A 54,914-nucleotide genomic window follows, 5' to 3' on the forward strand; every position below is an offset into this window, starting at 1 on the left:
CAGAATGCAAGGCATTGGCGATCGTTTGGCGGCGGTGAACCTTCCGCACTTACCCGCCCTTTTGGTCAACCCGAATGTGCCGGTGCCGACAAATGCCGTTTTCAACGCATTGTCGTCCAGAGACAATCCGCCGATGCCTGAGTTAGTCCCAGATTTTGTAGACGCTGAAGTCTGTGCCCTGTGGTTGCGTGATCAACGCAATGACCTGCAGGTACCTGCCATGGGCGTTGCACCTGAGATCGAGCAGGTTCTGGACGAGTTGAACATGACCAATCGTGCCCTTGTAACGCGCATGTCGGGCTCCGGCTCGACCTGTTATGCGCTGTACCCCACAATGAAAGACGCGCATTTCGCGGCCTATGAGATCGGTGCGGCGCATCCTGATTGGTGGTGCCGCGCGACGCAGCTTAACTAAGGCGCGAGACCACGTAATCGGCCAGTTCGCGCAGCAGGCTGCGAATTTCATGATCAGGTAGAACATCCAAAGATGCCTTTGCCTTGTTCGCCCAGCCCAATGCGTCCTGCCGAGTTTCTTCCAGCGTTGCGTATTTGTCCATCAGGCCCAGCGCGTGATCCAGATCGCCTTCCTGTTGGCGGCCCTTTTCGATCGTACGCTCCCAGAACGCGCGTTCTTCGGGCGTGGCCTGTGCAACTGCCTTGATGACAGGCAGGGTCAGCTTTCGTTCGCGGAAATCATCGCCCACATTTTTGCCGGTTGTCTTGCTGTCACCCTGATAATCCAGCAGGTCGTCCGCAATCTGGAATGCGATCCCCAATGCGTCACCATAATCGAACAGAGCTTTGATCTGTTCTTCCGATGCACCGGCGATCACGCCACCCACCTCGGTCGCAGCTGAAAACAAAGCTGCTGTCTTGCCGCGCACGACCTGTAGGTAAACGCTTTCATCTGTACGCAGGTCGGTTGCCGCGGTCATTTGCAGCACCTCGCCTTCGGCGATGGTTGCTGAGGCATTAGCCAAGATATCCAGAACCCGCAGCGAACCCGTTTCGACCATCAATTGGAAGCTGCGGGAAAACAGGTAATCACCGACCAGCACGCTGGATTTGTTATCCCAAAGTAGATTTGCGGTCGGGCGTCCGCGCCGTTGGGCGCTCTCATCCACAACGTCGTCGTGCAGAAGGGTGGCGGTGTGGATGAACTCGACCGTGGCAGCAAGGCGCACGTGGTGCTCACCTGAATAGCGAAACAGCCGCGCCGCTGCCAATGTCAGCATTGGGCGCAGGCGCTTTCCGCCTGCCTCGACCAGGTGCTGGGTCACTTCGGGGATACGTGGGGCATGGTCCGACGCCATCCGGGCGCGGATCAACGTGTTCACAGCCTCCATTTCACCCGCCAGAATTTCAGCGAGGCGCTCATGCGGTTTTGAGATCATGCCGACGGTCATCACACTCCTGATACAAGGCTCGACTTCCGCCCCGCCTTGCCCTTACATCCATCCCCATGAAAGAACTATTGCGCAGTACCGATCCGACGATCCTGGCCTTTGCATCCGCTCTCCTTGAAGGCGAGGATATAGACTGCTTTCAGATGGACGTAAATATGAGCATCCTCGAAGGTGGGATCGGGATCTTTCCCCGCCGACTGATGGTTCGCGCCGAAGACCTGACCCGTGCCGAACGTGTGATGCGCGACAATGAAATTCCGCTGGGCCGATGAACCGGTTTTCCGATAGTGAACTCAGCTGCAATGATTTCCTGGGGGGCAGGATCCGGTTGCTGCAACCTCATTCAGGTTATCGTGCAGGGGTAGACCCGGTATTGCTTGCCGCATCCGTTCCGGTCAGGGCAGGTCAGTCTGTGTTGGAGCTGGGGTGCGGTGCCGGTGCCGCCATTCTTTGCTTGTCCTCACGAGTGCCCGGTTTGCACCTGACAGGTATCGAGCTACAGCCTGCCTATGCGGAATTGGCCCGTAGAAACGCGGAAATCAACGGGATAGAGCTGGAAGTTGTCGAAGCTGACCTGACCGCTTTGCCCGAGGCGCTTCGGCAGCGCCAGTTCGATCACGTCATTGCGAATCCGCCCTATTATCGGGCGGGGGCGCATAGCCCTGCAAAGGATGCTGGAAGAAGTGTGGCCCTGAGCGAAGACACCCAGTTGGCCGACTGGATTGCAGTGGCTGCCAGACGCCTTGCGCAAAATGGGTACCTGCACATGATCCAGAAAGCCGATCGACTGCCCGACATGCTGGCAGCGTGCCAAGGGAGATTGGGATCGGTAGAGTTGTTGCCGCTAAGCCCACGGACAGGGCGAGAGGCTGAACTGATCATTCTGCGCGCCCGCAAAGGAGGGCGTGCGGCATTTCGCCTCCACCCACCTTTGATTCTGCACGCGGGTGAACGTCACAAAAAAGACGGCGAAAGCTATACGGATGCGGTTTCGGCTGTGCTTCGGAAGGCCGTTGCCCTGCCCGGGTTCTGACGACGACCGGCAATGTCCAGCCGATTTTGTCGGATTTGCTTCAGATTCTGTGCGTCTGCAGCGTGACAGGGTGGAAACGATGTGATCAACTTCTTACGTGACATACAGACACGTATAAAAGGAGGATCGCAATGAGCGTGAGCGCACATCTGACAGAACTGAAGAAAAAGCATGAATCTCTCGGTCTAGAAGTAGAACAAGCCCAACGCTCGCCAGGCATCGATGATCTCCACATAGCCCAGCTGAAGAAACAGAAGCTCAAGCTGAAGGAAGAGATCGAGCGACTGTCTGCTTAAGATTTCAAACTGGAACGGGCCGCGATCAAGGCCCCGCCGGTAATCAGAGAAGCCGCGATCGCCAGCCCCCAGGATGGGGCAGCGATCCCGGCCATCACCAAAGCAAGTGTCGACAATAGCGGGGCCGCGTAAGATGAGGTCCCGAGCATTTGAATATCACCCTGCTTCACCCCGATATCCCAGACGTAAAAGGCCAGCCCAACGGGCCCAAGGCCAAGTGCCAGTACAGAAACCCACCCTAGTGTCGAGTCGGGCAGCACGGTGTCTTCCATGGCCAGATGCAGCAGACCCGAAGCCAACGCAGCCATCAGACAAAAGACCGCAACCGAACTGGTCGGTGTATCGCCCAATCTGCGTGACAGAACTGAATAGCCTGACCATGTCATCGCGCAAAGCAGGGCCAATGTGTATCCTGGCAGATGTTGCGCCTGAAAACCTGCGCTCCCGCCTCCGGTGATGATCAAAGCAGCCCCAGCAAAGCCAAGGCACGCCCCAATCAAGTGACCAGCGCGAAGCTGCTCGCCCGGTAGCAGGCCGGAAAACAGAACGATAAGAAGGGGCCAGAGATAGGCAATCAGTCCGGCCTCGGCCGCGGGGGCCATGCGTAGGGCTGAAAAATACAATGCGTGGTACCCGAACAGGCCCAATGAACCGAACAGGTAGGTCGTCCAGGGGATCTGTTTCAACCCGCTGAACCCACCGGTTGCGGCTGTCCAGATCAACCCAAGTGTACCACCAATCGAAAAGCAGATCGTGTTCAGCAGCAAAGGCGGTGTAGGTGCAGAGCCGACGGTCAAAAGCGCCAGCAAAGCCCATAATAGTACGGCCCCAAAACCGATGGCTGTTGCGCGCGTTTTGGTCATGATCCGGAAACCTCTTCGATCGGAACAATGTCGAACTCATCCGAAATATGCGCGGTCTTTTCAATCTCGGTCAGGAACCAATCCCGAAATGCTGCGATCTGAGGACGTTTCTCGGCCCCCGGAAGGCACAGGAATCGGAACCGGCCCTGCGTTTCCAGCGCGACCTTGAAGGGGGCAACCAGCCGACCTTCGGTCAAGTCCTTGAGGATCATGGCACGCCGTCCAAGGGCGACACCAACACCAGCGACAGCGGCGTCAATCGCGTGATCTGCGTTGGAAAAATGCGCCCCATGAGTGGGTGTGAAATCGATACCCACAGCGCGGAACCAGGCAGGCCAGTCGCAGGGTGGGGTCAGAAAGTTGATCGAATCGTCGTGGATCAACGGTGCGTCGCGCAGGCTGTCTGGCGTGGTGAATTGTTCCGCCAGCTCCGGGGTCATGACCGGAGTCAGCCACTCCTTTCTTACAGGTACGGAATACAGCCCCTCATCGGCGGAATTGCCAAACCGGATAGCAACATCCACATCATCCCGCTCCAGATCCATATTGCGCAACGTGGCCGAGAATTTCAGATCGATTTCCGGATGCGCACGGGCAAACTCGTAAAGGCGAGGCGCCAGCCACTTTGCGGTCAGCGCCGGACCTGCGGTGACGGTCAGTCCGGTGTCATCCTCCTGCCTGCGTACGGCACGCCACGCGGCTTGCAAGGTGGCAAAGCCTTCTGCCGCGCCGGGGGCCAGGGCGCGGCCCGCATCGGTCAGTTCCACAGCGCGGTTCAGACGGCGGAACAGAGGGCGGCCCAGATGCTCCTCAAGCGATTTGATCTGAAAGGACAGGGCCGCTGGCGTCACGTGCAGCTCTTCCGCCGCTTTCGCGAAGGACATGTGCCGGGCCGCGGCATCAAAAGCCCGAAGCGCGGTAAGTGGGGGCAGATAATCACTCATAGCCAAGAAATTCTTAACTGAAGGTTCAGGAAACTTCGTTTGTCACGGCTTTAGGTGACCTTCATATTCACATCAGGTCAAGCAAAACTGAATTGAAAGGCGGCTGCCATGATCGAGATGACAACAAATCCCGCCGCCCAAGTGGCGATCCTGCGCGCTCATGAAGAGCGTGGCAAGGTGGTCCGGCAGATGTGGAATTGGGTATTGGGTTCCCGCTGATCGCAGCGCGCGCGTTCTTACGGGATCAGAAAGGACCGGTCCAAAGGGGCCGGCCCGTTTTTTTGTTCACAAGCCTGGATCAGACGAAGAACTGAGCACCGTTGGCCGAGATGGTCGAGCCGTTGATGAACTGAGATTCGTCCGAGGCCAGGAAGGTCACACAGCGTGCAATCTCTTCAGGCTCGCCCAGACGACCGGCAGGGATCTGGCCAATAATCGATTCGCGTACCTTTTCAGGCACCGCCATCACCATCTCGGTTGCGATATAACCGGGGCAGATTGCGTTGGCCGTGATGCCCGCCCGCGCGCCTTCCTGTGCCAGAGATTTCACGATGCCCAGATCGCCAGCTTTGGTCGCAGCATAGTTCACCTGAGCGAACTGGCCCTTCTGACCGTTGATGGAGCTGATGACGATGACACGGCCAAACTTGCGCTCGCGCATGCCAGGCCAGACAGGGTGCACAGTGTTGAACACGCCGGTCAGGTTGGTGTCGATCACGTCTTTCCACTGATCGGGTGTCATTTTGTGGAAAGGTGCATCACGGGTGATGCCAGCGTTGGCGACAACGATATCGATGGGGCCAACCTCGGCCTCAACCTTTTCGATACCTGCTTTGGATTCGTCATAATCTGCGACGTTCCACTTGTAGGTCTTAATGCCGGTCTCTTCGGTGAATTTCGCGGCGGCTTCGTCATTCCCTGCATAGGTGGCCGCAACGTTATATCCTTCGGCTTTGAGCGCCTTGGAAATTGCTGCGCCAATGCCGCGGGAACCGCCGGTAACGAGTGCTGTACGTGCCATTTAGGACTCCTCCAATTTTAGTCGCCTTGGTAATGCTGTTACTTTGAGAGATGCTTGTGCGCAATATTGTTTCGTCGTTAAGGTGTTTATTTCGGATGGCAATATCGTCGCATCTAAGGGGTACGACCCCAGTTTAACAAAAAAGGGCGTCCCGTGGACGCCCTTTTCTATTTGGTTATTCACGCACTTAGTCGCGCTCCACACACAGGGCGACACCCATGCCGCCGCCGATGCACAGAGTGGCCAGACCTTTCTTTGCGTCGCGGCGCTTCATTTCGAACAGCAGCGTGTTCAGAACGCGGCAACCTGATGCACCGATCGGGTGGCCGATGGCAATTGCGCCGCCGTTCACGTTCACAATCGACGGGTCCCAGCCCATGTCTTTGTTCACTGCGCAGGCTTGCGCGGCAAAGGCTTCGTTGGCTTCAACCAGGTCCAGATCGTCGACGGACCAACCTGCTTTTTCCAATGCCTTGCGCGAAGCGTAGATCGGGCCAACGCCCATGATCGACGGGTCCAGCCCGGCAGTTGCGTAGGACGCGATGCGAGCCAAAGGTTCGATTCCGCGCTTTTCTGCGTTTTGAGCCGACATCAGCAGGGTCGCGGCGGCGCCGTCGTTCAGGCCTGAAGCGTTTGCAGCTGTGACCGATCCGTCCTTGGTAAAGGCGGGGCGCAGCTTTGCCATGGCTTCCATTGTAGCGCCGTGGCGGATGTATTCGTCCTTGTCCATCACGATGTCGCCCTTGCGGGTCTTGATGGTGAAGGGCACGATTTCGTCGACAAACTTGCCAGCTTTTTGCGCCGCCTCGGCCTTGTTCTGCGAAGCGACAGCGAATTCATCCTGCATGTCGCGGCTGATCTGCCATTTCTCGGCAACATTTTCCGCCGTCTGACCCATGTGATAGCCGTTGAAGGCATCCCACAGACCATCGCGGATCATGGTGTCGATATACTTCATATCGCCCATCTTGTGACCCGCGCGCAGGGCGGCGGCGTGGGGTGACAGGGTCATGTTCTCTTGGCCACCAGCGGCGACGATATCGGCATCGCCCAGCTGGATGTGCTGAGCGCCCAATGCGACGGCACGCAGGCCCGAGCCACAAACCTGGTTGATTCCCCAGGCGGCGCTTTCCTGCGGCAAACCGGCGTTGATATGCGCCTGCCGAGCCGGGTTCTGGCCCTGAGCCGCAGTCAGAACCTGACCCATGATGGTTTCACTGACTTCGCCTTTTTCAATCCCGGCGCGCTCGACAACTGCTTCCAGGACGGCCGCGCCCAGATCATGTGCGGGGGTGTTCGCAAACGAACCACTAAAGCTGCCAACACCTGTTCGTGCGGCGGATGCGATTACTACGTTGGTCATATGATCAGTCCTTTACCGTCATTATCTGGCGGAATGTCTGACGGCGCAGGCCGAGAGTTTCCCTCTCGAAACAAGAGCGCCCCGTTATCCCCCGCTCAAGTACTTCTGCAATAGCGTAATGCTGCACTTGCAGCAACGGGCAGCTTGTCTCAGCTTGGGAAATGGCGGAAAAATGTCGATCACCCACGGATCAACTTGCTGTTTTTGAACTTCTTTCCTGCTTCCACGGGGGTGAAACACTGGGCGCACCGAACAAAAATCCCTGCATGCAATCCACGCCACTTGCAAGCAAAAATGCCGCATCCTTCTGTGTTTCGACCGATTCGGCAGTGACCAGAATTTCAAACTCACGCGCCACGGCAATCAAGGCCCGCACCAAAGCCTGGTTGTCGGGGCTGTCGCTGATACCCCTGATAAACTGACCATCGATCTTTGCGGCGTCGAACAGAAATTCGCGAAAGTGGCGGAAACTGAAGTTGCTGGCACCAAAGTTGTCCAGCGCAAAGGCGATGCCGCGATCCTGAAGGCGGTCCATGAAGTCGACCACCAATTCAGGCACCTGCATGGAAGAGCTTTCGGAGATTTCTAGGATCAGCCGTTCGCCCAGCTGCGGGTCCCGTTTCAGAAACCGGTCCAGTATACCGGACCAGTTGGAATAACCGATCGAGCGGGCGGACATGTTGATCGACAGGCGGATCTGGGGGTTCTTCACCAACGTGCGCAGACCAAGTTCCAACGCGACGCAGTCGAGATCACGTCCGATCGGGGTATTTTCAACCTGCGGCATGAATTCGCGGGCGGGTATAACACGCCCTGTTTCATCCAGCACGCGAATGAACCCTTCGTAAAATGCGATGCCATGCGGCGGGTGCGCCTGAACAACTGGCTGAAAGGCCAACCGACATTGCTTGTGCTTCACAGCATCGGTTGCCATCTGAACCACCGAACGATCCCGTGTTGACACTGCTGCATTCAAAGGGGTGTCCAACCCTTCGGGAAGATTGGCGAGCTTTTTGTTTCCCATAGGCGCAGATTCTCGTGTGTCCAAAACAGGTGTTTTGACACAGTTTCGGGGCAAACAGATGAATCTGCGGTTAAAGCGTCAGAAGAAGTTGCTTAATGCGGTTTCAGCGCGCGGAATGCCCGGCACGGGCCAGTGATGCCGCGGCTCCAAGAAGGGCTCCTGTCGCACCCAGAATCATCAGGACAAAACCCAGTGCGATCAGCGTGCCAACAAAGCTGCCGAGCGCGGCAAGCATGGCCAGCAACAGGCCAAATAACCCGACGAAGGTCGAAATGGTTGCCAAACGTTTCATGCCGCCCCTCGCTCAACTATGCGCCACATTCAATGACCGATATGGCGTGCAAAAGCCGGAGTTCAAGTCGTAGTGGGGCCTGACAGCTGTGTCAGGCCTGCTCTGCCTGTCCTTTGGGCAAGATCTTGTCGACCTGCTCAAATCCGGGCGTTCCCCGGTCCTCGGGGTGGCGAGCCAGGTGCTTGGCTTTTATCTGTTCCGAGTTGTCGCGGCTGCCGTCGTGGCTGTAACCCGGCGGTGCGAAACAATAGGCCAGACGTTGCCGCAGTGTCAGGCCGGGCTGCGTGGCGTCGTGCCAGATGCCGACCCATTCGTGAAACGCAACGCGCAAAGGGTTGAAGGTGCCGATATTGTGAACCAGCCCGTAATCGACCCGGTCGTTTTCCTGTTCAGGCACAAATGTCCCGAACATCTTGTCCCAGATGATGAAAACTCCGGCGTAATTGCAATCCAGATACCGTGCGTTTCGGCCGTGATGCGCGCGATGATGGCTGGGGGTATTCATGATCGCTTCGAACCATCGGGGCATCTTGCCGATGGCCTCGGTGTGAATCCAGAACTGATAGATCAGGTTCAATCCGCCAACGAACAGAACCATGGCCGGATGGAAACCCAGCAGGATCAGCGGCGCGCGTACGACCATCATGAACGTAAAGGTATAGGTCCAAGTCTGCCGCAGAGCTGTGGTCAGGTTGTAGTGCTGCGAGCTGTGGTGGTTAACGTGGCTGGCCCAGACCCAGCGAATGCGATGCCCAAAACGATGTACCCAGTAATAGCGAAGATCATCCAGAACAAAGCACAGAATGATAACGGGAATTGACGTGCCAAGATCCAGAGGAGTGATCTGCCAAAGCCACATGAAAAAGGCATAGGCGATAAAGCCCAGCAAAAAGCCCGACGCGATGTTCCCGGCCCCCATGATCAGCGAGGTCACCGCATCGCGCGTTTCATACCGCCCGCCTTTGCCTTTGACTGCGATCCACAGGAATTCTGCCAGAATAGCAGCGATGAAAAACGGGACGGCCCATTGCACCGCATCGGGGAAGCTTACCTGGTCTGTCATGCGGGCCTCATCAAGTGTTGCCAGTGCTGGCGTTCGGTCTGGTCAAGGTGAAGGGTCGCGCGTGGGGTGCTGAAGTCGTGAAACCGAACTTCGATGCCATTGGCGGTTTCAAGCCAGTCGAAATCCTGGAGTTGCCGCGCAACGGTGTCGGCCCCGAAGGACCAGATCAATCCGGCCCCATTCTGTGTCCGCACCAGCGCCGCGTGGCCGTCATGGGCGATTGTCACGTCGATCACCGTGTCATCGGGAAAATGCCGCAGCCACTGGCGTGGCGCCGTGTCAGGCGTCAGCACATGCAACTGCGACTTGCCCGTCAGATGCAGCAACAGCGTAATCCCGGCTATGCCCCCAACGACCAACACCAATAGAATTTCCAGCGGCATTCCATCCTCCTGAGCGCAGAGTGCAAAGGAGTCGAAACACTGTCAAAGGTGGCGTGACGTCAGCTGTGTTCCAAAATCAAGGCTTTGATCGCAGCCATTCGACAAGCAGGAATACTAGTCGGAGATCATGTAGGTTACTTGATCTCCCTTGCCCTTCTTGCGTACATCTTTGGCGGTAGCAGCATCAGCGGCCATCCAAAAAACACCCGCCATCGCGGCAACTCCTGCAATAGAATTCATCAAAAATCCTCCGAGTTGAATGCCCGGAGGAAATCAAGATTTGCTGATATTAAGGCTATTTCCTCAGTTTTCTGCGCCAACAAGCGTCGAGATAATCGCCTTCGCGCTATCCGAGTTCCATTCAGCATCACCGATCAGCCGCGCGATTTCCTGACCTTCGGGATTCAGAATGACCGTGATGGGCAACGCGATGATGCCAAACTCGCGCGCGGCAGCCGAGCTGAGGTCCTGATGACGCGGCAGGTTGGAGATGCCATTCTCTTCAAAGAACTTCTTGATCCCTGCTGGCGAGTTGCGGCCTGTGGCAAGGGTCAGGACCTGAAACTTGTCACCCCCAAACTCGTCCTGCAATTCGGCGATCTGCGGCATTTCTTTGCGGCAGGGGGCACACCAGGTGGCCCAGAAGTTCAGCAGAACATACTTACCCTCATAATCGGCCAGCGTGCCGACACCCCCGTCATCTTCCAGCTGAAACTCGATCACTTTTGCCGGTTTGGGCTCCTTGTGCAGGATCAGACGTTTCAGGCTGTCTTCACGCAGAGGAGCCAGCGTTTCTGCATCGGTCGCAAAAGCGGCGTTTGCACCCAGCGCAAGGGCCATATAAAGGGGGATCAAACGAAATAAGCGCATATCAACTCCGGGTTTTCTTACATGACCGATCAATCCTCGAACCAGATGTGGGGCGGCCGCTTTGCCGCCGGTCCAGACGCGATCATGGAGGCGATCAATGCCTCGATCGGGTTCGATCAGCGGATGGCAGCCCAGGACATCGCAGGCTCGCGCGCCCATGCGGCCATGTTGGCTGCCACAGGCGTCATAAGTGATAGTGATGCGCAGGCCATTCGGGAAGGGCTGCTCACCGTTTTGTCAGAAATCCAGAGCGGCACGTTTCAGTTTTCGACCGCGCTGGAAGACATCCACATGAATGTCGAGGCGCGGCTGAAAGAGATCATTGGCGAGCCGGCAGGCCGTTTGCACACAGGGCGTTCGCGTAACGATCAGGTGGCGACGGATTTCAAACTGTGGGTCCGGGATCAGTTTGATGCGGCGGAGTCCGGTATTCTGGCCCTGATCCGCGCGCTTTTGGCGCAGGCCGAAGCAGGCGCCGATTGGGTCATGCCGGGCTTTACCCATCTGCAAACTGCGCAACCCGTAACTTGGGGGCATCACATGATGGCCTATGTCGAGATGTTTGGCCGCGACCTGAGCCGAGTCCGCGACGCCCGTGCCCGAATGAACGAATCCCCGTTGGGGGCTGCCGCGCTGGCAGGCACATCCTTCCCCATCGACCGCCATATGACAGCGCGGGCGTTGGGCTTTGATCGCCCCGCCGCCAACTCGCTGGATGCCGTCAGCGACCGCGATTTTGCATTGGAATTCCTGTCGACCGCCTCGATCTGCGCCTTGCACCTGTCGCGTTTTGCCGAGGAATTGGTGATCTGGTCTTCGGCCCAGTTCCGTTTCGTGTCCCTGTCCGACCGGTTTTCGACCGGCTCGTCGATCATGCCGCAGAAAAAGAACCCGGATGCAGCTGAACTGATCCGCGCCAAGGTTGGGCGCATCTATGGGGCCAACACCGCGCTGATGATGGTGATGAAGGGCCTGCCGCTGGCCTATTCAAAGGACATGCAGGAAGATAAGGAACAGGTCTTTGACGCCGCCGACAACTGGATGCTGGCGCTGGCGGCGATGGAAGGGATGGTCAAGGACATGACCGCCAACCGCGACAGCCTTGCCGCCGCCGCCGGCTCGGGTTTCTCGACCGCGACGGATCTGGCCGACTGGCTGGTACGCGTGCTGGGCCTGCCGTTCCGGGATGCGCATCACGTCACCGGATCACTGGTGGCCATGGCCGAGGGTATGGGTTGTGACCTGCCCGACCTGACACTGGACGATATGCAATCGGTCCATGGTGAAATTTCGGATGACGTCTACTCTGTCCTTGGCGTCGACAATTCGGTAAACTCGCGCCAGTCCTACGGCGGTACCGCCCCCGATCAGGTGCGGGTCCAGATCGAACGATGGAAGGCAATGGTATGACGACCGCGCTACGTGCGATCCTGATTACGGTTTCCGGCCTGGTACTGGCCGGGTGCGGGGCTGATGGCGAGCCTGACCAACCAACTGCCCCTCAACCCACGGTCAGTGCCACCATCGGGGTTGGATCAAGCGGTGCGTATGTTGGCGGGGGTGTCGGCCTAAGCCGCGGACCACTGGGCATTTATCTTGGATTCTGATCCTTTTGAATGTTGCACCCATGGTCCCGGCACCTCATGTTGGATCCACGTATCGATCACCTGTCACACAAAGAAATGGTATTGAAATGAGAATTCTGGGACTGGTTTGTGCACTTGCTGTTTTGGCGGCTTGCGAGCCTTCGTCAGCGCGACGTCCGGAACCTGCGGCCGAACCAAAACAATCGGGCACCGGCATTTCAATCTCGGGCTATGGCCGAGTTGGTGTTTCAACGCAAAACTAAACCGGGACTAAGGATACAGAATCCATTGATCCGAAGTCCTTTTATGGTCTAAGCGCGCAAGCATGGATCACTTTTTGTACCGCGACGGCGCGCTTTACGCCGAGGATGTCCCCGTCTCCGAAATCGCAGCCGCGGTTGGAACACCGTTCTACGTCTATTCCACGGCTACATTGCTGCGGCATTTCAAGCTGTTCGATGACGCGTTGGACGGCACCGATCATCTGGTCTGCTACGCGATGAAGGCGGCCAGCAATCAGGCGATCCTTAAGACATTGGCCCAAGCAGGTGCGGGGATGGACGTGGTCTCGGGCGGAGAATATCTGCGTTCGAAGGCGGCTGGTGTTCCCGGTGACAAGATCGTGTTCTCAGGTGTGGGGAAAACAGCGGACGAGATACGCATGGCGCTGAGCGGCGGCATTCGCCAGTTCAATGTCGAATCCGAGCCCGAGATGGAAGTGATCAACGCCATTGCGCTTGAGCTTGGCGTGATCGCGCCGATTACCGTCAGGGTGAACCCGGATGTTGATGCCAGGACGCATGCCAAGATTGCCACGGGCAAGTCCGAGAACAAGTTTGGCATTCCGATTGCCCGCGCCTCGGAAGTTTATGCTCACGCCGCCGACCTGCCGGGGCTGGAGGTGATTGGCATCGACGTTCACATCGGCTCGCAACTGACCGAACTTGAACCGTATGAGTTGGCCTACACAAAGGTGGCCGAGCTGACCGAGCGCCTCCGCTCTGAAGGTCACAACATTCGGCGTCTTGATCTGGGTGGCGGTCTGGGCATTCCTTACACCCGGTCGAACAACGCACCCCCATTGCCGATTGAATATGGTGCGCTGGTCAAGAAAACACTGAGCCATCTGGGCTGTGAGATCGAGATTGAGCCCGGACGCCTGATCGCGGGCAACGCCGGGATCATGGTCAGCAAGGTGATCTATGTGAAATCAGGCGAAGGTCGCGACTTTTTGATCCTTGATGGGGCGATGAACGACCTAATCCGCCCCGCAATGTACGAAGCTTACCACGATATCGTTTCGGTGCAGGAACCTGTCGCCGGTGTGGAACAGCGCCCTTACGACATTGTCGGTCCGGTCTGCGAATCCGGGGATACCTTTGCCAAGCAGCGCAATATGCCGCCGCTGAAATCGGGTGATCTGGTCGCATTTCGCAGCGCGGGTGCATACGGTGCGGTGATGTCCAGCGAATACAACACCCGCCCGTTGATCCCCGAAGTTCTGGTGAATGGCGATCAATTTGCAGTCATTCGTGAACGGCCAAGCTTTGACGAAATCATAAACCGCGATACCATACCATCGTGGCTTTGACGCGATAACCGCGCGGGCCCGTCCCGGAGGCCCGTCTTGACCAACAGAACGAACCTGCCCATTCCGCGCCTGTCCCTGTGGCTAACCCATCTCGGTATGGTGGCTGAACAGGTGCTGCGCGCGTTCTGGCCTGCGTTCTCGATTGTTCTGGCTTTGCTCGCCGCTCTGATGCTGGGGTTGCAGGATCATCTGCCCGTTGAAATTGTCTGGGGTGCTGGTGCGCTGTCGTTGATATCTTTTGGTGCAGCATCTGTCCGGGGTGTCACGAAATTCAAACTGCCGTCCCGCGCTGATGCGCTGGCGCGGCTGGATGAGGCTCTGCCCGGTCGACCGATTCAGGCTTTGCTCGATGATCAGGCAATCGGTGCCAACGATGGGGACTCGGTTGCCTTGTGGCAGGCGCACAAAGCCCGCATGGCACAGCGTGCGGCCACTGCTGAGGCTGTGAAACCAGATCTTCGGCTTGCGTCGCGCGACCCGTATGCGTTGCGCTATGCCGCTCTGCTGGCATTTGTTGTGGCGCTGATCTTTGGATCGTTGTGGCGTGTGGGTTCAGTGGCGGACATGACCCCGGGCACGGCCGTGGCTGGACAGGGTCCAACTTGGGAAGGATGGGTGGAACCCCCCAGATACACAGGTTTGCCGACCTTATATCTTGCCGACCAAACGGGGGCGGCGCTTTCTGTTCCCAAGGGCAGTCGCATCACCTTGAGACTGTACGGTGAGGTCGGCGCACATAGTCTGACCGAGAGCAGTTCTGCCAGCGGAACCGAGGCGGCAACAGACCCGGAACTGGAGTTTGTCGCCGAACGCTCGGGTCAGTTGCGCATAGATGGACCGGCGGGGCAGGACTGGTCGGTGCTGGTCATTGATGACGCGGCTCCGAAGATCGCGGTTTCCGGAACCGCCGAGTCTGAAGCGGGCGGGCAGATGAAGCTGCCATTTTCCGCCAGCGATGATTACGGCGTGGTTTCGGGCTTGGCCCGGATCGAGTTGGATCAGGCGGCGATTGACCGTCGGTACGGACTGGCGGTCGAGCCAGAGCCGCGCGAGGTGATCGAAATCGAATTACCCATGCCGATCACCGGTGACCGCGCAGATTTCACCGAAGACCTGATCGAGGATTTCTCGCAACATCCGTGGGCGCATCTGCCGGTCAGGATTACCTTGAGGGCAACAGATGCAGCGGATCAGCAAACGTCTTCGGATCCCTATGCGACGGCATTGCCAGCACGGCGCTTCTTTGATCCGCTGGCGGCAGCCGTGATTGAGCAAAGGCGCGACTTGCTTTGGTCGCGTTCCAATGCGCCTCGTGTCTCGCAAGTCCTGAGGGCTGTGTCGCACCGCCCTGAGGAACTGTTTCGTTCTGACACAGCCTATCTGCGTCTGCGGGTTGTTCTGCGGCGATTGGAAACTTTTCATCGATACGGGTTGAAACCCAAACAACAAGAGGAGATTGCACAGGCCCTGTGGGACCTTGCCGTACTGATCGAGGACGGGACGCTGGCGGATGCATTGGAACGAATGCGCCGCGCGCAGGAACGTCTGACCGAAGCAATGAAGAACGGGGCCAGCGATGAAGAAATAGCGGAGTTGATGCAGGAATTGCGCGAGGCGACGCAGGATTACCTGCAGCAATTACAACGGCTGGCACAGCAAAATGGTGGAGACGGCGAGCGTCAGCCCGGCCAGAATGGTGAATCTTTGCAAATGACGCAGGATGACCTGCAACGCATGATGGACCGTATTCAGGAACTGATGGAACAAGGTCGCATGGCCGAAGCTCAGCAGGCGCTGGAAGAATTCCAGCAGATGATGGAGAACATGCGTGTAACTCAGGGTCAGGGCCAAGGGCAGCAATCTGAAGGCCAGCAGGCCATGGAAGGTCTCGCCGAAACCCTGCGCGAACAGCAGGGTCTTAGCGATCAGGCCTTTCGTGATTTGCAGGAACAGTTCAACCCCGGCGCGCAATCAGGTGAAAGCCAAGGGAACGAAGGTCGCAACGGTGGTCAAGGTCGGGGGCAAAGCCACGAAGGGCAGGGCGGACAGGGTGAAGGTTCGGATCAGGCCGGAGACGGTGAGCAGGGGCAAGGTTCGCTCGCCGACCGACAGCAAGCGTTGAGAGACGAGCTGGGTCGCCAGCAACAAGGACTGCCCGGTGTCGGCACACCCGAAGGTGACGCCGCCCGCGAAGCGCTGGATCGGGCCGGGCGTGCCATGGACGAGGCCGAGCAGGCCCTGCGTGGCGATGATCTCGCCGAAGCTATCGACCGTCAGTCCGAAGCGATGGAAGCGTTGCGCGAAGGGATGCGGTCGCTGGGTGAAGCTATGGCGCAGGAACAGCAGAACCAACCGGGGCAGGGAACACAAGACGGCGACATGCAGGCCAACAACCGCGATCCGCTGGGCCGAAACCCGGGTGCTGCGGGTTCGATTTCAACCGACGAGAACCTGTTGCAAGGCGAAGATGTCTATCGCCGGGCCCGCGAGTTGCTGGATGAAATCCGTCGCCGGACCGGTGAAACAGACCGTCCCCAGATCGAGTTGGAATACCTCAAGCGGTTGCTGGAGCGGTTCTAGCTCTCAGTTCTGCGCTCCAGATCCTGCCTGAGTTTCGAGCCAGATTCGCGCCTGATCCACCAGCGACACATATGAGCTGAGCAGCGGATCGGCCTGCGGTACAGCCTCGCTGATTTGGCGGGCATTCCCGTAGATCAGGTACAGAACCACGCCGATGATCAGCATCAGCGCAAAACCGCGCAAGAACCCACCGGACTTGCGGGGCGCCTGCGCCACATCTTCTGCGGGGTCGGACCGCATGCTCGAGTTGATGGCATCGACATCCGGCAGTGCATCCTTTTGCCCGGCATCAACGGCGGTTTCCGAAGTTGCAGGGCGTTTGGGCCTGACCTTTGGCTCTGGTGGGGCTTCTAGGCCCAGATCGGGCTGGCTTTCCAGGCCGCCGCCTTCCTGCGCGCGCAACTCTGCTTCTCGTGCGGCTTCTTCTTTCAGGATACTGGCGACTGATGGGGCAACATTTCCTGTGGATGCAGCAGGTTTTTCAACCTCTGGCGCTGTTTTTTCTGCGGGCTCGGCGTCCTTCTGGGCCTCGACCTCGGTGTCAGGTGTATCTGCCACAACAGGCTTGTCCTCGGGCGCGTTCGGTTCAACCGTCGGCTCGGATGGATGCTTGGCCTGAAACCAGGTTTGATCGCAGTTCGAACACTGCACGTCGCGGCCTTCCTCGGGGATGACCTCGTCAGGAACTTCGTACTGCGCAGTGCAATTCGGACATGTAAGACGCATACTGCCTCCTCGACCGGGTGAAGGGCCGATAATAGTTTTTTCAGGGATGATATTCCGTTAAGACCCAACAGCAAAGGGCGTTTTCGGTTTCATAGGTCAAGTGTCACCAATTGGACTCGGTAGAGCCATTGAAACCGTCGCCCTGCTCGGGCAAGAAGAGCGGCAAAATATTGGGGGCACGTGTGATCGAGCTGGAAAATGTCAGCTATACCTACGGTGGCGGCGAGTTGCTGAGCGATGTCTCGGTTCAATTACAGCCAGGGTCGTTCCATTTTCTGACCGGGCCGTCGGGGGCGGGCAAGACGACATTGCTCAAGTTGTGTTACGGGGCGCTGTTGCCGACCTCAGGGCGTCTTAGCGTGTTTGATCAGGACGTCTCGACCCTTGATCGGGATCAGCTGGCCGTGCTGCGCCGCCGTGTCGGCGTTGTGCATCAGGATTGCCAGTTTCTTGACCATATGACGCTTGCTGAAAATGTCGCCTTGCCACTGATGGTGTCCGGGCGCGGGGAATCGTCCGGGCAAGACAATCTGACCGAACTGCTTAGCTGGGTGGGGCTTGGTGCACGTCTCGAAGCACGGCCACCGGAATTATCCGGCGGTGAACGTCAACGAGCAGCTCTGGCGCGTGCCGTCATCCTGTCGCCCGATGTCATATTGGCGGATGAACCCACGGGCAATATCGATTGGGAGATGTCGCAACGTTTGTTGCACCTTCTGGTTGAACTGAACCGCATGGGAAAGACCGTTCTGATTGCCACCCATGACCTGAGCCTGATCCGAGCTGCAAAAAGCCATGTTCAGGCGCGTGTTTTGCGGATTTCGCAGCGAAAGCTGCATCTGGCGGGGGCAGACCTGTGACTGGGGCTGATATCCGAAACCTGCTGCGCGGCGATACCCGTGCTGACCGCGTTGTTCCGCCAACCGGCTACACTGCCCACCTGACCCTGTTTGTCGCTGGTGCCATGGCATTTCTTGCTGTTTTCGCTTTGGCTTTGTCCCTCGCCTCTGGCCGCATCGCGGATCGGTGGGCTTCGGAACTGGCAGGCGCCGCAACCTTACGCATCAATGCACCGGCCGAGCAGCTTGCTGCCCAAACAGAAGCGGCATTGACCGTCCTCAGCCAGACACCCGGTGTCGCGTCTGCCCGTGCGCTTAGCGCAGATGAACAAGCCGCGTTGCTGTCACCTTGGTTCGGGCCGGACCTGCCGTTGGATACTTTGCCAATCCCACAGCTGATCGAGATCATCGAGGGCGAACCCGGTCTGGATGCGCTCGGGCTGCGATTGCGATTGGGGGCCGAGGTACCCGGCGCGGTTCTGGATGATCATACGCGATGGCGCGAACCGCTGGTCGATGCTGCGATGTCCCTGCGTCGTCTGGGGTGGATATCAATCCTGCTGATTGGCGGTGCGACCGCTGCGATGATTACCCTTGCAGCCAACGCCTCACTTGCGGCCAATGCGCAGATTATCGAAGTTCTGCGATTGGTTGGCGCGCAGGATGGTTTCATCGCAGGTGCTTTTGTACGGCGGTTTACCTATCGCGCGTTTTTCGGCGCCTCGGTTGGGACCCTGCTGGGAATGACAGGTGTCTTGCTTTTGCCCGAGGCTTCGGATGCGGGTGGATTTCTGACCGGAGTTGGATTTCAGGGTAAAGACTGGGTGTTGCCGGTTCTTATCCCCGTCCTTGGGGCAGCCGTTGCCTTTGTTGCCACATGGGCCGCAGCCCGACGCAAGTTGAAGGAGCTTTCCTGATGTTGATGGCAATTCAGTGGGTTCGTTCCCTCATCTTCATGATTGTGATCTATGCCTGGATGCTGATCCTTGGCATCGCGTTTCTGCCTTATGCGCTGTTTTCCAGAAACGGTGCGCTGAAAGCGTGTAAAACCTACGCCAAAAGCACCATGTGGCTGGCCCGGTGGATGGTTGGTATTCACTGCGAGGTGCGGGGCAATGCCCCGACGAATGAAGTGGTCATCGGGGCCAAACATCAGTCGTTCCTTGATATCATCATGATTTTCGACGCCATTCCGCACGGCAAGTTTATCATGAAGCGCGAGCTGTTGTTCACACCCGTTATTGGCATGTATGCGCGACGCCTTGGCTGTATCCCGGTCAATCGAGGCAAGCGCGGTGCGGCTGTGGCAAAAATGGTCAAGGACGTCTCAAAAGAGTTTTCTGAACCTGGACAGCTGGTAATCTATCCGCAGGGCACGCGTGTGGCGCCGGGCGCAAAGAAACCCTACAAGGTTGGTACGGCGATTCTGTATGAAGGCCTTGGTTTTCCGTGCGTTCCGGTTGCGACGAATGCTGGCGTGTTCTGGCCCCGCACAGGCGTTTTGCGTAAACCCGGCCTTGCCATTGTAGATTTTCTGGAGCCGATCAAACCAGGTGTTGCCCGCGATGAGTTCCTCGCTCGGTTGGAGGAAGTCATAGAAACACGCTCGAACGAATTGATGCGCGAAGTGGGGTTTGATCCTGATGGAATTCATTGAAAAAGTAGAAGATCTCGAGGCGTTGTACGGAACGCCGGGTGCTGCTTCGTTGCGAAAGGTCGTTCGACACTTAACTCCGCTCTATCGCAAGTGGATTGAAGCCTCGCGTCTTTGCATTCTCAGTACAGTTGGTCCCGAGGGTGTGGACGGAAGCCCTCGTGGGGACGACGGAGCTGTTGTGCGCGAATTGAACCCAAAAACACTGGTGCTGCCCGACTGGCGGGGAAACAACCGCCTGGACAGCTTGCGTAACATCGTTCGGGACCCGCGCGTTTCGCTGATGTTCTTTGTGCCGGGCTCTGACAATGTCGTTCGGGTGAACGGAACGGCCCGATTGACCGCACACGCGGCATTGCGCAACCAGTTCGAAAAGGCTGGCAAGGTTCCGGCGACGGTTATCGTTGTTCAGATTGATGAAATTTACAGCCAGTGCGCGCGTGCACTGATACGCGCCCGAACTTGGACTTGTGGCGACGAAAGCAAGGACCTTCCGACGATTGGGCAGCTTCTGTCCGAGGCGTCAGAAGGTGAAGAGGGCGGCGCGCAATATGACAAAGACTGGGCTGCACGCGCCGCCAAAACAATGTGGTAGGTAACGGACGGCTGTTCAGTCAAGCTGCGGCGGCTCCGATTCTGGACACCTTTTTGATCCAGCGATCAACGCTGCCCGGTTTGGGATAGCTTGCGCCTGAAAAGTACGTAAACCGCGTTGGTTTGAAGCCAACAAACCCGAGGATCTGGCCGCGAACCTGCCGAATAAGCGCTTGCCTGTACATCAGACGCATGAACCAGCCGGGCGTATCTGAGGTCAGGATAACGCGCGCGGTGCGTCCGGTCAGCATCGGGGCTGGCAGGCCGGCCATCGTCGTGTTGCGGGTGTCGAATGTCCGTCCAGGTATGAACATCCGATCAATCAATCCTTTGAGTTTTGCAGGCAGCCCGCCCCACCACATAGGTGTGGTCAGGACCAGATGGTCGCTCCATTCGAAGTCCTGCAACACGTGTTCCAGAACCGGTTCAAGCGGCTTGAAGTCGTGATAGTTGCCCTGACCGAAGTCAAAATCGAACTGCAGGTCGCTCAGATGGACCATTCGGACATCATGTCCGTTTTTGCGGGCTGCCTCGCCATAGGTTTCTGCGAATGTGCGTGACAAGCTGCTTTCTGCCGGGTGTCCATCGAGGATGAGGATTTTCTTGGGGTGCATCGGGGTTCTCCTAAAAATGACCACGGTCAGTTTATAGAATCAAAAAATGACCACGGTCAATATTAAATTTGACCACGGTCAAAAAATGTGCGATTGGGCGTTATGCAAAAAACGATCCAGAAACGTACCATCAAGACCCGCGCCAAGCTTCTCTCAGCTGCGGAAGAGGTTATCCGACACGGCGGATATGAAGCTTTGCGGGTGGAAGACGTTGTAAAGGCCGCGGGTGTTGCCAAGGGGACCTTCTTTGCGCATTTCCGCGACAAGGACGCGCTGATGGAAATCTTGATAGCGGACAAGCTGAATGCGTGTCTGGATCTGGCCCAATCCGGAACTCCACCCAAAACGGTACCAGAGATCATCGCTTCGCTGGAACCGGTCCACGAATTCATGACGTCCGAACGGTACGTGTTCGATCTGTTGATCAGATACTCGGGGGCAACGGCTATCGCAGATATTGGGCCGATTGCCTATTGTTTTGAACGATATTTTCGGGTCGTGATGATGTGGCTTGAAACCGCAGAGGTGCGCAAGGATGTACCATCCGAGCTGTTGGCAGAAGGCGTGCAGGCCTTTGCCATTCAGGCCATGTCCTTACAATATTGCGCGCTGCACTCAGCGACAACGTTCACAGACAGGCTGGAAACATACTTGGATGCATGGCTGACCCCGGCAGGCTGATCGCCACCGGGGTCAGAGGTGTTAGCTGTGGATCGGGCCGTCTCCGCAGGCCAGGGCAGCCTCGCGCACCGCTTCGGAATACGTCGGATGCGCGTGGCAGGTGAGGGCCAGATCCTCGGCAGAAGCACCGAATTCCATTGCCACACAAACTTCGTGGATCAGATCGCCCGCGCCGGGGCCGATGATATGGGCACCCAGGATGCGATCGGTTTCCTTGTCGGCCAGAATCTTGACGAACCCGTCTGCCGCAAAATTCGCCTTGGCACGCCCATTGCCCATAAACATGAACTTGCCGACCTTATAGGCACGACCCTGTTCTTTGAGCGTCGCTTCGGTTTCACCGACATTGGCGACTTCGGGCCAGGTGTAAATCACGCCCGGAATCACGCCATAGTTCACATGACCGTGCTTGCCTGCAACCTGCTCGGCTGCGGCCATGCCTTCGTCTTCGGCCTTGTGCGCCAGCATCGGTCCTTCGGTCACGTCGCCAATTGCATAGATGCCCGGCACGTTGGTCTGCCAGTCGGCACCAACCTTGATCTGACCACGCGGTGTCATCTCGATGCCCAGAGCGTCCAGTCCCAGACCATCCGAATAGGGTTTGCGGCCTGTGGCAACCAGCACAGTGTCGGCGTCGATCACATGTTCACTGTCGTCTTTGAGCAGCTTGTAAGTAACTTTGGCCTTGGTCTTGGTCGCTTCGGTTTTCTGCACCGCCGCGCCCATGACAAATGTCAGGCCCTGTTTCTTGAGAATGCGCTGGAAGGTTTTTTGCACCTCTGGGTCCATGCCCGGCGTGATCTCCTTGAGGAACTCGATCACGGTAACTTCAGCGCCCAGGCGGCTGTAAACCGATCCCAGCTCCAGACCGATCACACCCGCGCCGATCACAACCATTTTCTTCGGGATCTTGTTCAGTGACAAAGCACCGGTCGAGGTCACGACAACTTTCTCATCAACTTCAACACCGGGCAGGGAAGATGGTTCCGACCCGGATGCGATGATAATGTTCTTGGTCACGTGGACTTCATCACCCACTTTGACCTGACCTGCGGCAGGGATTGATCCCCAACCTTTCAGCCAGTCGATCTTGTTCTTTTTGAACAGGAATTCGATGCCCTTGGTGTTGCCGTCGATGACTTCGTCCTTGTAGGCCTGCATCTGCTTCCAATCGACCGAAGGCGCTTTGCCCTTCAGGCCCATCTTGGCAAAGTTATGCTCGGCCTCGTGCAGCTGATGGCTGGCATGTAGCAGCGCCTTAGAGGGAATGCAGCCCACGTTCAGGCAAGTGCCACCCAGTGTTTCGCGCCCTTCGACCACGGCGGTTTTCAAACCCAGTTGAGCGCAGCGGATCGCGCAGACATAGCCGCCGGGTCCGGCGCCGATTACGATGACGTCATAATTTGCCATTACATTCTCCTAAATCGACCGGACGATCCGGCGCTTCCCCGACCCGATTTGGCGGGTCGGAAATAGTCTTTGTCAAACAGGTTCCAGCAGCTTGATCGAGATATGGGCAATTCCGCCCCGCTCGTGATGCATCGCCAATTCTTCGGAACCAAAGAAGGCTTTGGCCTTGTCCAGGTTTGTAACCTCGAACATCGCGATGGCGTGGTCCTTTTGGTCGGGGTCGCGCCAGACATGAAGGTCGCGGATACCCGCGGCCTTGCGCATCGGTTTGTCCTCGCGGAACACTTTCAGCCAAGCATTGAAATCGGCCACATCGGCCTGCCAGAGGACATGCGTTGCCATGCTTACAGGTCCATCAGCAGGCGGCGCGGGTCTTCCAGCGCCTCTTTCACACGGACGAGGAAGGTCACGGCACCTTTGCCATCGACGATCCGGTGGTCATAGGACAGGGCCAGATACATCATCGGGCGGATCTTGATCTCACCATTGATGACCATCGGACGGTCCTGGATCTTGTGCATGCCCAGAATACCCGACTGCGGGGGGTTCAGGATCGGCGAGGACATCAGCGAGCCATAGACACCACCATTCGAGATGGTGAAGGTGCCACCCTGCATCTCAGCCATGCTCAGCTTGCCGTCACGGGCGCGCTTGCCCTTTTCGGCGATGGCTTTTTCGATCGCGGCAAAGGACATGCTGTCCGCATCGCGGATGACAGGCACGACCAGACCCTGCGGCGTACCGGCGGCGACGCCCATATGCACGAAGTTCTTGTAGACGATGTCGGTCCCATCAATCTCGGCATTGACCTCGGGCACTTCTTTCAGGGCATGGCAGCAGGCCTTGGTGAAGAAGGACATAAAGCCCAGCCTTACGCCGTGCTTCTTCTCGAACTGGTCCTTGTACTGATTGCGCAGGGCCATGACCTCGGTCATGTCCACCTCGTTGTAGGTGGTCAGGATCGCGGCTGTGTTCTGTGCATCTTTCAGACGCTTGGCGATTGTCTGACGCAGGCGGGTCATCCGCACGCGTTCTTCGCGTGCCTCGTCCTCGGCAGCCACAGGGGCGCGCGGGGCTTGGGCCACAGGGGTGGGGGCAGCCGCCACAGGTGCCGGGGCCGAAACTGCTGCAACGGCTTTGGCCACGTCCTCCTTCATGATGCGACCGTCGCGGCCTGTTCCGGTGACCTGATCAGCTGACAGTCCGGCTTCGGCCATTGCCTTCTGGGCTGACGGCGCGTTTGCGATGTCTCTTCCTGTGCTGGTTGCTGCGGGCGCAGCCGCCGCTGCCTGGGCCGGCGCGGCTGTTGCACCAGCGGCTGCTCCGGAGATGACAGCCAGCTTGGCAGCCGCATCCACGGTCGAACCTTCTGGAGCAACGATTTCTGCAAGAACACCCGAAGTCGGTGCGGGAACTTCAACCGAGACTTTATCGGTTTCCAATTCGCACAGCATCTCGTCCTGCGCGACGTTGTCGCCAACCTTTTTGAACCAGGTCGAAACGGTTGCTTCTGTCACAGATTCACCAAGTGTCGGCACCATCACTTCAACCGACCCGGCCGATGCGGCAGGTGCCGCTGCCGGAGCTGCAGCTGGCGCTGCGCCTTCTCCAGCCGCAATCGTTGCCAGCAAGGCATCAACACCGACGGTTTCGCCTTCGGCTGCCACGATTTCACCCATTACACCCGCTGCGGGTGAAGGAACCTCGACGGTGACCTTGTCTGTCTCCAGCTCACACAGCATCTCATCCATGGCGACCGCATCACCGGGCTTTTTGAACCAGGTTGCAACTGTGGCTTCGGTGACCGATTCGCCAAGCGTGGGAACACGAACTTCAATCGTCATCGCTTACTTTCCTTCAATGCTCAGCGCTTCGTTTACCAGCGCTTCTTGTTGGGCTTTGTGTTGGCTGGCCAGCCCCGTTGCGGGCGAGGCCGATGTGGCGCGACCGGCATAGGTCGGGCGCGTGTGTTTTGCATCGATACGGGACAGGACCCATTCAATGTTGGGTTCAATAAAGGTCCACGCACCTTGGTTCTTGGGCTCTTCCTGACACCAGACCATCTCGGCATTCTTGAACCGTTCGAGTTCGTTGATCAGTGAATGTGCCGGGAACGGATAGAATTGTTCGATCCGCATCAGGTAGATGTCGTCGATGCCACGCGCATCGCGTTCCTCCAACAGGTCGAAATAGACCTTGCCGGAACACATGACGACGCGCTTGATCTTGTCATCGGCCACCAGCTTGGTGTCAGAGTTGCCTTTTTGCGCGTCATCCCACAGCACCCGGTGGAAGCTGGAGCCTGTGGTGAAGTCATCCGCCGTGCTGACGGCCAGCTTGTGACGCAACAGCGACTTCGGCGTCACTAGGATCAGTGGTTTCCGGAAGGTCCGGTGCAACTGACGGCGCAGGATGTGGAAATAGTTCGCGGGTGTCGTACAATTCGCCACGATCCAGTTGTCCTGACCGCACATTTGCAGGAACCGTTCCAAACGCGCTGACGAGTGTTCTGGGCCTTGCCCTTCAAAGCCATGCGGCAGCAGTGTGACCAGACCGGACATCCGCAGCCACTTGCTTTCACCCGAGCTGATGAACTGATCGAACATGATCTGCGCACCGTTGGCAAAGTCGCCGAACTGCGCCTCCCACAGAACCAGAGCGTTCGGTTCTGCAAGCGAATAGCCGTATTCGAAACCCAGCACCGCGTATTCGGACAGCATCGAATCAATGACATCGTATTGGGATTGCCCGGCACGGATGTTGTTAAGCGGGTAATACCGTTCTTCGGTTTCCTGATGAACAAACCCAGAGTGACGCTGGCTGAACGTGCCCCGTGTTGCATCCTGTCCGGCCAGACGCACGGGGTATCCCTCGGTCAGCAACGAGCCAAACGCCAGTGCCTCGCCCGTGGCCCAGTCGAAGCCTGCACCGGTCTCGAACATTTGTTTCTTATGTTCCAGCAACCGCTCAACGGTTTTGTGCATTGCGAAATCGTCAGGAGCCTTGGTCAGCGCGGCTCCGATTTCCGCCAGTGTCTCTGCCGAGATCGCTGTTTCACCCCGGACATAATCATCCTTGTTCCTGTCCAGATGCGACCAGCGCCCATCCAGCCAGTCGGCCTTGTTGGGTTTATAGTCTTTCCCGGCCTCGAATTCGTCGTTCAGATGGGCCTGAAAGGCGGCCTTCATATCTTCGATCTCACCCTCGGGGATCAGCCCGTCCTTGACCAGCCGCTCGGTATACAAGGAAAGCGTTGTCTTATGGGTTTTGATCTTCTTGTACATGATCGGGTTGGTGAACATGGGCTCATCGCCCTCGTTATGGCCAAACCGGCGATAGCAGAAGATGTCCAGAACCACGTCTTTATGGAACTTCTGGCGGAACTCGGTCGCCACCTTCGCGGCGTGAACTACCGCCTCGGGGTCGTCGCCGTTCACATGGAAGATCGGGGCCTCGACCATCAGCGCGATATCGGTGGGATAGGGGCTCGAGCGGCTGAAATGCGGCGCGGTAGTGAACCCGATCTGGTTGTTGACCACGATGTGCATGGTGCCGCCGGTTCTGTGCCCTTTCAGGCCGGACAGGCCAAAGCCCTCGGCCACAACACCCTGACCGGCAAAGGCCGCGTCACCGTGCAGCAATATCGCCATGACCCTGGTACGGTCCGTGTCGCCCAGTTGGTCTTGCTTGGCGCGAACCTTACCCAGAACTACCGGGTTTACCGCCTCAAGGTGAGAGGGGTTGGCGGTCAATGACAGATGCACACTGTTGCCATCGAATTCGCGATCGCTGGAGGCGCCGAGGTGATATTTCACATCGCCAGAGCCGTCCACGTCCTCTGGCTTGAAGCTACCGCCCTGGAATTCGTTGAAAATCGCGCGATAAGGCTTGCCCATCACGTTGGCCAGAATGTTCAGGCGACCCCGGTGCGGCATCCCGATGACGATGTCACTGAGGCCAAGCGCGCCACCGCGCTTGATGATCTGTTCCATCGCCGGGATTAGCGCCTCGCCACCGTCCAGACCGAACCGCTTGGTGCCCATGTACTTGACGTGCAGGAACTTCTCAAAGCCCTCGGCCTCGACCATCTTGTTCAGGATCGCCTTGCGGCCTTCCTTGGTGAACGCGATTTCCTTGCCATAGCCCTCGATCCGCTCCTTCAGCCACGCGGCCTCTTCCGGGTTCGAGATATGCATGTATTGCAGCGCAAAGGTGCCGCAATATGTGCGTTTCACGATCTCAACGATCTGCCGCATCGAAGCGACCTGCAATCCCAGCACGTTGTCGATAAAGATCGGGCGATCCATGTCGGCATCGGTGAAACCGTAAGTCTTCGGGTCCAGCTCAGGATGGGTGCTGGCAGCGCGCATGCCCAGCGGGTCCAGATCCGCGGCCAGATGGCCCCGGATGCGATAGGCCCGGATCAGCATCAGTGCTCGCAAACTGTCCAGCACGGCGCGTTTGATCTGGTCGTCGCTGACCTCAGCCCCTTTTTCAGCCGCCTTGTCCTTGATCTTCTTGCCCGCCGCTTTAGCGTCAATCTCGGCCCATTCACCAGTCAGCGCACCAGTCAGGTCGTCTGCTGGCATCGGCGGCCAGTCGGTGCGCGCCCAGGACGGGCCTTCGGCTTCGCGTTGAACATCGGGGGCATCATCACCCATGGCATCAAAGAACGCGCCCCATGCGGCATCCACCGCACCGGGGTTCTTTGTGTATTGCGCATAAAGCTGCTCCAGATATTCGGCATTATGCCCCTGCATGAAGCTTGAGGCATGAAAGGCGGAATTGGGCGAATGTTCGGTCATAGGGCTACCTCTGTTGGGTTGGGACCGTATTGATTGGTGCCTGGCTGGCTGGGGCGTGTCAGCCACCATAGAACCAGGAGGGGCGACACGACCAGTACCAGTAGTGTCGGAAGAACGATGAGCAACGTGGCGCGGGTGAACAGAATATCCAGCCTGCCACCATGCTGGAAATGAGAGGCCAAGCCGATACCAAAAACGAGCACAGCTCCGGCGCCAAGGATCGACAGGATCGGCAGCAGAGCATACAGCCCGCTGCGCCCGGTATCGTGCATCCGCCGGAAAGCAACTGCCAGATGGGGAAAGAAGACGATCAGGCTGACGATGCCCTGCACCGGTTGCGAGGACGTGGCCGACACGGATTTCGAGGTTTCGGTTTCCGTCACCGCGACCTGCGTGAAGAACTGCCAGTCGATGATCCCGGCAATGATGTTCCAGATCACGATGAACAGGAAAAAGAACCAGTATTCGGGCCGCGAAGCACGGCCCGAGAAAGTGAAGAACTTGGAGAAGCAGGTGCGTATGGCGTCAGAGAAGGTCATGGGCTCACCGACCAACGGATCGCAAAATCCGAACCGCCAAAATTTGAGCCTGCGCAAAGGCTCGGACCAAGCACAACTAAAGTTCCTAAATCTGACGCTTTGTCTTTTGGGCCGTGCAAGATTTTGACTGATAAGTCCTGACCCGAAGCGAACCGTTCTTCAAACGATATAGAGTTATCGCTTGTGAACCCAAGTCGCTCCGGCCAGCCCGTAAAGTCACCTACATAGGTGAAACCACAGGACCGTGTTCCTTTTTCTTGAGCGTTTAGGAAGTAATTTGGATGGTCAGGGTGAATGAGAACGCTGATAAATGAAATCTTGTTTAAGTTATCCAGCGTTGCCCTTGCTTTTTCCAACTCCGCCGGGAAACTCTCAGGATCGGGGACATAGGTGGAGCCAGCAGCACGTTCCAGCCTTCTTCTATAGCTCATGTGGCGGGCGATGGCGTCTAATGCGTCGCCTTCAGCGAGAACAAATCCATTGTCCGCCAGACCTTCGGCGATTGGTTCGGACGCTTGAACAAGTTCCCGGCAGAGTTTGGCAATCTGGACGCCAAGCGCGTCTTCCATAGCTGCTTGAGCTTTTGTTTGAGCGATGATCGCAAGCAAAGCAATGATCACTGCACTAACTCGACGCACCAACTTCAACTGCCTCCAAGCCGCATCAAAAGGCAGGCGATAATCGCCCGCCTTCAAACCGAGCACTGCCCGAAGAACAAACACTCGGTCGCTGACCATTACCCAATCGCTTCCAGCACAGCTTCACCCAGCTGCGCCGGGCTTTCAGCCACGACGATACCGGCCGAGCGCATGGCTTCGATCTTATCCTCGGCACCGCCCTTGCCGCCGGCGACGATCGCGCCCGCGTGGCCCATGCGGCGGCCCGGAGGGGCCGTGCGGCCTGCGATGAAGCCTGCAACCGGCTTTTTGCGGCCTTTCTTGGCCTCATCGGCCAGGAATTGTGCGGCCTCTTCCTCGGCCGAGCCGCCGATCTCGCCAATCATGATGATCGACGTGGTCTCGTCATCTGCCAGGAACCATTCCAGCACGTCGATATGCTCAGTCCCTTTGATCGGGTCGCCGCCAATGCCCACACAGGTGGACTGGCCCAGTCCTACGTCCGTTGTCTGTTTCACGGCTTCATAAGTAAGCGTACCCGAGCGGGAAACGACACCCACGCTGCCGCGTTTGTGAATATGGCCGGGCATGATGCCGATCTTGCAGGCGTCAGGCGTGATGACACCGGGGCAGTTCGGGCCAATCAGGCGCGACTTGCTGCCTTCCAGCGCGCGTTTCACCTTCATCATGTCCAGAACCGGGATACCTTCGGTGATGCAGACAATCACTTCCATCTCGGCATCAATCGCTTCGAGGATCGAGTCTGCCGCGAATGGGGGCGGTACGTAGATCACCGATGCGTTGGCTTCGGTCACGTGCTTGGCCTCGTGGACCGAGTTGAACACGGGCAGGCCCAAATGCTCCATCCCGCCTTTGCCGGGGGTTACGCCGCCAACCATCTTGGTGCCATAGGCAATGGCCTGTTCGCTGTGGAATGTACCTTGCGAGCCGGTAAAGCCCTGACAGATCACTTTAGTGTTTTCGTCGATGAGGACTGCCATTTTGTCCCTTTCTCTAGGCGGTGTTGGATTGATGGGGTTCTGCCGCTGGAAGAACCTGCGGCGCATAGGTAATTTTCTGAAGCGTGGCGCGACCAAGGACCAGGTTGGCCATCGTGCGCAGGCCGCTGCTGATTTCGGCGATACCGCGCCTGATTTTTTGTCGGACCAGCGGCCAGCCCGTAGGGCGTGCGCGGGGGAAACCCATCTGGATTTCGCCCGGCGCTTCGTTGCCTTGCTCGACCATCGCAGGAACCACCTGATAGACATTGACCCGACACGCCGCAGCCGAGGCTGACGGGTTGAACAACAGGCCATCCAGCGTGATGTCATAGGGCTTTTGCGCCAGAAAGTGTTCTGCCGCTTGCCGGGTCAACGCATATGCGGCACCGCCGGGGTGGCGTGAGTGCATCAGGCGCAGTTCCCGACCCAGATGGGATGAGCTTTTGCGCTCAAGTGCGAGGAAAAGCTTTGTGCTGCGCCAGCGTTCGAACCGCACGATATCGGCATCCTCTGGCCACCAGGACGCATCGTTCAACCAATCCGCCAGTTCTGGCGACAGGAAAACATCATCCTCAAGTATCAAAGCCTGCTCCGCGCCGGAGGCGACAACGGCCTCCCACGCTTTGGCGTGACTGAGGGTGCAGGCCATGTCCTTGGTATGGAAATAACCCCAAGGTCCCTCAGACCGGCATTCACGCAGGAATTCCTCACGGGTGGCGGCGTCGCAATCAACAGCGTTGATGCGCGTTGCCGACAGGCCTGCCTTTTGCAGCACCTGCGCCATCAAACGCGCCCGCCCGGTGGCGCGTTCTAGGCCTATGAGGAAGATGGGGATGGACATCAGATCGATTGTTTCTTTCGATTTCCCGCGTGAAATGGATAAAGTTGGATTGTAGTTGCCGTGGGGTCGGCCTGTAGCCCACTCCACAGCAACTTGCTTACCCCTTAACCGCCTTGACGATCTTCTCGGCACCGTCTTTCAGGTTGTCCGCCGCGATCACGTCCAGACCCGAGTTGTTGATGATTTCTTTGCCTTTCTCGACATTGGTGCCTTCCAGTCGCACGACAAGCGGAACCTGCAGACCGACCTCTTTCACCGCAGCAACCACGCCCTCGGCGATGACGTCACAGCGCATGATGCCGCCGAAGATATTGACCAGAATGCCTTTGACCTGCGGGTCCGAGGTGATGATCTTGAACGCTTCGGTCACCTTCTCTTTGGTTGCACCGCCACCCACGTCGAGGAAGTTGGCAGGTTCGGCACCATACAGTTTGATGATGTCCATCGTAGCCATCGCCAGACCGGCACCGTTCACCATGCAGCCAATCTCACCATCAAGAGCGATATAGTTCAGGTCGTATTTGCTGGCTTCCAGTTCCTTGGGGTCTTCCTCGGTCGTGTCGCGCAGTTCGGCGATATCCGGGTGGCGGTAGACTGCGTTGCCGTCAAAGCCAACCTTGGCATCCAGCACTTTCAGGTCGCCGCTGTCGGATACGATCAGCGGGTTGATCTCCAGCATCTCCATATCCTTCTCGACGAAGGCTTTGTAGAGGATGCCCATGAGCTTGACACACTGCTTGACCTGCGCGCCCTCAAGCCCCAGCGAAAATGCGATGCGGCGACCGTGGTAGGGTTGGTAGCCGGTGGCCGGGTCAACCGAGAAGGACAGGATTTTCTCGGGCGTCGCGGCAGCAACCTCTTCGATGTCCATGCCGCCTTCTGTCGAGCAGACAAACGAGATACGGCTGGTCTGACGATCCACCAGCAGAGCCAGGTACAGTTCACGCTCGATGCCGGAACCGGCTTCGATATAGATGCGGTTGACCTGCTTGCCTGCCGGACCCGTCTGATGGGTGACCAGAGTGCGCCCCAGCATCTTCTTGGCTTCTTCGGCCGCTTCCTCGACCGATTTCGTCAGCCGGACACCGCCTTTTTCACCAGCATCGGCTTCTTTGAACGAGCCTTTACCGCGGCCACCCGCGTGAATCTGCGCCTTGACGACCCAAAGCGGCCCATCCAGTTCACCGGCTGCGGTTTTGGCTTCCTCGGCGCGCAATACGGCGCGACCATCGGAGACCGGAGCGCCGTAGCTGCGAAGAAGAGCCTTGGCCTGATATTCGTGAATGTTCATCGAAATTGTCCCGTCTGACTGCGTTTAACCGTTATAGGCGTGTCTAGCGGGCAAATTTAAAGGGTTTTTTGACCTGCGACGGGAAATTGTCGAAGATTTTCAACATTTGTGATCACAGGTTTTTAGGGTGTGATCACAAAAATTCAAGCGTCATCGATTGATTCGATATTTCTGCACAGTTTTTTGAAATCACATTCGAAAAAAGGGATTTGGGACGTTTGCGCCAACATATGCGGCCGGGTTCCGCGGTGGCAAATGAAAACCGGCCCAGAATTGGGCCGGCCTCAAATTCGGATTGTCTGGCAGTTTTATGCCAGTGAACTGTCGATACCCTTGCACGCCTCGATCAGGCCCTTCACGGCGTTGACCGAGTTGTCGAAGCCGGCTTGCTCGTCTTCGTTCAGCTTGATGTTTACGATGCGTTCGACGCCGCCTGCGCCAATGACTGTCGGCACCCCGACATAAAGGCCGTTAACGCCCAACTCACCGCTGCAGTACGCCGCACAAGGCAGAACACGCTTTTGGTCTTTCAGATAGGCTTCGGCCATTTCGATCGCCGAGGTGGCGGGCGCGTAATAAGCCGATCCGGTTTTCAGCAGGCCTACGATTTCGGCGCCACCATCACGGGTGCGCTGTACGATGGCGTCCAGCTTTTCTTGCGAGGTCCAGCCCATTTCAACCAGATCAGGCAGCGGGATACCGGCAACGGTCGAATAACGAACCGACGGCACCATGGTGTCGCCATGGCCGCCCAATACGAACGCGGTGACATCGCGCATCGAGACGTTGAACTCTTCCGACAGGAAATGCGCGAAACGTGCCGAATCCAGCACGCCAGCCATGCCGCAGACTTTGTTATGCGGCAGGCCCGAAAATTCGCGCAGCGCCCAGACCATGGCGTCCAGCGGGTTGGTGATGCAGATCACGAACGCATCGGGCGCATGTGCTGCGATACCTTCGCCGACCGACTTCATGACTTTCAGGTTGATGCCCAGCAGGTCATCGCGGCTCATGCCCGGTTTGCGGGCTACGCCTGCGGTCACGATGCAGACATCCGCGCCGGCGATATCGGCATAATCGCTAGTGCCTTTCATCGAGGCGTCAAAGCCTTCGGACGGGCCGGATTCGGCGATGTCGAGCGCCTTGCCCTGTGGCAACCCGTCAGCGATGTCAAACAGGACAACGTCACCCAGTTCTTTGACAGCTGCAAGATGCGCAAGCGTGCCGCCGATGTTCCCCGCGCCGATTAGCGCAATCTTGGGTCTGGCCATTTGGAATATCTCCGGTCGGTTTTGAAATCGCGGCTGTGCTAGTCGCTAAAACGGCATTAGGCAAGAGTTCTGCGACGTGGCATACAACCGCATACCGTTTGCGAGACCCTATGTGGTTGCGCTAAAGGGCCTTTGAGACAAGCCAAAACCGGGACCGGTGCATGTTTGAATTGAACCTGATGTTTTTTGCAGTGGCGATCCCGGCGGTGATATTTGCGGGTATCTCAAAGGGCGGTTTCGGCTCGGGCGTGGCTTTTGCGTCATCATCGATTCTGGCCTTGATCCTAACACCCGGGCAGGCCCTGGCCCTGATGCTGCCGATTCTGATGGTGATCGATGTGGCCACTTTGGGCCCTTATTGGAAGCGGTGGAGCTGGAGGGATGCGCGCCTGCTGATCCTGGGTGCTGTACCCGGTGTGGCAATGGGGGCATGGCTTTACCGCTCAACGGATGATGACCTGCTGCGCCTGCTGATCGGCGGCATCTCGGTCGGGTTCGTGATCTGGCACATCGCACAGTCAAAAGGCTGGGTGCGCGGGTTTGCCAGACGGTTGCCACCCTCCGCTGGCCTGTTTGCAGGGCTGGTCGCGGGCTTCACCAGCTTCGTCAGCCATGCCGGAGGCCCTCCAGCTGCCGTTTACCTGTTGTCCCAACGGCTGACAAAGACCGAGTTTCAAGCCAGTACGGTATTGGTTTTCTGGGTGATTAATATCGCGAAGTTTGTACCCTACGCTTATCTGGGCATGTTCACGTGGCAGACGGCATGGGCCGATATGCTGTTAACACCGTTTGCTGTTCTCGGTGCGTGGCTGGGCGTCCGCGCACATTTCATGTTGTCCGAACGCCTGTTCTTTGGAATTGCCTATGTGCTGCTGACCCTCACAGGCAGTAAACTGATCTGGGACGCACTTACTTGATCAGGCGTTCGGGGGCAGCGCTTCGGCTACAGCCTCAAAAGCTTGCCCCGAAGCGACAAGGCAGGTGACCCCGTTGGGCAAGGTCACCGTGATGGTCCAACTGCCGCTTTGAGTTGAAGCAAAAAGCTCCATGACTGCGCCTTGCTGGGCCAGACCAAAGCCCCTGCGCGTTTCGCCATAAGTGTCGGTCAACCTTTTCAGCACATCCTCTCGCGGTGCGCAGTTTTGCCCCTGGGCCTGTACCTGTTGTGCCGCCAGAACCATGATCCCAAGTCGCATCGTCATCTTGAACATTGTCTTTCGCATCCCGAATCCTTTCGGTTCCCTCTGCTGGTCAGGGTGCGGCGTAGGGGCCGAAATTCAGTTAAGGCAAAGCACGTTGCGCCCTGTTTGCTGCGGTGCGGCAATTTTGGGCTTGAACTTTCCGGTAAAAAATGCCCCATTCCGCGCAACTTTATTTCAATGGGAGTGGTCCATGGATCCTCGTCAGCGCCCCTATCGTTCGGTTCTCTATATTCCTGGGTCCCGGGATCGGGCTTTGGAAAAGGCCCGCACTCTGCCGGTAGATGCAATCATCTTCGATCTGGAAGATGCGGTCGCGGCCGACGAAAAGGACAATGCGCGCGAAACGCTTAGGGCGGCTTTGGCTGCCGGAGGGTACGGGTCACGCGTCAAGATTGTCCGGATCAACGGGTTGGACACCGAATGGGGCCGTGCGGATGCCGAGGCTGTGCGCGAAATGGATGCCGACGTAGTCCTGTTGCCTAAAGTGAATTCGGCGGCTGACGTGGATGCGCTGGCTGCGATCACCGGAGATCTGCCGATCTGGGCCATGATGGAAACCCCGCGTGGAATGCTGAACGCGGCAGAAATCGCCGCGCATCCGCTGATGGCCGGATTCGTGATGGGAACAAATGATCTGGCGAAAGAGTTGCAAACCCGCTTCCGCCCAGATCGCCTGCCTATGATGTCCTCGTTAGGGCTGTGCTTGCTGGCCGCCAAGGCCGAAGGGCTGATTATCATCGACGGTGTTTACAACGCCTTCAAGGATGTCGAAGGTCTGGCTTTCGAATGTGCGCAAGGCCGTGATATGGGCTTTGATGGCAAAACGCTGATCCACCCGGCCCAGGTCGAAGTGGCAAATACCGCCTTCGCGCCATCGGATGACGAGATCGACCTGGCTCGCCGCCAGATCTCGGCCTTTGAAGAGACCGAAGCCCTTGGCCAAGGGGTCGCCGTTGTCGATGGCAAGATTGTCGAAAATCTGCACGTTGTAACTGCCCGCGAAATTCTGGCAAAAGCAGAGGCGATATTAGCTTTGCAAGCGGGGTAGGCCAGCATGGGCTTTGTTCTTCTGATCTTGGGTGTGGCGCTGTGGTGGGGGGCGCATCTGTTCAAACGTGTGGCACCTGAACGCCGCGCTGCAATGGGTGACGCGGGTAAAGGCGCTGTTGCCCTGGCTTTGGTCGCGTCGATCCTACTGATGATCTTCGGGTATCGCATGACCGACTTCATCCATGTTTGGGCGCCGCCAATATTTCTGGTTCACGTCAACAACCTATTGGTTTTGATCGCGATTTATTTGATGAGCCCTGCGGGCACAAAAGGCCGGCTGCTGAACAAGCTGCGCCACCCGATGCTGGGCGGGTTCAAGCTGTGGGCTTTTGCGCACCTGTTGGTGAACGGCGATCTGGCCTCGATCATTCTGTTTGGTGGCCTTCTGGCCTGGGCGGTGGTCGAAGTCATTGTAATCAACAAGTCTGAACCCGAGTGGACCCCGTCAGAGCCTGGCACTTACGGCAAGGATGCGATGTTCTTTGTGGCTTCGATCGTTCTGATGGGAATTATCGGATACATCCACGGGCTGGTTGGCCCATCTCCGTTCGGATCATAAGGATTTGATTTGATGTCGAAACTTTATCGCTTGCTGACCGAAGAAGACACTTCGGCCTTCTGTCACAAGGTGTCCGACGCCCTGTCAAAGGGATGGGAGCTGTATGGCGACCCGGCTTACGCCTTTGATGCCAACGGCAACGTAATGCGTTGTGCGCAGGCCGTGACCAAAGAGGCCGAGGCCGACTATTCCCCCGACATGAAACTGGGACAGCAGTAATGGCGAAAACAAATCCGGGCCGATTTTTCGAGGACTATTCTGTAGGGCAGGTGTTGCAGCATGCAGTACCTCGCACCGTGACCGAGGGAGAGCGTGGCTTGTATCACGCGCTTTATCCCGCACGTCATGCGCTTTACTCTTCGGATGAGTTTGCTCGGGACTGTGGGTTGCCGGAAAGCCCGATTGATGATCTGGCCGCGTTCCACATTGTGTTCGGCAAAACCGTGCCTGACATTTCCTTGAACGCGGTTGCCAATCTTGGCTATGCCGAAGGCCGTTGGCTGAAGCCCGTTTATACTGGCGATACGCTGCGATCCGTATCAGAGGTTATTGGCCTGAAGCAGAATTCCAACGGAAAAACCGGTGTTGTCTGGGTTCGTACACGCGGGCTGAACCAGTTGAACGAGGTGGTTCTTGAATACGTGCGCTGGGTCATGGTGCGCAAGGCAAACATGGATGCACCCGCGCCCGAGACAGTTGTTCCTGATTTGAAGGCGGCCCTTGATCCGCAGGACCTGATCGTGCCGGAAGGGCTTGATTTTTCAAACTACAATTTTGGCCTTGCGGGCGAGGTGCATCGCTGGGGCGATTATGAGATCGGTGAAACCATCGATCATGTGGACGGTGTCACCGTCGAAGAGGCCGAACATATGCTTGCCACACGTCTGTGGCAGAACACCGCCAAGGTGCATTACGACCTGACGTTCCGTCCGGAAGGGCGGCTCATTTACGGTGGGCATGTAATCTCGATGGCGCGGGCATTTTCCTTCAATGGCCTTGCAAATGCGCAGATGATTGTCGGCTTGAATGGTGGCGCCCATGCTAACCCTTGTTTTGGGGGTGATACGATCAAGGCATGGTCCGAAGTTTTGGACAAAGCGGAAACCGGGGTTCCCGGCATAGGCTCTGTGCGATTGCGTCTGGTCGCGACCAAGGGCGGTGATCCGTTCAAGCTGAAGAACGAAGAAGGGCGGTACCTGCCAGATGTTCTTCTGGATCTCGACTATTGGGCATTGATGCCCAAATAGGTGATCTGACGGATATGTGACGCCACGGCTTGCAAGGCGTGATAGGTTTGCACAATGAACCTGCTACGCGCGATATTGGCCAGCGTCACTCTGGCACCTGCGGCTCAGGCCTGCGATCTGGCCTTGGCTTTGGCTGTGGACGTTTCTGGTTCGGTCGATAGCAGCGAATATCGCATCCAGATGGATGGGTTGGCCGCAGGTTTGCGCGACCCGATCGTGTCCGAGGCACTGGTGCGGGGGCAGGCGCGGCTGATGCTGGTGCAGTGGACCGGCTCATCGCGCCAGCGGATCACTATCCCCTGGACCCGTATCGATAGCTTTGCCACGCTGGATCAGTTTGCAGACCGGGTCGCCGCCGATCCGCGCATCTGGCGGAATTTTTCGACGGCAATCGGCGAGGCGCTTCAAATGACCCTGAGTTCATTTGATTCGGTTTCCGACTGCCGACGGCATCTGATTGACCTGTCAGGGGACGGTGTGTCCAATGAAGGGATTGAACCTACACGGGTACATGCGGCCCTGCGCGCCGAGGGAATCGTTGTCAACGCGCTGGCTATTGAGGAAAGCGAACCGGACCTGACGGCATATTTCTTTGAGAATGTCATCGTAGGCGAAGGTGCCTTTGTCGTTTCTGCCACCGGGTTCGCGGATTACCCGGAACGAATTCGTCGAAAACTGCTGCGCGAAGTGACGCAGCAAACGGCAGACCTGAAATGACGGCTTGAGAGATTCGTGATCACATCTCTTCGGCCTTGAAAACGCTAACATTGACAGTGCGGAATGTGATATGTGATCACGAGATTATTTTGTGTGATCACATAATTGAATTATCCGTATAATTGAGCGCAATTTGATGGTTTTTGCACTCGCAGCACGTGACAGTGTCGCAAAAACCAGTAAAACGTTCGGTAGCCAACCGAAAAGGAGCCGCCATGGCCGATGTAAATCGGGGCAATCGCCCACTTTCGCCGCATCTGTCGATTTATCGCCCGCAGCTGACGTCGATCACGTCCATCCTGACGCGCATCACCGGTAACGCCCTTCTGCTCGCAGCTCTGTTGATCGTCTGGTGGTTTCTGGCCGCTGCAACCTCGCCCGAGGCCTTTGCCGTAGCGAATGGGGTAATAACCTCGATGCTTGGAGACCTTGTGATGGCGCTGTCCGTTTGGGGGCTTTGGTATCACACGCTGGCCGGTGTGCGGCATCTGATCTGGGACAATGCAGTTGGTCTGGATATTCCGACAGCGACCAAAATGGGTTGGGCTGTTGTTATCGGATCGGTCGTCTTGACCCTTCTGACCCTTGTCCTCGTCGCGTGATTGGAGGCCTGACATGCGTTATCTGACCGACCGCAAACGCGCCGCTGGACTTGGCTCGGCGAAATCCGGTACTGCCCATTTCTGGGCGATGAAAGTCAGCTCGGTTGCTTTGCTGATCCTTGTGCCGTTGTTTGTATTCACCTTTGGTCCGATCCTGGGCCAGCCATTCGAGGTCGTTCTCGACTACTACTCGCGACCTTTCCCTGCCATCGTGGCAGCACTGACGCTGGCGGTTGGCTTCAAACACTTCGCGGACGGTGCGCAGGTGATGCTTGAAGATTATGTTCACGGCACGCTTGAAAAGGTCCTGATCATTCTGTTGACCTGCTTGTCTTATGGCGCGGCTGCGGCTGGCATCTTTGCCGTCGCTCGCATTGCCCTTTAATTCCCGGAGCTGAAAGAAATGGCTGCATACGAATACGAAACGCATGAATATGACGTGGTCGTTGTCGGTGCCGGTGGGGCCGGTCTGCGGGCAACACTGGGTATGGCGGAACAGGGTCTTCGCACGGCTTGCGTAACCAAGGTTTTCCCAACCCGTTCGCATACTGTGGCCGCTCAGGGCGGTATCGCCGCGTCGTTGTCAAACATGGGGCCCGACCACTGGCAGTGGCACATGTACGACACTGTGAAAGGCTCGGATTGGCTGGGCGATACCGATGCGATGGAATACCTAGCTCGGGAAGCGCCCAAGGCTGTTTACGAACTGGAGCATTATGGCGTTCCGTTCAGCCGAACCGAAGAGGGTAAGATCTATCAACGCCCGTTTGGTGGTCACACCACTGAATTCGGCGAAGGCCCGGCAGTCCAGCGCACCTGTGCCGCTGCGGACAGGACCGGCCACGCGATCCTTCATACGCTGTATGGCCAGTCGCTGAAGAACAATGCCGAGTTTTATATCGAATACTTCGCCATCGACCTGATCATGTCCGATGACGGCCAGTGTCAGGGTGTTGTCTGCTGGAAGCTGGACGATGGCACGATGCATGTCTTCAATGCCAAGATGGTTGTGCTGGCGACCGGCGGGTATGGCCGCGCCTATTTCAGCGCGACCTCGGCCCATACCTGCACCGGTGACGGTGGCGGTATGGTGGCCCGCGCGGGCTTGGCGCTGCAGGATATGGAGTTCGTTCAGTTCCACCCGACCGGCATCTACGGATCGGGCTGCCTGATCACCGAAGGCGCGCGTGGCGAGGGTGGTTACCTGACCAACTCGGAAGGTGAACGGTTCATGGAGCGTTACGCCCCCCAGTACAAGGACCTCGCACCGCGCGATTACGTCTCGCGCTCGATGACCTTGGAAATCCGCGAAGGCCGTGGTGTCGGTGCGGAAGGGGATCATATTCACCTGAACCTCAGTCACCTCCCAGCCGAAGCTTTGGCAGAACGTCTGCCCGGCATCTCGGAAAGCGCCAAGATCTTTGCCGGCGTGGATGTCACCAAGGAACCGATCCCGGTTCTGCCAACCGTGCACTATAACATGGGCGGTATCCCCACAAACTATTGGGGTGAAGTTCTGAACCCAACGGCCGAGAACCCGACAGCTGTGGTTCCGGGCCTCATGGCAGTGGGCGAAGCCGGTTGCGCCTCGGTCCACGGCGCGAACCGCTTGGGCTCGAACTCGCTGATTGACCTTGTGGTCTTTGGCCGCGCGGCGGCGATCCGGGCAGGCAAAGTTGTGGATGCAGAAGCTGCGAACCCGGTTTTGAACCAGGCATCGGTCGATAAGGCCTTTGACCGGTTCGACGCGGTGCGCAACGCTAGCGGTTCCATCCCGACCGCCGAGTTGCGGCTTGAGATGCAGAAAACCATGCAGGCGGATGCTGCCGTGTTCCGTACCGCCAAGACCATGTCCGAAGGCGTCGAGAAGATGACGGCAATCGCTGCGAAGATGGACGATCTGAAAGTCACCGACCGGTCGCTGGTCTGGAACAGTGACCTGATGGAAACGCTGGAACTGACCAACCTGATGCCCAACGCGCTGACTACGATCGTTGGCGCAGAGGCGCGCAAGGAATCCCGTGGTGCCCACGCGCACGAGGATTTCTCTGCACGTGATGACGAAAACTGGCGTGTTCACACGGTTAGTCGGGTCGAAGGCAACAAGGTTGAGCTCAGCTATCGTCCCGTGATCGTCGATCCGCTGACGACCGAAGACGAAGGTGGCATCAGCCTGAAGAAAATCGCACCCAAGGCACGTACGTTCTAAAAGGCTCGGACAGCAGGCAATGGTGAGCAAGCGCCAAATACCCACGAAAACCGCAATGGCCATTGGCCAGTGGTCGGTCCGTGTCCGGTGCTTGTCATGACGGGCGAGGTCCTGCAATCCGGTTCAGGCGATCCAAAGATCGTCCTGATCGGGCTGAACCGCTGTGCAACGACCTCGTTTCACAGGCTGTTCCAGAACAGCGGGATACCGTCAGTTCATTGGGAAGATGACCAGGGCCGAAACCTTGCGCACCGCATGTTGACTAACATAGCCATGGGGCGACGACCACTGGACGGGTTCGGAGCGGTGCGGGCCTTCACTGACATCGCTTTCGTCAGCTCACGCTTCATGCTGGACGGGGCGCGTTTCTTCCGTGAATTGCATGCAGCTTACCCGAATGCCTATTTCTTGCTGAACACACGGGACAGGGATGACTGGATCGCATCCCGTGCCAACCATTCCGGCGGTAGGTACCTTGAGCGATGCTGCGAGGCCAATGGACAAACGGCCGATGAAGTGAAACACGGCTGGGCACATATGTATGATGTGCACCATGCCGAAGTAGAAGCCTATTTCGACGGCAACCCGCGCTTCCTGCGCTTTGATATCGACTGTGACGATCCGCAACGCGTTGCGGACTGGCTCGCGTCGGATTTTGACGTGAACATCGCCCATTGGGGGCATTATAACCGAGGGGCGTCTCAGCGCGCCCGGACAGGCTGAAAGGCGGCCTTGTGCTGAATGGAGAATTGACATGGTTCAACTGACCCTGCCCAAAAATTCCCGGATTATCACCGGCAAGACTTGGCCAAAGCCGGATGGCGCGACCAATGTGCGAAAGCTCCAGATCTATCGCTGGAACCCGGATGACGGACAGAACCCCCGTGTCGATACCTACTTTGTCGATATGGACACGTGCGGGCCGATGGTTTTGGACGCGCTGATCAAGATCAAGAACGAAATCGACCCGACCCTGACATTTCGCCGGTCATGCCGTGAAGGCATCTGCGGCTCGTGCGCGATGAATATTGACGGGATCAATACGCTGGCCTGTATCTATGGCATGGATGAGATCAAGGGCGACGTGAAAATCTATCCGCTGCCGCATATGCCTGTGGTCAAGGACCTTATCCCTGATCTAACCCATTTCTATGCCCAGCATGCGTCGATCATGCCGTGGCTGGAAACCAAGACCAACCGTCCTGCAAAAGAATGGAAGCAGTCGATCGAAGATCGGAAAAAGCTGGATGGTCTCTATGAGTGTGTGATGTGCGCCAGCTGCTCGACCTCGTGCCCGAGCTACTGGTGGAACGGCGACCGGTATCTTGGCCCCGCTGCTCTGCTGCACGCATATCGCTGGATCATCGACAGCCGGGATGAGGCCACAGGTGAGCGTCTGGACGAGTTGGAAGATCCGTTCAAGCTCTATCGCTGCCACACAATCATGAACTGCGCCAAGACCTGCCCCAAAGGTTTGAACCCGGCCAAGGCGATTGCCGAGATTAAAAAGATGATGGTCGAACGCGCGGTATAATAACCTGCACCGAATTGCGGTAAACGCATGTCGATCTTGCAAAATAAGGCGATGTGGCCCCGGCTGCATTGCCTTATTTTTTGGTCAGGGAGGAGTGATGAGTTCGAGTCAGGATCACTCCAATGAATGCAAACACATCCAAACAAAAAATCGACGCTAAAGAGGCGCTGAAACTGCTGGAGCAGGCATGGGCCTACTACACGCCGGAACCGGTTAAAGCCGACAAAGAGCCCGAGCTGTTCGAATACGCAAACGCGGCCTGATCCAATACGACAGCCCTTGAAAAACTTCGGTCAATCGGCAAAGCAGAGGAATGCCTGTTCTTCTGCTTTTGTTGGTCGCCGGAGTGTTCGCCTATTTTTTCTGGCGCTCGCGCCATTCAACGCTGACACGTGATTGTCGCTGGCGACAGGACAGACGTCATGGCATCTGGCGGTGCAACTATTGTGGAGCGGAAATCGCTGCGACGGACCAACCTATGCGATGCCTGAAGGCAAGTGATGGTTGAGAATAGGGCTTTTCGCGAGCCAGAGAATCCGCCACTCTGCACGCCATGACTGGTTCTGAGAATACTGCCCGCCCCCCCGAAGATGCCGAAGCCCGTCGTTCGGTCGCCCCTGTTATTTGTTATCCGAACGATGCCTTGCCGCGACCAGATTTGCCCTGGATGAGATCTGTACGCCAACGGGCAGTCAAAACCGGCGAAGTCCTGGTTCCTCCGCGTGAGGCGTGCTGTTTTGATGTACCTGCCGGGCATTTCTTTCGCATCACATCGGTTGAAGGCCCGCAGGTTGGCGATTTGAACCTGTGGAACCGCAATGATTTATCCGAGCGCTTTTATTCCGGAAAAACGCGGGCTTTGCATGGCACGCACCTGACCACCGGAGAGCGGATGTGGTCCAGTTTCCCACATCTGCGCCCGATGGCCACGATCATAGCGGATACACTGGAATGGTACGGGATCGATGCATACGGGGGATCGGTTCATGACGTAATCGGCACGCGTTGTGATCCATATACGGGCAATTTGCTGTCCGGCACGCAGTATCACCACTGTTGTCATTCCAACCTGACCCGCGCGCTGGCGGATCATCTGAGTATTCCGATGGATGAGGCCGAACCTGTGGTGCACGACGTTCTGAACGTCTTCATGTGTACCGGTTTCACTCGGGATACAGGTCAGTATTTCATGAAAGCATCGCCCGTTCGCCCCGGCGACTATCTGGAGTTCTTTGCTGAGATCGATCTGCTGGGCAATCTCAGCGCTTGTCCGGGTGGGGATTGTTCCTCCGAACATTCCTCGGACACAGCCGCGTGTTTTCCCTTGCTGGTCGAAACATTTGCCGCGACGGTCACAGACCTGGACAGCTGGGAAAGCCCGGCGCGCAATGGCTATGATCGCACGCACGGGCGCTAGGTTCAGCGGGCAACTACATCATTGTCAGCTGCTCGGAAATGCGGCCTGTAGCGCGATTTCCACCATGTCTCCAAAGCTGCTTTCACGTTCCGAGGATGGCAGAGCCTCTCCCGTTAGAAGGTGATCGGAAACGGTGAGAACTGCCAGAGCACGGCATTTGTGGCGCGCTGCAAGGATATAGAGCTCGGCCGCCTCCATTTCGACGCCGAGAATCCCGTGGCGCACCATCTGTTCATTCAGGTCCGGGCGCTCATCATAGAAAACGTCCGAAGAATAAATCCCGCCGACATGGGTAGGGGTTGCTTTGGCAGCCGCCGCCTTTGCGGCCGCCTGCAACAAACTCCAATCGGCGCAGGGTGCAAAGTTCAGTTCTTTCATGATACCGCGTGACGGCGTACTCAGCGTTGTTGACGTCATTGCCAGAATGACGTCTCGTATTTTTACGCTGTCCTGCATTCCGCCACACGACCCAATTCGGATCAGGGTTTTTGCGCCGTAATCGCGAATTAACTCGTTTACGTAAATGGAGAGCGAGGGCATTCCCATGCCGCTACCCTGTATCGTTACAGGATTCCCCTTCCAATTTCCGGTAAACCCAAGCATCCCCCGAACGTTATTGACTTGCTTCACATCGCCCAAAAACGTCTCGGCCGCCCATTTCGCCCGATAAGGATCTCCGGGTAATAGAACGGTTTCTGCAATTTCACCTTTTTCAGCGCCGATATGAATTGTCATTGTTTGTTCCGCCCCGATCAGATTTCAAGATCGGAAATATCGGCACCCGCCTGCAACGCGTCATGCACCCATTTCGGCTTGCGGCCACGACCTGTCCAGGTTTGTTCCGGATTGGCAGGGTTGCGGTATTTTTCTTTTGTTTTCGTGTTCTTGGATGCGCGGGGTGCGTCGCCTGAAAGCTCGGACAGCGAGTATCCGAATTCCGCGGCAGCCTTTTCTGCGGCTTTCAAAGCCTCACGGCGCTCGCGTTTTTCGGCTCCTACCAAGGCTTTTTCGACATCGTCACGCAATGCCAAAAGGTCTTTACGCGACATCTGTTCAAGATTGACCCCCATCATTCATCTCCGAAGGATATTATTTACGGTGCACTTGAGTGCGCACCGTAATTATAACGAATGGTTTATTCCATCCCAAATATCAAAAGGGAAGAAACGGGGAATTAAGGGTCTAAAACCTCAGTTACTCGGCTGCGAGGTTTTTGGGGTCAACCAGTGTTACGATATCGCTCATGATCGCATTAAGTTCAAAGTTTTTGGGGGTGTAAACCTTGGCTACACCCATGGCTTTCAATTTTGCGGCATCGTCATCCGGAATAATTCCGCCAACAACCACGGGAATGTGAGACAAGCCAGCCTTCTGCAGCCGATCCATTACATCTTCGACCAAAGGCAGATGGCTACCGGACAGGATCGACAACCCGATGACATGTGCGTCATCGTCGCGGGCTGAGGTGACAATTTCTTCCGGGGTCAGCCGGATACCCTCATAGCTGATATCCATGCCGCAGTCGCGGGCACGGAACGCGATTTGTTCGGCGCCGTTGGAATGGCCGTCCAATCCCGGTTTTCCAACCAGAAATTTCAGGCGTCGCCCCAGTTTGTCGCTGACGGCATCAACCGCCGCGCGCAGGTCATCCAACCCTTCGGTTTTGTTCGAGACCGATCCGGAAACGCCGGTCGGACCACGATAAGTGCCGAAGACCTTGCGCATCTCTTCGGCCCATTCGCCGGTGGTCACACCCGCCTTGGCAGCGGCAATGGACGGCTCCATGACGTTTGCTCCTGTCTGAGCCGCTTGGCGCAACGCGGCCAAGGTCGCTGCAACAGCCGCTTCGTCCCGCTCAGCCCGCCACGCATTCAAGCGGTCGATCTGTTCCTGTTCCACGGCAGGATCAACGACCATGATGCCGCCATCTTCAGTCTGAAGGGGGGAAGCCTCGCCTTCCATCCATTTGTTCACGCCGACAACGACGGTTTCGTTGCGTTCGATCCGGTTCAGACGTTCGGCGTTGGAATCCACAAGGCGGGATTTCATATACTCAATAGACGCAACCGCACCGCCCATCGAATCCAGGTTCGCCAGCTCTGCCCGCGCGCCTGCTTTCAATTCTTCGACCTTGGCATCAACAGCCGGGTTGCCATCGAACAGGTCATCGAATTCCAACAGATCAGTTTCATAGGCCAGAATTTGCTGCATCCGCATGGACCATTGCTGGTCCCAGGGGCGTGGCAGGCCAAGTGCCTCGTTCCATGCAGGCAACTGCACCGCGCGGGCGCGCGCGCTTTTCGACAGCGTCACGGCCAGCATTTCAATAAGGATGCGGTATACGTTGTTCTCTGGCTGCTGTTCGGTCAGGCCCAGTGAGTTTACCTGCACACCATAGCGGAAGCGGCGGAACTTTGGGTTCTCAACACTATACCGCTGTTGCAGAATTTCATCCCAAAGATCAACAAACGCGCGCATTTTGCACATTTCGGTAACAAAACGGATTCCTGCATTCACGAAAAACGAAATCCGACCACACAGCGCCGGAAAATCTTCGACCGGAACACGGGGGCGCAGCTCGTCCAGCACGGCAATGGCTGTTGCCAGCGCATAAGCAAGTTCTTGTTCCGGTGTCGCGCCTGCCTCTTGCAGGTGATAGGAACACACATTCATCGGGTTCCACTTGGGGACATTGGAATAGCAATACTCAGCCACGTCTGCGATCATCTTCAGCGACGGTTTTGGCGGGCAAACATAAGTGCCCCGGCTCAGATATTCCTTGATCAGGTCGTTCTGGACCGTGCCCTGCAATTTGGAAACGTCAGCGCCTTGTTCCTCGGCCGCGGCGATGTAAAGGGCTAGCAACCAAGGGGCGGTCGCGTTGATCGTCATTGACGTGTTCATCTGTTCTAGCGGAATCTGATCGAACAAAACCCGCATATCGCCCAGATGGCAGACGGGCACCCCGACCTTGCCAACTTCGCCACGTGCCAACGTGTGGTCACTGTCATATCCGGTCTGGGTGGGCAGATCGAAGGCAACCGAAAGACCGGTTTGCCCTTTGGCGAGGTTGCCACGATAAAGCGCGTTCGAGGCCTTGGCGGTGGAATGACCGGCATAGGTCCGGATGAGCCAGGGGCGATCTTTCTGCATCTGCGTCATGAAGGGGCCTCGCGTTTCGGTGGGCAATAAAATTACGTCCTGAGGTTCTAAAGCGCAATTTTCGGGACATGTCAATTCGCTGCGTTGCGGCATCCTGCAATTGTTCAGATTGTGAGCAGCTGCGATTGGTGGCAAGGTGCGGCCATGACGCAAACCGTGGAACTTCCGCTTTGGCTTTTTGTGCTGATCGTGGTCTTTGCCATGGTTACTTTCGCTTCACATTTTCTGTTCCCGTCAGTCCGATGGTTTTTCCGCCGCCGGTTGGAACGTGCCGTGGCGCGTTTGAACCAGCGCCTGCAACGTCCGATCCAACCGTTCAAGCTGGCCCGTCGGCACGACATGATTCAACGGCTGATTTATGATCCGCAGGTTGGTAAAGCGGTTCAGCATCACGCCCTCGAAACTGGAATACCCGAAGCCGTTGCGTCCGAACAGGCACGCCGCTATGCCCGCGAGATCGTGCCGTCCTTTTCCGCCTTCGCCTATTTCAGTTTTGCGATCCGGCTAGCCCGGCTGTTAAGCAACACGTTCTACGAGGTGCGGCTTAGCTACGAGGACGAAGACGCGGTCAGGACAATCGACCCTGATGCAACCGTTGTTTTTGTGATGAACCACAGAAGCAATATGGACTACGTGTTGGTTACATATCTGGCGGCCCCGCACTCTGCTTTATCCTACGCAGTAGGAGAATGGGCGCGGGTTTGGCCGCTGAGCCGGTTGATCCGGGCAATGGGGGCGTACTTTATCCGGCGCAAGTCAGGCAGCGAGCTCTACCGGCAGGTTTTGTCCACCTATGTGCGCCATGCGACCGAAGCCGGTGTTACGCAAGCCATGTTTCCAGAAGGTGGTTTAAGCCTGACAGGAGCGCTCGCCCGCCCAAAGCTTGGATTGCTCAAGTATATAATGGATGGGACGACGTCGCAGGGGCGTGATGTCGTATTCGTTCCTGTCGCTTTGAATTATGACCGCGTGCTTGAAGACACCATTCTGACCCGCGCAGCGTTAGGAACAGAACGTCGTTTTCGGGCCCGGATCGGGGTCATCACGCGTTGGATTCTCAAACAGTTCTGGCGGCGAGTGATCGGGCGCTACAAGCGGTTCGGGCTGGCATCGGTCCGGTACGGAATCCCGATTTCTCTGAAAGAGTTCCGGGCCGAGGGCAGTGACGACATGATGACCGATCTGGCGCGCACATTGATGCAGCGTATCCAGAACGCGATCCCGTTGGTCCCGGCCCCTGCGGCTTGTTTGCTGATACGTGACAATGGGCCGATGGCGGAACAGGATCTGCGGTCCTGTATTCAGGCGATGATGGAACGTGACGGTAAGCAGACCCAAGACAATGCGTCGGCCATATCAAGCGCTTTGGATCAGTTGATTGAACGACGGATACTCAAGCGGCAGGGGCATGTTCTTTCCGAATCTGGCCAACGCGGTGATTTGCTGGAGTATTATGCAGCGTCTGTACCGGTTTCCGCGCGCCCTTCTGTTTCTGCGTATGCAAAATAATTTCTGCGACCGCTGGGTCATAAAATTACAATTTAGCATCAAAAACGGTTGCAATATTTCGCGATGGCCAATATTTCATCTGATAAAGCACGCGATTCTGCGTCGCGGCAAAAGTATTGAAAAAGGAGGCCAGCATGGCTTTGGACACCGAAACCGGTATCGCGTCGTATGAGGCACCTGAAAAAGACCTCTATGAAATGGGTGAGATCCCTCCGATGGGATATGTCCCGAAACAAATGTACGCATGGGCCATCCGAAAGGAACGCCATGGCGAGCCAAACACTGCGATGCAGCAGGAAGTGGTCGATGTACCCACGCTGGACAGCAATGAGGTACTTGTTCTGGTGATGGCAGCAGGCGTTAACTACAACGGTGTCTGGGCTGCACTGGGCCAGCCGATCAGCCCCTTCGATGGCCACAAGGCACCGTACCATGTCGCAGGCTCTGATGCATCGGGTATCGTCTGGGCTGTTGGTGACAAGGTCAAGCGCTGGAAGGTTGGCGATGAAGTTGTCATCCACTGCAACCAGGACGATGGCGACGACGAAGAATGCAACGGCGGCGACCCAATGTACTCGACCAGTCAGCGGATCTGGGGCTATGAAACACCTGACGGCTCGTTCAGCCAGTTCACACGCGTGCAAGCTCAGCAGTTGATGCCGCGCCCCAAGCACCTGACCTGGGAAGAAGCGGCGTGCTACACGCTGACACTCGCGACAGCTTACCGTATGCTGTTTGGTCACGAACCGCACGACCTGAAACCGGGTCAGAACGTTCTGGTCTGGGGTGCCTCGGGCGGTCTGGGGTCTTATGCTATCCAGTTGATCAACACAGCTGGGGCAAACGCGATCGGGGTGATTTCGGACGAAAGCAAGCGCGATTTCGTCATGGGTCTGGGCGCAAAAGGGGTTTTGAACCGCCGCGACTTTAATTGCTGGGGCCAACTGCCCACGGTCAATACGCCTGAATACGCCGAGTGGTTCAAAGAGGCCCGCAAGTTCGGCAAGGCGATCTGGGATATCACCGGCAAGGGCAACAATGTCGACATGGTGTTCGAGCATCCGGGCGAAAGCACCTTCCCGGTCTCGACCTTCGTGGTGAAAAAAGGCGGCATGGTTGTGATTTGTGCGGGGACGTCCGGGTTCAACTGCACATTCGACGTACGTTACATGTGGATGCACCAGAAACGCCTGCAGGGTTCGCATTTTGCCCATCTGAAACAAGCGGCAGCGGCGAACAAGCTGATGGTCGAGCGCCGTCTGGATCCCTGTATGTCCGAGGTGTTTGCCTGGAACGACCTTCCGGAAGCACATATGAAAATGCTGCGGAATGAACACAAGCCGGGCAACATGTCTGTGCTTGTTCAGGCGCCGCGTACCGGGCTGCGCACCCTCGAAGAAGTTTTGGACGCAGGCTGAAACAGTTCAGGACCTTAGACAAAAACCACCCGCGAATCGCACTGCCGGTTCGCGGGTGGTTTGCTGTTTGCAGACCTTTTTCATGGTTTCAAATGGTTGCGATTATTACTCCCGCTATTTTTGGGGAGTAGAAACCGGTGAATAGGTCGAAAAAGATCATACATGTTATGGTTGTGTTAACGCTTCGTTAACTGTTTCAGAGAGACCCTGATGGCGCAAAATGAGTGGATATTGGACGTACTATCGGACCTCAACGCTTTCGCCGTTGCGAATGGGTTGAGCGCGCTTGCAGAACAGCTTGATGATACAAGGCTGATTGCGGCGGCCGAGATTGCGTCCCTGAAGAACGAGGCACGGGCGCCCGCGGATGGGAACGAAAACCGATTTGGGTCAAATCCTTCAGGATTTGGAAAACACCAGCACGCTTGAAGAGCTCAGCACCGTTGCCGAATGTCTGCGAGACACTTTGAAGGTCGCACATCTGACATATCACTGGGTTGACGGTGCGGGGGACCAATACGGCTATACGACCTACTCAGACGCCTGGGACGAACGATACAGGGAAAAAAACTATCATCGTATCGACCCTGTAATTCTGGGGTGTTTCCAGCGATTTCACCCGGTTGACTGGAAGTCTCTGGACTGGTCCAGCAAGGTGGCCAAATCATTCCTTCAGGATGCCCACGACCACGGGGTCGGCAATCAGGGATACTCGATCCCGATCCGAGGGCCAAACGGCCAGTTCGCTCTTTTTACCGTTAACCATAGTTGCGACGATCAAACTTGGCAGACCTTCATCTCGACCTTTGGGCGCGAGTTGATTCTTGTTGCGCACTATATCAATCGCAAAGCGCTGGAGTTTGAAAAAGACAGGCAACCGGATGCAACGCGCAGCCTGTCGCCCCGTGAAATCGACGCCATTACCCTTTTGGCACTGGGTTACAGCCGCGCTCAGGTGGCGCATTCCCTGTCGATTTCCGAACACACGTTACGCGTTTACATTGAAAGCGCCCGATCGAAACTCGGAGCCCTTAACACGACCCACGCAATCGCAACGGCACTCAGCCGGGGATTAATAGTCGTTTAAGGGCAAAGCGTCCTCAAAACGCAATATTAACCACGACTCTGTACCCCCTTCGTTCCTGCACAGGACGACAAGGGGAAAAGTCATGTTGCGTTATCTATATGCCGATGAGTTACACAGATTTCCGACTCTGGCTGAGGGGATGTTCAAGGATCGCGCAGATCAGTTCAAAACCCGGTTGGGGTGGGACGTCCATGTCAACAAAAAAGGAGAAGAGCGGGATGAGTACGACGACCTCAACCCGCTTTATGTCATCTGGGAAGAACCGGATGGCAGCCATGGTGGGTCAATGCGGGTATTGCCGACAACCGGCCGGGTAATGATCAATGAGGTGTTTGGGCATCTCAACGGTGGAAAGCCGATTTGCAGCCCTCTGATCTGGGAGGTGACCCGGTTCTGCCTGTCCCGCACAGCCAGCCCGCACACTGCCGGGGCCATCATGCTCAGCGGCGGTGAGATGATGGAGGGCTTTGGCCTGACGCATATTGCCGGTGTATTTGATGCCCGCATGATCCGGATCTATCGTCTGATCGGGTCGTCCCCCGAGGTTCTTGGAACCCAAGGCACAGGGCGTGACCAGATCTCGGTCGGGCTATGGCCCTATTCAGCGGATGATTGCAACCGCGTGGCCGAACGGGCGGGCATCCCGCGTGAGCTTTCGCGCATGTGGTTCAATGCAGCTTTCGGGCGATCCAAACTGCACCGATCTGCCCTGTCTGCCTAAGGACCGGAAAACGCAGATCCGCATCTGGTGATGGTTGGCGCGGCCCTGTAGGGTCGCGCCATGTCTTTGCCGAATGTGACCTTCTCAGATGATCAGGCCGCCGCGTATGACAGCATCGCCGAGATGCTGCGCTCAGCCGGTGTCGACCTGGAGGACGATGCCCTTCTGAAACTGCCGGGGGCAGGGAAGTCTGGCGTGATGGCTGTGATCGGCAAGGCCGGGTCCGGCAAGACGTTGCTGTTGGCCAAACTTTACAAAGCGCTGGCTGAGACCGGTGTTCAGGTCGTGTCCGGCGACTACGAAAGTCGTAAATCCAGAGACAAGCGCAGCCTTGCTATTCTGGCCCCTACGAACAAAGCCGCAAGTGTTCTGCGCCTTCGAGGTGTTCCGGCAACCACAATTCACCGCATCCTTTATACGCCGGTCTATGACCCGGAATACGAGCGTATCGCCGAATGGCTGGCCGGAAATGACGAGCGCCCCGAGATCAAAGGTCTGACAGACGAAGCTTTAGACCGTGCTGCTGCGTTTTATCGTAACAACAAATCGATTCCCGGAGCGCTGGCCGCTGCCGGATTGCGCGGATCTGACTTCATTACAGGTTGGAAACGCCGCGAGGAACCGCTGGACATCGGGTTTGTCGACGAGGCGTCGATGCTGGATGATCGTCAGTTCGAAGACCTGAAAGAGATATTCCCGACCCTTCTGCTGTTCGGTGATCCCGCACAGCTGGCTCCGGTCAATCAGTCCGGCAGCATGGTGTTTGAAGCCTTGCCCGAACCACGAAAGCTGACGCTTCAGCGGGTACATCGGCAAGACGCGGATAACCCGATCCTGGATCTGGCGCACGCTCTTGCCAATCCGTCGATGGGATTTGAAGAATTTGAGCGTTTGGTCGAAGACACCGCCCGCCGGGATGACAGGGTCGTTTGGGGGCAGCGGGTCGAAGTTGATCTGATGGCGCGCAGCCCGGTTCTGGTCTGGCGCAACGCCACGCGCATTCGTTTGATACAGGCGTTCAGGCAAGTTCATGGCGCACCGGATACAGAGCTTTTGGAAGGTGAGCCGCTGATCTGCGACGGGATCGAGTTGCCATTGAAGCACCGCAAGAAACGGTTGGATCTTGAGGCACGCGGCCTGATCAAAGGGGCCCAGGTTGTCTATCTTGGCCCCGGTCGCAAGCCGGGGTTTTCTCGCTTGCATGTGATGGGGGCCGAAGACCCACAGGTCAGCGCTGCGTCGATTGTCCAGATCGAAAAACCGGATGAGGAAGAGCCCTTCATTCCTTTTGCCGCCCGTATGGGAGCGACGTTTTTGCACGGGGCTGCGGTGACGATACACAAGGCACAAGGATCACAGTGGGACACGGTTCAGGTGTTTGCCCCTGACATTTACGCCGCCGCCCGGATGGGCCGTACTGAGGCCGGGCAGCCTTTGTGGAAGCGTTTGGCTTATGTCGCGATCACCCGCGCACAGGAGCGTTTGATCTGGGTGGTTCGCAATCGATTGTCAAAACCCACTTACCCGTTGCAGATAGATGATTTGCGCGCGGTCCCCGCAGTTTCACTCGCACTGGAGGCAGAAGAGACATGGGTTCCATAATCGTAACTGGTGCAAGCTCTGGCATCGGTCGGGCCACCGCCGAGCTTTTTCTGGCGCAGGGCTGGACGGTCGGGCTGCTGGCGCGCAGCGCGGACAAGCTGAATGCCCTCGCGCAAGAATACCCGGCGGCCATAGCAATGCCCGCCGATGTGACCGACCCGGACGCAGTCAAACAGGCGTTCCACGTATTCATGGATCGGACAGGGCGACTTGATGTTCTGTTTAACAACGCTGGTATTTTTGCCCGCGGGGGCACAATCGACGAAATCGCGTTGGACGATTGGTATCAAACCGTCAACGTCAACCTGAACGGTATGTTTCTATGCGCGCGTGAGGCCTTTGGGATCATGCGTCATCAAAGCCCGCAGGGCGGGCGGATCATCAATAACGGATCGATTGCAGCGCATGTTCCGCGTCCGAATTCTGTACATTATTCGGCGACCAAACATGCCATTACGGGGCTGACGCGCAGCCTTTCACTGGATGGACGATCCTTTGGAATTGCATGTGGTCAGATCGATATCGGCAACGCACGCACGCAGATGGTTCAGGATCTGGTGGATGCGGCGCAGGCGGCAGGCCAGACGCCGGACCCAACCATGGCGGTTGAAGATGCCGCGCGGTCCGTTCTGCATATGGCCACCCTGCCGCCCGAAGCGAATGTGCAGTTCATGACGGTCATGGCCACGACCATGCCCTATATCGGCAGGGGGTGAGTGTCAGTTTTCCCGCAACAGACGGAACGCTGTCGACGCGCCCCAACCCGCGGCAATTGCGATAACCAATGACATCAGCCCGTACCAAACGGGTTGCTGACGGGACATATTGTACAGAAACCGCTCCAACCCGACTTTGCGGACGTCGATTTTGGTTTCGTATTGCGATACAACCTCTCCTCCGCGGGTCAGGAAGATCCGAGCTGAGTAATCCCCTTCGGTCAGGTCCGCAGGCATGTCAATTGACGTCCGGAACAAGGTTTGTTCGTCCACGGCCACAGTGTTCTCGCGGATGGAATACAGCTGTTCAGATTCACGGATACGGATCACGGCATCTGCAAAATCCTGAGCACCACGGATGTGCATCGCCGCTCCGACCGACCGGATCGCGCGTTCGATCGAAATGCGGTGACGCAGGTCTTCGGTATCGGTCAGAATTTGATCCAACGGTTCGCTGGTGGCAACTGCGTAGAAACTTGGTGCCAGGTCGACCAGAACGCTATCGGTGTTTACCCAAATCCCAAGCTTTCGCTCTTTGCGGCGAACCGTTACGGGCTCGGACGGGCCTGCAACCGCTACAATAACCGCGACTGGTGGGCCTGGCGGAATGGGTGATTCCCGTTTGATGGCCCCGAAAATGAGGATCTCAGACCCGTCAAAGTCGGCAGTGATCGCAACACGATCCTGGCTGAGGCCCAGGACGACCTGCTCTTCATCGGCTGCTGCGGGCAGGCAGAACAGGCACAAAGCGGCAAAGACATAGCGCAGCATTCTTAATGCCCCCCGCTGTTGCCAAGCGAATAAAGCTCGGATGGTTCAAGAAGCAAATCAAGGGCCAGCTTGCCGCAGACGACCAGAACCAGCGCCGCCAACAGAACGCGTAGTTGTTCTGCCGGCATGCGCGAACCGATTACGGTTCCGATCTGGGCGCCAATGACGCCCCCGACCAGCAGCAATACCGCCA

General features: G+C 57.2%; 61 protein-coding genes (2 of these 61 running past the window's edge). 32 read left to right on the plus strand and 29 right to left on the minus strand.

The genetic code is table 11. The annotated features are described in order from the left end of the window. A protein-coding gene (locus ACR0BF_RS08595; protein ID WP_480554228.1) for a 4-(cytidine 5'-diphospho)-2-C-methyl-D-erythritol kinase crosses the window boundary here: on the plus strand, positions 1-415 show its 3' portion. Its footprint begins 407 nt before the window's first position; the window shows 415 of its 822 coding nt (coding positions 408-822); its start codon lies off the left edge, out of view; it ends in the stop codon at positions 413-415. Here the strand turns inward: ACR0BF_RS08595 and ACR0BF_RS08600 are convergent. After that, positions 408-1,406, minus strand: a complete 999-nt coding sequence (locus ACR0BF_RS08600) for a polyprenyl synthetase family protein (RefSeq protein WP_480554227.1) — start codon at positions 1,404-1,406, stop codon at positions 408-410. The genes ACR0BF_RS08595 and ACR0BF_RS08600 overlap by 8 nt on opposite strands. Positions 1,407-1,462: 56 nt before the next feature. Here ACR0BF_RS08600 and ACR0BF_RS08605 point away from each other — a divergent pair, with 56 nt between their 5' ends. The 3 genes from ACR0BF_RS08605 to ACR0BF_RS08615 all read left to right on the plus strand — a co-directional run bounded on the left by ACR0BF_RS08605 (position 1,463) and on the right by ACR0BF_RS08615 (position 2,735). Then, the gene (locus ACR0BF_RS08605) at positions 1,463-1,678 is read left to right on the plus strand and encodes a putative signal transducing protein (protein WP_050604033.1); all 216 of its coding nucleotides are present in this window, start codon (positions 1,463-1,465) and stop codon (positions 1,676-1,678) included. Then, a complete protein-coding gene (locus ACR0BF_RS08610; RefSeq protein WP_480624688.1) occupies positions 1,675-2,439 on the plus strand; it encodes a tRNA1(Val) (adenine(37)-N6)-methyltransferase in 765 nt (254 codons plus the stop codon). The genes ACR0BF_RS08605 and ACR0BF_RS08610 overlap by 4 nt, the downstream gene beginning before the upstream one ends. A 131-nt stretch (positions 2,440-2,570) precedes the next feature. Further along, entirely contained in the window at positions 2,571-2,735 is a 165-nt protein-coding gene (locus ACR0BF_RS08615) for a YdcH family protein (RefSeq protein ID WP_083445267.1), read from the plus strand. Here the strand turns inward: ACR0BF_RS08615 and yddG are convergent. The 10 genes from yddG to ACR0BF_RS08665 form a co-directional block, all read right to left on the minus strand. Beyond that, positions 2,732-3,598: an aromatic amino acid exporter YddG gene (gene yddG, locus ACR0BF_RS08620; protein ID WP_480475037.1), complete on the minus strand. Its 867-nt coding sequence runs from the start codon at positions 3,596-3,598 to the stop codon at positions 2,732-2,734. The genes ACR0BF_RS08615 and yddG overlap by 4 nt on opposite strands. Beyond that, entirely contained in the window at positions 3,595-4,542 is a 948-nt protein-coding gene (locus ACR0BF_RS08625; protein WP_480624689.1) for a transcriptional regulator GcvA, read from the minus strand. The genes yddG and ACR0BF_RS08625 overlap by 4 nt, the downstream gene beginning before the upstream one ends. Positions 4,543-4,840: 298 nt before the next feature. Continuing rightward, the gene (gene phbB / locus ACR0BF_RS08630) at positions 4,841-5,563 is read right to left on the minus strand and encodes an acetoacetyl-CoA reductase (RefSeq protein ID WP_209506587.1); all 723 of its coding nucleotides are present in this window, start codon (positions 5,561-5,563) and stop codon (positions 4,841-4,843) included. 187 nt (positions 5,564-5,750) lie between these two features. Next, positions 5,751-6,926 (minus strand): acetyl-CoA C-acetyltransferase, encoded by a 1,176-nt coding sequence (locus ACR0BF_RS08635; RefSeq protein ID WP_480475041.1) that lies wholly within the window; start codon positions 6,924-6,926, stop codon positions 5,751-5,753. 190 nt (positions 6,927-7,116) lie between these two features. After that, a complete protein-coding gene (locus ACR0BF_RS08640; protein WP_480624690.1) occupies positions 7,117-7,950 on the minus strand; it encodes an EAL domain-containing protein in 834 nt (277 codons plus the stop codon). A 103-nt stretch (positions 7,951-8,053) separates the two neighbouring features. Beyond that, the gene (locus ACR0BF_RS08645; protein WP_480585514.1) at positions 8,054-8,242 is read right to left on the minus strand and encodes a hypothetical protein; all 189 of its coding nucleotides are present in this window, start codon (positions 8,240-8,242) and stop codon (positions 8,054-8,056) included. Between the two features lie 91 nt (positions 8,243-8,333). Continuing rightward, entirely contained in the window at positions 8,334-9,305 is a 972-nt protein-coding gene (locus ACR0BF_RS08650; RefSeq protein WP_480494320.1) for a sterol desaturase family protein, read from the minus strand. Further along, positions 9,302-9,688, minus strand: a complete 387-nt coding sequence (locus ACR0BF_RS08655; protein ID WP_480622934.1) for a hypothetical protein — start codon at positions 9,686-9,688, stop codon at positions 9,302-9,304. The genes ACR0BF_RS08650 and ACR0BF_RS08655 overlap by 4 nt, the downstream gene beginning before the upstream one ends. A gap of 114 nt (positions 9,689-9,802) precedes the next feature. Then, positions 9,803-9,928: a hypothetical protein gene (locus ACR0BF_RS08660; RefSeq protein ID WP_480624691.1), complete on the minus strand. Its 126-nt coding sequence runs from the start codon at positions 9,926-9,928 to the stop codon at positions 9,803-9,805. A 63-nt stretch (positions 9,929-9,991) separates the two neighbouring features. Then, a complete protein-coding gene (locus ACR0BF_RS08665; protein ID WP_480475053.1) occupies positions 9,992-10,558 on the minus strand; it encodes a TlpA family protein disulfide reductase in 567 nt (188 codons plus the stop codon). Positions 10,559-10,579: 21 nt separating this feature from the next. On the opposite strand from ACR0BF_RS08665, the gene argH reads away from it, so the two are divergent. From argH to ACR0BF_RS08685, 4 genes are all read left to right on the plus strand, one after another. Further along, the gene (gene argH / locus ACR0BF_RS08670) at positions 10,580-11,968 is read left to right on the plus strand and encodes an argininosuccinate lyase (protein ID WP_480554218.1); all 1,389 of its coding nucleotides are present in this window, start codon (positions 10,580-10,582) and stop codon (positions 11,966-11,968) included. Next, positions 11,965-12,165, plus strand: a complete 201-nt coding sequence (locus tag ACR0BF_RS08675; protein WP_480475057.1) for an argininosuccinate lyase — start codon at positions 11,965-11,967, stop codon at positions 12,163-12,165. Before argH ends, ACR0BF_RS08675 begins: the two co-directional genes overlap by 4 nt. A 304-nt stretch (positions 12,166-12,469) precedes the next feature. After that, positions 12,470-13,735, plus strand: a complete 1,266-nt coding sequence (gene lysA, locus ACR0BF_RS08680) for a diaminopimelate decarboxylase (RefSeq protein ID WP_480624692.1) — start codon at positions 12,470-12,472, stop codon at positions 13,733-13,735. Between the two features lie 96 nt (positions 13,736-13,831). Further along, complete coding sequence (locus ACR0BF_RS08685) at positions 13,832-16,315, plus strand: TIGR02302 family protein (protein WP_480624759.1); 2,484 nt, start codon at positions 13,832-13,834, stop codon at positions 16,313-16,315. 3 nt (positions 16,316-16,318) lie between these two features. Here ACR0BF_RS08685 and ACR0BF_RS08690 read toward each other — a convergent pair whose 3' ends face one another. Further along, positions 16,319-17,041, minus strand: a complete 723-nt coding sequence (locus ACR0BF_RS08690; protein ID WP_480475061.1) for a zinc-ribbon domain-containing protein — start codon at positions 17,039-17,041, stop codon at positions 16,319-16,321. A 182-nt stretch (positions 17,042-17,223) separates the two neighbouring features. Here ACR0BF_RS08690 and ACR0BF_RS08695 point away from each other — a divergent pair, with 182 nt between their 5' ends. The 4 genes from ACR0BF_RS08695 to ACR0BF_RS08710 are packed head-to-tail and all read left to right on the plus strand — an operon-like array spanning position 17,224 to position 20,129. Further along, positions 17,224-17,901 (plus strand): cell division ATP-binding protein FtsE, encoded by a 678-nt coding sequence (locus ACR0BF_RS08695; RefSeq protein WP_480476894.1) that lies wholly within the window; start codon positions 17,224-17,226, stop codon positions 17,899-17,901. Continuing rightward, a complete protein-coding gene (locus tag ACR0BF_RS08700; protein WP_480518429.1) occupies positions 17,898-18,797 on the plus strand; it encodes a cell division protein FtsX in 900 nt (299 codons plus the stop codon). The genes ACR0BF_RS08695 and ACR0BF_RS08700 overlap by 4 nt, the downstream gene beginning before the upstream one ends. Continuing rightward, the gene (locus ACR0BF_RS08705; RefSeq protein WP_480518431.1) at positions 18,797-19,537 is read left to right on the plus strand and encodes a lysophospholipid acyltransferase family protein; all 741 of its coding nucleotides are present in this window, start codon (positions 18,797-18,799) and stop codon (positions 19,535-19,537) included. Before ACR0BF_RS08700 ends, ACR0BF_RS08705 begins: the two co-directional genes overlap by 1 nt. Next, a complete protein-coding gene (locus tag ACR0BF_RS08710; RefSeq protein WP_480624693.1) occupies positions 19,524-20,129 on the plus strand; it encodes a pyridoxamine 5'-phosphate oxidase family protein in 606 nt (201 codons plus the stop codon). The genes ACR0BF_RS08705 and ACR0BF_RS08710 overlap by 14 nt, the downstream gene beginning before the upstream one ends. Before the next feature lie 19 nt (positions 20,130-20,148). Here ACR0BF_RS08710 and ACR0BF_RS08715 read toward each other — a convergent pair whose 3' ends face one another. Beyond that, a complete protein-coding gene (locus tag ACR0BF_RS08715; RefSeq protein ID WP_480475068.1) occupies positions 20,149-20,742 on the minus strand; it encodes an NAD(P)H-dependent oxidoreductase in 594 nt (197 codons plus the stop codon). Between the two features lie 102 nt (positions 20,743-20,844). Here ACR0BF_RS08715 and ACR0BF_RS08720 point away from each other — a divergent pair, with 102 nt between their 5' ends. Continuing rightward, a complete protein-coding gene (locus tag ACR0BF_RS08720) occupies positions 20,845-21,423 on the plus strand; it encodes a TetR/AcrR family transcriptional regulator (RefSeq protein WP_480494314.1) in 579 nt (192 codons plus the stop codon). 21 nt (positions 21,424-21,444) lie between these two features. Here the strand turns inward: ACR0BF_RS08720 and lpdA are convergent, their stop codons facing one another. From lpdA to mdh, 10 genes are all read right to left on the minus strand, one after another. Beyond that, positions 21,445-22,833 carry a dihydrolipoyl dehydrogenase gene (gene lpdA, locus ACR0BF_RS08725; protein ID WP_480518437.1) on the minus strand — a complete coding sequence of 463 codons (1,389 nt, stop codon included), beginning with the start codon at positions 22,831-22,833 and terminating at the stop codon, positions 21,445-21,447. Positions 22,834-22,905: 72 nt separating this feature from the next. Then, entirely contained in the window at positions 22,906-23,175 is a 270-nt protein-coding gene (locus ACR0BF_RS08730) for a hypothetical protein (RefSeq protein WP_480483134.1), read from the minus strand. A 2-nt stretch (positions 23,176-23,177) separates the two neighbouring features. Next, positions 23,178-24,677, minus strand: a complete 1,500-nt coding sequence (odhB, locus tag ACR0BF_RS08735) for a 2-oxoglutarate dehydrogenase complex dihydrolipoyllysine-residue succinyltransferase (protein ID WP_480624694.1) — start codon at positions 24,675-24,677, stop codon at positions 23,178-23,180. Between the two features lie 3 nt (positions 24,678-24,680). After that, positions 24,681-27,638, minus strand: a complete 2,958-nt coding sequence (locus ACR0BF_RS08740) for a 2-oxoglutarate dehydrogenase E1 component (protein WP_480475078.1) — start codon at positions 27,636-27,638, stop codon at positions 24,681-24,683. After that, positions 27,635-28,177 carry a DUF805 domain-containing protein gene (locus tag ACR0BF_RS08745; RefSeq protein ID WP_480624695.1) on the minus strand — a complete coding sequence of 181 codons (543 nt, stop codon included), beginning with the start codon at positions 28,175-28,177 and terminating at the stop codon, positions 27,635-27,637. The genes ACR0BF_RS08740 and ACR0BF_RS08745 overlap by 4 nt, the downstream gene beginning before the upstream one ends. After that, entirely contained in the window at positions 28,174-28,914 is a 741-nt protein-coding gene (locus ACR0BF_RS08750) for a hypothetical protein (RefSeq protein ID WP_480624696.1), read from the minus strand. The genes ACR0BF_RS08745 and ACR0BF_RS08750 overlap by 4 nt, the downstream gene beginning before the upstream one ends. Next, positions 28,914-29,795 carry a succinate--CoA ligase subunit alpha gene (gene sucD, locus ACR0BF_RS08755; protein WP_209506539.1) on the minus strand — a complete coding sequence of 294 codons (882 nt, stop codon included), beginning with the start codon at positions 29,793-29,795 and terminating at the stop codon, positions 28,914-28,916. The genes ACR0BF_RS08750 and sucD overlap by 1 nt, the downstream gene beginning before the upstream one ends. A 13-nt stretch (positions 29,796-29,808) precedes the next feature. Then, positions 29,809-30,636, minus strand: coding sequence for a glycosyltransferase family 25 protein (locus tag ACR0BF_RS08760; RefSeq protein ID WP_480624697.1), 828 nt, complete (start codon positions 30,634-30,636; stop codon positions 29,809-29,811). Between the two features lie 97 nt (positions 30,637-30,733). Continuing rightward, positions 30,734-31,927 carry an ADP-forming succinate--CoA ligase subunit beta gene (gene sucC / locus ACR0BF_RS08765; protein ID WP_480622923.1) on the minus strand — a complete coding sequence of 398 codons (1,194 nt, stop codon included), beginning with the start codon at positions 31,925-31,927 and terminating at the stop codon, positions 30,734-30,736. Positions 31,928-32,235: 308 nt separating this feature from the next. Next, positions 32,236-33,198, minus strand: coding sequence for a malate dehydrogenase (mdh, locus tag ACR0BF_RS08770; RefSeq protein WP_267363196.1), 963 nt, complete (start codon positions 33,196-33,198; stop codon positions 32,236-32,238). Between the two features lie 161 nt (positions 33,199-33,359). On the opposite strand from mdh, the gene ACR0BF_RS08775 reads away from it, so the two are divergent. Further along, on the plus strand, positions 33,360-34,115 hold the full coding sequence (locus ACR0BF_RS08775; protein ID WP_267363195.1) for a sulfite exporter TauE/SafE family protein: 756 nt from the start codon (positions 33,360-33,362) through the stop codon (positions 34,113-34,115). Here the strand turns inward: ACR0BF_RS08775 and ACR0BF_RS08780 are convergent, their stop codons facing one another. After that, positions 34,116-34,421 (minus strand): hypothetical protein, encoded by a 306-nt coding sequence (locus ACR0BF_RS08780; protein WP_480624698.1) that lies wholly within the window; start codon positions 34,419-34,421, stop codon positions 34,116-34,118. 169 nt (positions 34,422-34,590) lie between these two features. On the opposite strand from ACR0BF_RS08780, the gene ACR0BF_RS08785 reads away from it, so the two are divergent. The 12 genes from ACR0BF_RS08785 (at position 34,591) to ACR0BF_RS08840 (ending at position 43,735) form a co-directional block, all read left to right on the plus strand. Then, the gene (locus ACR0BF_RS08785) at positions 34,591-35,448 is read left to right on the plus strand and encodes an HpcH/HpaI aldolase/citrate lyase family protein (RefSeq protein WP_480624699.1); all 858 of its coding nucleotides are present in this window, start codon (positions 34,591-34,593) and stop codon (positions 35,446-35,448) included. Between the two features lie 6 nt (positions 35,449-35,454). Then, entirely contained in the window at positions 35,455-36,009 is a 555-nt protein-coding gene (locus ACR0BF_RS08790; RefSeq protein WP_480624700.1) for an NnrU family protein, read from the plus strand. Positions 36,010-36,021: 12 nt separating this feature from the next. Next, positions 36,022-36,228, plus strand: a complete 207-nt coding sequence (locus ACR0BF_RS08795) for a DUF1737 domain-containing protein (protein ID WP_480538983.1) — start codon at positions 36,022-36,024, stop codon at positions 36,226-36,228. After that, on the plus strand, positions 36,228-37,256 hold the full coding sequence (locus ACR0BF_RS08800) for a MaoC family dehydratase (RefSeq protein WP_480624701.1): 1,029 nt from the start codon (positions 36,228-36,230) through the stop codon (positions 37,254-37,256). Before ACR0BF_RS08795 ends, ACR0BF_RS08800 begins: the two co-directional genes overlap by 1 nt. 54 nt (positions 37,257-37,310) lie before the next feature. Further along, positions 37,311-37,973 (plus strand): DUF1194 domain-containing protein, encoded by a 663-nt coding sequence (locus ACR0BF_RS08805; protein WP_480475096.1) that lies wholly within the window; start codon positions 37,311-37,313, stop codon positions 37,971-37,973. A gap of 215 nt (positions 37,974-38,188) precedes the next feature. Beyond that, on the plus strand, positions 38,189-38,575 hold the full coding sequence (gene sdhC, locus ACR0BF_RS08810) for a succinate dehydrogenase, cytochrome b556 subunit (protein WP_480475098.1): 387 nt from the start codon (positions 38,189-38,191) through the stop codon (positions 38,573-38,575). 13 nt (positions 38,576-38,588) lie between these two features. Next, the gene (sdhD, locus tag ACR0BF_RS08815; protein ID WP_480475100.1) at positions 38,589-38,960 is read left to right on the plus strand and encodes a succinate dehydrogenase, hydrophobic membrane anchor protein; all 372 of its coding nucleotides are present in this window, start codon (positions 38,589-38,591) and stop codon (positions 38,958-38,960) included. Between the two features lie 18 nt (positions 38,961-38,978). Next, the gene (sdhA, locus tag ACR0BF_RS08820; protein WP_480624702.1) at positions 38,979-40,784 is read left to right on the plus strand and encodes a succinate dehydrogenase flavoprotein subunit; all 1,806 of its coding nucleotides are present in this window, start codon (positions 38,979-38,981) and stop codon (positions 40,782-40,784) included. A 96-nt stretch (positions 40,785-40,880) separates the two neighbouring features. Beyond that, the gene (locus ACR0BF_RS08825) at positions 40,881-41,507 is read left to right on the plus strand and encodes a sulfotransferase (RefSeq protein ID WP_480624703.1); all 627 of its coding nucleotides are present in this window, start codon (positions 40,881-40,883) and stop codon (positions 41,505-41,507) included. Positions 41,508-41,538: 31 nt separating this feature from the next. Further along, on the plus strand, positions 41,539-42,318 hold the full coding sequence (locus ACR0BF_RS08830; protein WP_480624704.1) for a succinate dehydrogenase iron-sulfur subunit: 780 nt from the start codon (positions 41,539-41,541) through the stop codon (positions 42,316-42,318). A 122-nt stretch (positions 42,319-42,440) separates the two neighbouring features. Continuing rightward, positions 42,441-42,581: a hypothetical protein gene (locus ACR0BF_RS08835; protein ID WP_267363816.1), complete on the plus strand. Its 141-nt coding sequence runs from the start codon at positions 42,441-42,443 to the stop codon at positions 42,579-42,581. Between the two features lie 290 nt (positions 42,582-42,871). Then, positions 42,872-43,735, plus strand: a complete 864-nt coding sequence (locus ACR0BF_RS08840; protein ID WP_480604755.1) for an urea carboxylase-associated family protein — start codon at positions 42,872-42,874, stop codon at positions 43,733-43,735. A gap of 24 nt (positions 43,736-43,759) precedes the next feature. On the opposite strand, the gene deoD is transcribed toward ACR0BF_RS08840, so the two are convergent. The 3 genes from deoD to ACR0BF_RS08855 form a co-directional block, all read right to left on the minus strand. Continuing rightward, complete coding sequence (gene deoD / locus ACR0BF_RS08845; RefSeq protein WP_480624705.1) at positions 43,760-44,470, minus strand: purine-nucleoside phosphorylase; 711 nt, start codon at positions 44,468-44,470, stop codon at positions 43,760-43,762. A 17-nt stretch (positions 44,471-44,487) separates the two neighbouring features. Next, positions 44,488-44,805 carry an H-NS histone family protein gene (locus ACR0BF_RS08850; RefSeq protein WP_480604758.1) on the minus strand — a complete coding sequence of 106 codons (318 nt, stop codon included), beginning with the start codon at positions 44,803-44,805 and terminating at the stop codon, positions 44,488-44,490. Between the two features lie 124 nt (positions 44,806-44,929). Then, positions 44,930-46,990 (minus strand): methylmalonyl-CoA mutase family protein, encoded by a 2,061-nt coding sequence (locus tag ACR0BF_RS08855; RefSeq protein ID WP_480518463.1) that lies wholly within the window; start codon positions 46,988-46,990, stop codon positions 44,930-44,932. Positions 46,991-47,041: 51 nt separating this feature from the next. Between ACR0BF_RS08855 and ACR0BF_RS08860 the strand changes: the two genes are divergently transcribed. The 6 genes from ACR0BF_RS08860 (at position 47,042) to ACR0BF_RS08885 (ending at position 53,950) form a co-directional block, all read left to right on the plus strand. Further along, on the plus strand, positions 47,042-48,406 hold the full coding sequence (locus tag ACR0BF_RS08860; RefSeq protein ID WP_480622913.1) for a 1-acyl-sn-glycerol-3-phosphate acyltransferase: 1,365 nt from the start codon (positions 47,042-47,044) through the stop codon (positions 48,404-48,406). 134 nt (positions 48,407-48,540) lie between these two features. After that, entirely contained in the window at positions 48,541-49,824 is a 1,284-nt protein-coding gene (gene ccrA, locus ACR0BF_RS08865) for a crotonyl-CoA carboxylase/reductase (protein WP_480475116.1), read from the plus strand. Positions 49,825-50,191: 367 nt separating this feature from the next. Continuing rightward, positions 50,192-50,911: a helix-turn-helix transcriptional regulator gene (locus ACR0BF_RS08870; protein WP_480518469.1), complete on the plus strand. Its 720-nt coding sequence runs from the start codon at positions 50,192-50,194 to the stop codon at positions 50,909-50,911. Positions 50,912-50,993: 82 nt separating this feature from the next. Next, the gene (locus ACR0BF_RS08875) at positions 50,994-51,632 is read left to right on the plus strand and encodes an acyl-homoserine-lactone synthase (protein ID WP_480624706.1); all 639 of its coding nucleotides are present in this window, start codon (positions 50,994-50,996) and stop codon (positions 51,630-51,632) included. 60 nt (positions 51,633-51,692) lie between these two features. Beyond that, complete coding sequence (locus tag ACR0BF_RS08880) at positions 51,693-53,234, plus strand: ATP-dependent DNA helicase (protein WP_480624707.1); 1,542 nt, start codon at positions 51,693-51,695, stop codon at positions 53,232-53,234. Then, positions 53,222-53,950: an SDR family oxidoreductase gene (locus tag ACR0BF_RS08885; protein ID WP_480554204.1), complete on the plus strand. Its 729-nt coding sequence runs from the start codon at positions 53,222-53,224 to the stop codon at positions 53,948-53,950. Before ACR0BF_RS08880 ends, ACR0BF_RS08885 begins: the two co-directional genes overlap by 13 nt. Positions 53,951-53,953: 3 nt before the next feature. On the opposite strand, the gene ACR0BF_RS08890 is transcribed toward ACR0BF_RS08885, so the two are convergent. Then, positions 53,954-54,721 (minus strand): TIGR02186 family protein, encoded by a 768-nt coding sequence (locus tag ACR0BF_RS08890; RefSeq protein ID WP_480483180.1) that lies wholly within the window; start codon positions 54,719-54,721, stop codon positions 53,954-53,956. A gap of 2 nt (positions 54,722-54,723) precedes the next feature. Then, positions 54,724-54,914, minus strand: the 3' end of a protein-coding gene (locus ACR0BF_RS08895) for a sulfite exporter TauE/SafE family protein (RefSeq protein WP_480475128.1). Its footprint extends 730 nt past the window's final position; 191 of the gene's 921 nt are visible here — the last part of the coding sequence; its start codon lies beyond the right edge, outside the window; it ends in the stop codon at positions 54,724-54,726.

The organism is Ruegeria sp. AG7 (assembly GCF_056541545.1).

What these genes read in the sequence shown, in the direction of transcription:
- ACR0BF_RS08600 (WP_480554227.1), bottom strand. Translation starts at nt 1,406, where the DNA reads ATGACCGTCGGCATGATCTCAAAACCGCATGAGCGCCTCGCTGAAATT.
- ACR0BF_RS08605 (WP_050604033.1), top strand. Translation starts at nt 1,463, where the DNA reads ATGAAAGAACTATTGCGCAGTACCGATCCGACGATCCTGGCCTTTGCA.
- ACR0BF_RS08610 (WP_480624688.1), top strand. Translation starts at nt 1,675, where the DNA reads ATGAACCGGTTTTCCGATAGTGAACTCAGCTGCAATGATTTCCTGGGG.
- ACR0BF_RS08615 (WP_083445267.1), top strand. Translation starts at nt 2,571, where the DNA reads ATGAGCGTGAGCGCACATCTGACAGAACTGAAGAAAAAGCATGAATCT.
- yddG (WP_480475037.1), bottom strand. Translation starts at nt 3,598, where the DNA reads ATGACCAAAACGCGCGCAACAGCCATCGGTTTTGGGGCCGTACTATTA.
- ACR0BF_RS08625 (WP_480624689.1), bottom strand. Translation starts at nt 4,542, where the DNA reads ATGAGTGATTATCTGCCCCCACTTACCGCGCTTCGGGCTTTTGATGCC.
- phbB (WP_209506587.1), bottom strand. Translation starts at nt 5,563, where the DNA reads ATGGCACGTACAGCACTCGTTACCGGCGGTTCCCGCGGCATTGGCGCA.
- ACR0BF_RS08635 (WP_480475041.1), bottom strand. Translation starts at nt 6,926, where the DNA reads ATGACCAACGTAGTAATCGCATCCGCCGCACGAACAGGTGTTGGCAGC.
- ACR0BF_RS08640 (WP_480624690.1), bottom strand. Translation starts at nt 7,950, where the DNA reads ATGGGAAACAAAAAGCTCGCCAATCTTCCCGAAGGGTTGGACACCCCT.
- ACR0BF_RS08645 (WP_480585514.1), bottom strand. Translation starts at nt 8,242, where the DNA reads ATGAAACGTTTGGCAACCATTTCGACCTTCGTCGGGTTATTTGGCCTG.
- ACR0BF_RS08650 (WP_480494320.1), bottom strand. Translation starts at nt 9,305, where the DNA reads ATGACAGACCAGGTAAGCTTCCCCGATGCGGTGCAATGGGCCGTCCCG.
- ACR0BF_RS08655 (WP_480622934.1), bottom strand. Translation starts at nt 9,688, where the DNA reads ATGCCGCTGGAAATTCTATTGGTGTTGGTCGTTGGGGGCATAGCCGGG.
- ACR0BF_RS08660 (WP_480624691.1), bottom strand. Translation starts at nt 9,928, where the DNA reads ATGAATTCTATTGCAGGAGTTGCCGCGATGGCGGGTGTTTTTTGGATG.
- ACR0BF_RS08665 (WP_480475053.1), bottom strand. Translation starts at nt 10,558, where the DNA reads ATGCGCTTATTTCGTTTGATCCCCCTTTATATGGCCCTTGCGCTGGGT.
- argH (WP_480554218.1), top strand. Translation starts at nt 10,580, where the DNA reads ATGACCGATCAATCCTCGAACCAGATGTGGGGCGGCCGCTTTGCCGCC.
- ACR0BF_RS08675 (WP_480475057.1), top strand. Translation starts at nt 11,965, where the DNA reads ATGACGACCGCGCTACGTGCGATCCTGATTACGGTTTCCGGCCTGGTA.
- lysA (WP_480624692.1), top strand. Translation starts at nt 12,470, where the DNA reads ATGGATCACTTTTTGTACCGCGACGGCGCGCTTTACGCCGAGGATGTC.
- ACR0BF_RS08685 (WP_480624759.1), top strand. Translation starts at nt 13,832, where the DNA reads ATGGTGGCTGAACAGGTGCTGCGCGCGTTCTGGCCTGCGTTCTCGATT.
- ACR0BF_RS08690 (WP_480475061.1), bottom strand. Translation starts at nt 17,041, where the DNA reads ATGCGTCTTACATGTCCGAATTGCACTGCGCAGTACGAAGTTCCTGAC.
- ACR0BF_RS08705 (WP_480518431.1), top strand. Translation starts at nt 18,797, where the DNA reads ATGTTGATGGCAATTCAGTGGGTTCGTTCCCTCATCTTCATGATTGTG.
- ACR0BF_RS08710 (WP_480624693.1), top strand. Translation starts at nt 19,524, where the DNA reads ATGGAATTCATTGAAAAAGTAGAAGATCTCGAGGCGTTGTACGGAACG.
- ACR0BF_RS08715 (WP_480475068.1), bottom strand. Translation starts at nt 20,742, where the DNA reads ATGCACCCCAAGAAAATCCTCATCCTCGATGGACACCCGGCAGAAAGC.
- ACR0BF_RS08720 (WP_480494314.1), top strand. Translation starts at nt 20,845, where the DNA reads ATGCAAAAAACGATCCAGAAACGTACCATCAAGACCCGCGCCAAGCTT.
- lpdA (WP_480518437.1), bottom strand. Translation starts at nt 22,833, where the DNA reads ATGGCAAATTATGACGTCATCGTAATCGGCGCCGGACCCGGCGGCTAT.
- ACR0BF_RS08730 (WP_480483134.1), bottom strand. Translation starts at nt 23,175, where the DNA reads ATGGCAACGCATGTCCTCTGGCAGGCCGATGTGGCCGATTTCAATGCT.
- odhB (WP_480624694.1), bottom strand. Translation starts at nt 24,677, where the DNA reads ATGACGATTGAAGTTCGTGTTCCCACGCTTGGCGAATCGGTCACCGAA.
- ACR0BF_RS08740 (WP_480475078.1), bottom strand. Translation starts at nt 27,638, where the DNA reads ATGACCGAACATTCGCCCAATTCCGCCTTTCATGCCTCAAGCTTCATG.
- ACR0BF_RS08745 (WP_480624695.1), bottom strand. Translation starts at nt 28,177, where the DNA reads ATGACCTTCTCTGACGCCATACGCACCTGCTTCTCCAAGTTCTTCACT.
- ACR0BF_RS08750 (WP_480624696.1), bottom strand. Translation starts at nt 28,914, where the DNA reads ATGGTCAGCGACCGAGTGTTTGTTCTTCGGGCAGTGCTCGGTTTGAAG.
- sucD (WP_209506539.1), bottom strand. Translation starts at nt 29,795, where the DNA reads ATGGCAGTCCTCATCGACGAAAACACTAAAGTGATCTGTCAGGGCTTT.
- ACR0BF_RS08760 (WP_480624697.1), bottom strand. Translation starts at nt 30,636, where the DNA reads ATGTCCATCCCCATCTTCCTCATAGGCCTAGAACGCGCCACCGGGCGG.
- sucC (WP_480622923.1), bottom strand. Translation starts at nt 31,927, where the DNA reads ATGAACATTCACGAATATCAGGCCAAGGCTCTTCTTCGCAGCTACGGC.
- mdh (WP_267363196.1), bottom strand. Translation starts at nt 33,198, where the DNA reads ATGGCCAGACCCAAGATTGCGCTAATCGGCGCGGGGAACATCGGCGGC.
- ACR0BF_RS08775 (WP_267363195.1), top strand. Translation starts at nt 33,360, where the DNA reads ATGTTTGAATTGAACCTGATGTTTTTTGCAGTGGCGATCCCGGCGGTG.
- ACR0BF_RS08780 (WP_480624698.1), bottom strand. Translation starts at nt 34,421, where the DNA reads ATGCGAAAGACAATGTTCAAGATGACGATGCGACTTGGGATCATGGTT.
- ACR0BF_RS08785 (WP_480624699.1), top strand. Translation starts at nt 34,591, where the DNA reads ATGGATCCTCGTCAGCGCCCCTATCGTTCGGTTCTCTATATTCCTGGG.
- ACR0BF_RS08790 (WP_480624700.1), top strand. Translation starts at nt 35,455, where the DNA reads ATGGGCTTTGTTCTTCTGATCTTGGGTGTGGCGCTGTGGTGGGGGGCG.
- ACR0BF_RS08795 (WP_480538983.1), top strand. Translation starts at nt 36,022, where the DNA reads ATGTCGAAACTTTATCGCTTGCTGACCGAAGAAGACACTTCGGCCTTC.
- ACR0BF_RS08800 (WP_480624701.1), top strand. Translation starts at nt 36,228, where the DNA reads ATGGCGAAAACAAATCCGGGCCGATTTTTCGAGGACTATTCTGTAGGG.
- ACR0BF_RS08805 (WP_480475096.1), top strand. Translation starts at nt 37,311, where the DNA reads ATGAACCTGCTACGCGCGATATTGGCCAGCGTCACTCTGGCACCTGCG.
- sdhC (WP_480475098.1), top strand. Translation starts at nt 38,189, where the DNA reads ATGGCCGATGTAAATCGGGGCAATCGCCCACTTTCGCCGCATCTGTCG.
- sdhD (WP_480475100.1), top strand. Translation starts at nt 38,589, where the DNA reads ATGCGTTATCTGACCGACCGCAAACGCGCCGCTGGACTTGGCTCGGCG.
- sdhA (WP_480624702.1), top strand. Translation starts at nt 38,979, where the DNA reads ATGGCTGCATACGAATACGAAACGCATGAATATGACGTGGTCGTTGTC.
- ACR0BF_RS08825 (WP_480624703.1), top strand. Translation starts at nt 40,881, where the DNA reads ATGACGGGCGAGGTCCTGCAATCCGGTTCAGGCGATCCAAAGATCGTC.
- ACR0BF_RS08830 (WP_480624704.1), top strand. Translation starts at nt 41,539, where the DNA reads ATGGTTCAACTGACCCTGCCCAAAAATTCCCGGATTATCACCGGCAAG.
- ACR0BF_RS08835 (WP_267363816.1), top strand. Translation starts at nt 42,441, where the DNA reads ATGAATGCAAACACATCCAAACAAAAAATCGACGCTAAAGAGGCGCTG.
- ACR0BF_RS08840 (WP_480604755.1), top strand. Translation starts at nt 42,872, where the DNA reads ATGACTGGTTCTGAGAATACTGCCCGCCCCCCCGAAGATGCCGAAGCC.
- deoD (WP_480624705.1), bottom strand. Translation starts at nt 44,470, where the DNA reads ATGACAATTCATATCGGCGCTGAAAAAGGTGAAATTGCAGAAACCGTT.
- ACR0BF_RS08850 (WP_480604758.1), bottom strand. Translation starts at nt 44,805, where the DNA reads ATGGGGGTCAATCTTGAACAGATGTCGCGTAAAGACCTTTTGGCATTG.
- ACR0BF_RS08855 (WP_480518463.1), bottom strand. Translation starts at nt 46,990, where the DNA reads ATGCCGCAACGCAGCGAATTGACATGTCCCGAAAATTGCGCTTTAGAA.
- ACR0BF_RS08860 (WP_480622913.1), top strand. Translation starts at nt 47,042, where the DNA reads ATGACGCAAACCGTGGAACTTCCGCTTTGGCTTTTTGTGCTGATCGTG.
- ccrA (WP_480475116.1), top strand. Translation starts at nt 48,541, where the DNA reads ATGGCTTTGGACACCGAAACCGGTATCGCGTCGTATGAGGCACCTGAA.
- ACR0BF_RS08870 (WP_480518469.1), top strand. Translation starts at nt 50,192, where the DNA reads ATGGGAACGAAAACCGATTTGGGTCAAATCCTTCAGGATTTGGAAAAC.
- ACR0BF_RS08875 (WP_480624706.1), top strand. Translation starts at nt 50,994, where the DNA reads ATGTTGCGTTATCTATATGCCGATGAGTTACACAGATTTCCGACTCTG.
- ACR0BF_RS08880 (WP_480624707.1), top strand. Translation starts at nt 51,693, where the DNA reads ATGTCTTTGCCGAATGTGACCTTCTCAGATGATCAGGCCGCCGCGTAT.
- ACR0BF_RS08885 (WP_480554204.1), top strand. Translation starts at nt 53,222, where the DNA reads ATGGGTTCCATAATCGTAACTGGTGCAAGCTCTGGCATCGGTCGGGCC.
- ACR0BF_RS08890 (WP_480483180.1), bottom strand. Translation starts at nt 54,721, where the DNA reads ATGCTGCGCTATGTCTTTGCCGCTTTGTGCCTGTTCTGCCTGCCCGCA.